Origin of the sequence: Phenylobacterium sp. (genome assembly GCF_035944335.1) — a bacterium.
Lineage (GTDB): Bacteria > Pseudomonadota > Alphaproteobacteria > Caulobacterales > Caulobacteraceae > Phenylobacterium.
Genome location: NZ_DASZBG010000087.1, coordinates 1 through 44,318, shown reverse-complemented (window position 1 = coordinate 44,318; position 44,318 = coordinate 1). Strand labels below are relative to the sequence as shown.

Genomic DNA, 44,318 nt, shown 5'->3' with positions numbered 1-44,318 from the left:
TCCGGCTCGATCTTCTGGCGCAGGCGATAGACGTGGGTCTCCAGGGTGTGGGTTGTCACCCCGGCGTTGTAGCCCCAGACCTCGGCCAGCAGCTCCTCGCGCGACACCGGCTTTTCGCCGGCCCGGTAGAGGTATTTCAGGATGTTGGTTTCCTTCTCCGTGAGCCGGATCTTCTTTTGGCCCTCGTCGATCAGCAGCTTGGCGGCGGGGCGGAACTCATAGGCGCCCAGGCGGAACACCGCGCCCTCCGAATGCTCGTGGCTGCGCAGCTGGGCGCGGATGCGGGCCAGGAGCACGGCGAACTTGTAGGGCTTGGTCACATAGTCGTTGGCCCCGGCCTCCAGGCCCTGGACGGTGTCCTCCTCGGCGGCCGCGGCGGTCAGCATGATGATCGGGGCCGCGACGCCCGCGCCCCGCATCTGGCGGCAGGCCTCGCGGCCGTCCATGTCCGGCAGATCGACGTCGAGCAGGATCAGGTCCGGGCGCTCGGTTTCCGCCGCGCGCACGCCATCTCCGCCGGTGGCGGCCTCCACCGTGGCGAAATCTTCGGCCTGGAGCTGTTCGGCCACCGCACCGCGAAGGTCCGCGTCGTCATCGACGATGAGGAGAGTCTTGCGTTGAGCCATGCGTAAGACCATGCACCGTATGACGGTCGCCCGGCAAAAGGATTTGAGGGGCAAGGTGAAGTTCGTCGCCCATGCCGATGGACGCTTCGAGTTCGGCGCGCGGAGCCTGCGCTGCGCGCTCGGCCGCGCCGGGGTCAAGGCCGCCCGGCACAAGCGCGAAGGCGACGGCGCCTCGCCGGCCGGCGCCTGGCCGATCCGCAAGGTGCTTTACCGGCCCGACGTCGGCGCGCCGAAGACCGCCCTGCCCCTGGAGCCGATCGGCCGCGACCAGGGCTGGTCCGACGATCCGGACGATCCGGCCTACAACACGCGCGTGACGCTGCCCTACCGCGGCTCCTTCGAGAAGCTCTGGCGCGACGACCACATCTACGACCTGGTGGTGGTGCTGGGCCACAACGACGACCCGCCGAAGGCCCGCATGGGCTCGTGCATCTTCCTGCACCTGGCGCGCGAGGACTATTCGCCGACCCAGGGCTGCGTGGCGCTGTCACGCCCCGATCTGGAGGCCGTGCTGGCCGAGGCGAGGCCCGGCGACATCCTGGAGATCGTCGAATGATGGGCTGGCCGCTCTGGCTCGGCTTCGTGGCCGCCTCGGCCGTCATCGGGATCATCCCCGGACCCGGCGTCACCGCCATCGTCGGCTATGCCCTGAGTTCCGGGCGGCGCACCGCCATGGCCTCGGTGGCCGGCGCCTCGACCGGGGCCGCGATCTCCATGAGCCTGTCGCTGGCCGGCGCCGGCGCGATCCTGGCGGCCTCGGCGCTGGCTTTCACGGTCCTGAAGTGGGCCGGAGCGGGCTATCTGGTCGGCCTGGGCCTGGCCGCCATCTGGCGCAGCGGCCGGGCGCTGGAGGCCGCGGCGCCGCAGGTCGCGGCGATCCGTCCCGCGACGGCGTTCTGGAGCAATGTGGCCGTGGGCTCGCTGAACCCCAAGACCATCGTCTTCTTCGTGGCCTTCGCGCCGCAGTTCATCAGCGCCCGGGGCGATTACCTGCCCCAGGCCGCCCTGCTGATCGCCACCTTCGTCGGCGTCATCTTCACCACCGACAGCTGTTATGCGCTCGCCGCCTCGCGCGCGGCGCACATCCTGCGGACGCGCAAGGCGGCGCTGTGGTCGAAGCGGGCCGGCGGCGGCGCGCTGATCGCGGCCGGAGTCGCCACGGCGGCCGCCAGATCCTAGGCGCTCCGCCGCGCCCCGAAGATCGCCGAGCCGACACGCACGCTGGTCGCCCCGAAGCGGATCGCGGTCTCGAAGTCGTCGCTCATGCCCATGGAGAGCTTCGCCACGCCGTTGCGCGCGGCGATCTTGGCCAGCAGGGCGAAGTGCGGGCCCGGCGGCTCGGCGACCGGCGGGATGCACATCAGCCCCTCCGGCGCGAGACCATAGGTCTTGCGGCAGAGCGCGATGAAGCCGTCGGCCTCGGCGGGGATGACGCCCGCCTTCTGTGGCTCCTCGCCGGTGTTGACCTGCACATAGAGCCGGACGGCGCGGCCCTGGCGGGCCATCTCCTCGGCCAGCACTCGGGCGAGCTTCTCGCGGTCGAGGGTCTCGATGACCTCGAAGAAGGCGACGGCCTCCTTGGCCTTGTTGGTCTGCAGGGGCCCGATCAGGCGGAGTTCCAGCCCGTCGGCCTTACCCTCCCAGCGACCCATGGCCTCCTGCACCCGGTTCTCGCCGAACACGGTCTGGCCCGCCGCCAGCACCGGGGCCACCGCGTCCCAGGGCTGCATCTTCGAGACCGCGACCAAGGTCACGTCGGCAGGGTCGCGTCCCGCGGCTTGCGCGGCGCGGGCGATCCGGGCCACCACGTCGAGGTAGCCGGCGGCGGCGGGAGGCTCGGCCATCAGTTTCTGGACCCTCAAGCAGACAGCCGCACACCTAGGCCGCGGCGCGGCCCGGCGGAAGGGGCTGCCGTGCCTGCTGTTCTTCACCGACCCGGTCCGCACGCCCGACGCCGAGGCGATCGCGGCCGGTCTGCCGCGCGGCGCGGCCATCGTGTTCCGGGCGTTCGGCGCGGCCGATGCGGAGGCCCAGGGCCGCCGTCTGCGGGCCATCGCCCGAGCCCGCGGGCTGAAGCTGCTGGTCGGCGCCGACGCCGATCTCGCCCGGCGCCTGGGCGCCGACGGCGTGCACCTGCCCGAACGGCTCGCGGCCACGGCCCGCAGGCTCCGACGCCGCGGCTGGATCGTCACCTGCGCGGCCCACTCGCTGGCCGCCGCGCGGCGGGCCAAGGCGGCAGGAGCGGACGCCGTCGTGGTCTCGGCGATCTTCGCCAGCGACAGCCCCTCGGCCGGCGCCCCGATCGGGCCGGTCCGGCTGGCGCTGCTGGTGCGGCAGGCGGGCCTGCCGGTCTATGGCCTGGGGGGGATCAACAACAAGACGGCCCGCCGCCTCAAGGACGCGGGCCTGGTCGGCCTGGCCGGGATAGACGGATTTAGAACTTGAACTGGGTTTCCAGGCGGACGCGGGGCTGACCGGAGTCCGGCGTCAGCTTCTGCGGGCCCGGCTGCAGCTGCTGGTCGCCCAGGGCCACCGCGCCGCCGACCCGAAGGCTGGGGGTGATGCGGTAGTAGGCGCCGGCCTGCACGTCGTTCCAGGTGCCGGGGCGGGTCTCGGGCTGTTGCAGGTTGAGCGTCACGCCCCAGCGGCCGCGCCGCGCGTCGAGGTTGACGCCCTTGGCCGCCACGGCGGTCGCCGCATCCGGCCGGACGGTGAAGTCCACCGGCTTGGCGGGCGCATCGGCGGCCTGCGCAGCGCCGGCCGCGACGCCCAGAAGGGCGACGGCGCCGAGAACCGCAGCAGTGTGGCGAGCCAACATGCTCAAAGACTTAGTCCCTCGTGACCGCAATTGCATCCCTGCGCGTGTCATTCGGCCGCACGGTCAAGGTCGATTACAGACCGCTCAGCCGCCGGGTCAACCTATAGCGACGTCGCAAGGTCCCCGTTAACCCCGGATGGGCGGCGGCTGTGGCGGATCGGTCACGCGATTCCTGTTTGGCGCCAGCGGAGGCGTTGTTATAGAGGGCGCGGCGCGGGGCGGCGCCGTGGCGCTCAATTTCGACCGAGCCGCCGCGGAAATCATTTGGAGACGGAAGCCTATGCCGTTTGTGCGCGGAGTTTGGATGCGGCGCGTTTTCGCCGGCGCGGCGGTGACGGCCGCCTTTGGCCTGAGCGCCTGTTCGACCCCCCACCTGTTCGGCTCGCGGTCGGGCAACGTGCCCAATCCCTCGCAGGCGGCCTCGGTCTCGGTGAACGGCTATCTGTGGCGCGCCAGCCTGGACACCCTGTCGTTCATGCCGCTGGCCTCCGCTGACCCATATGGCGGCGTGATCATCACCGACTGGTACGTCAACCCGGAAAAGCCGGACGAGCGGTTCAAGTGCACCGTCTACATCCTGGATGCCCGCCTGCGCGCCGACGGCCTGAACGTCACGGTGTTCAAGCAGGCCAAGGACGCGGCCGGCGGCTGGGTCGACGCGCCCGCGGCCGCCCAGACCGAAACGGATCTCGAGAACGCCATTCTGACCCGCGCCAGGCAGCTGCGACTTTCGAACATCAAGGGCTGATCCAGGCCCCGAACGTTCGCGAGTCGACGCGCCGCGCGTGAGAGGCCGTTGACCGGAAGTCCCACTCCAGTCCAAAGCCTCCCCCAAGATGGCCCGCTACAATCCGAAGGAAACCGAGCCCAAGTGGCGCCAGGCCTGGGCTGACGCCGACGCCTTCCGCGCCGAGATCGATCCCGCGCGGCCCAAATACTACGTGCTGGAGATGTTCCCCTATCCGTCCGGGCGTCTGCACATGGGCCATGTGCGCAACTACGCCCTGGGCGACGTGATCGCCCGCTTCAAACGCGCCCGCGGCTTCTCTGTGCTGCACCCCATGGGCTGGGACGCCTTCGGCCTGCCCGCCGAGAACGCCGCCATGGAGCGCGGCGTCGATCCCCGGGCCTGGACCTACGACAACATCGACCGGATGCGCGCCGAGCTGAAGCAGCTGGGTCTGGCCATCGACTGGTCGCGCGAGTTCGCCACCTGCGACGTGGAATACTACGGCCAGCAGCAGGCGCTGTTCCTGGAGCTGTTCGACCGCGGCCTGGTCTATCGCCGGGAAGCCACGGTGAACTGGGACCCCGTCGACCAGACGGTGCTGGCCAACGAGCAGGTGGTCGACGGGCGCGGCTGGCGCTCCGGCGCCGTGGTCGAGAAGCGCAAGCTGAACCAGTGGTTCTTCCGCATCACCGACTACGCCGACCAGCTGGTCGACGACCTGGCGACCCTGGACCGCTGGCCCGACAAGGTCCGCCTCATGCAGGAGAACTGGATCGGCCGCTCCAAAGGGCTGCGGTTCACCTTCCCGTTCGACGAGCCGCCCTTCGCCGAATTCGCGCACGGGATCGAGGTCTACACCACGCGCCCCGACACCCTCTACGGGGCGAGCTTCGTGGGCATCGCCCCCGACCACCCGCTGGCGGACCTGGTCGCCCAGTCCGATCCCAAGGCCGCGGCCTTCATCGAGAAGTGCCGCCACGGCGCCGTCTCCGAGGCCGAGATCGAGACCCAGGAAAAGGAAGGCTACGCCACCGGTCTGTTCGTCACCCATCCGTTCGACCCGGACTGGAAGCTCGAGGTCTGGATCGCCAACTTCATCCTGATGGACTACGGCGCCGGCGCGATCTTCGCCTGCCCGGCGCACGACCAGCGCGACCTGGACTTCGCCCGCAAGTACGCCCTGCCGGTCCTGCCCGTGGTGCTGCCGCCGGGCGAGGACCCCGCGACCTTCGACGTCGAGGACGAGGCCTATGTCGGCCCGGGCGCGATCTACAACTCCGGCTTCCTGGACGGCCTCGACATCGAGACCGCCAAGGAGCGGGCCATCGAACGCGTCGAGGCGCAGGGCCAGGGCCATGGCGCGACCGTGTTCCGCCTGCGCGACTGGGGCGTGGCGCGCCAGCGCGGCTGGGGCTGCCCGGTGCCGGTGGTCCATTGCGAGGCCGATGGCGTCGTCCCCCTGCCCAGGAGCGCGCTTCCCGTCGAGCTGCCCAAGGACCTGGAGTTCGGCAAGCCGGGCAATGCGCTGGCCCGCCACCCGACCTGGAAACACACCACCTGTCCGACCTGCGGCGGACCCGCGACGCGCGAGACCGACACGCTCGACACCTTCGTGGACTCGTCCTGGTACTTCGCCCGCTTCACCGATCCCACCGCGGCCGAGCCCATCGACAGGGCCGCCGCCGACTACTGGATGGCGGTCGACCAGTACATCGGCGGCATCGAGCACGCGGTGCTGCACCTGCTCTACGCCCGGTTCATGACCAAGGCCCTGGCCGACGCCGGCCGGCTTTCGGTGCGCGAGCCGTTCGCGGGCCTGTTCACCCAGGGCATGGTCACCCACGAGACCTATCGCCGGCAGAACGGCGACTGGCTGGAGCCGGCGCAGATCGAGCTCACCGTCGAGGGCAAGACCCGCCGCGCGAAGCTGGCGGAAACCGGCGAGCCGGTGGTCATCGGCGACGTCGAGAAGATGTCGAAGTCCAAGCGGAACACCGTCGCGCCGGAGGAGATCTTCGACGTCTATGGCGTCGACGCCGCGCGCCTGTTCGTGCTGTCCGACAGCCCGCCGGAGCGCGACGTGCAGTGGACCTCCGGCGGAGTCCAGGGCGCCTGGCGCTTCGTCAACCGGGTGTGGGACGAGTTCGACAGCCAGCCGCCGGGTGACGTCGGGGCCGCGGTGGGACCGGTGGCGGGCGACGAGGCCGCGCAGGGCCTGCGTGTCGCGAGCCACAAGCTGGTCAAGGCCATGACCGAGGCCATCGAGACCTTCCGCTTCAACTCCGGCATCGCCCGGCTCTACGAGTTCCTCAACCTCCTGAAGGCCCATCCGGCCAAGGGCGCGAGCGAGGGCGTCCTGGTGGCCCGTCAGGAGGCGCTGTCGGCCTTCGCCCGCCTGATCGCCCCGTTCACGCCGCACCTGGCGGAAGAATGCTGGGCGCGGGTCGGCGGTCAGGGCATGGTGGTCGACGCTCCGTGGCCGGCCTTCGATCCGGCCCTGACGGCGGACGCCGAAAGGATCCTGCCGGTGCAGGTCAACGGCAAGCGGCGGGGCGAGATCACGGCGCCGGCCGGCGCCGATGCGGCGGAGGTGGAGAAGATCGTGCTTGACGACCCCGAGATCGCACGGCGCCTTGAGGGCCTGACCATTCGCAAGGTGATCGTGGTGAAGGATCGCATCGTCAACATCGTGGCCGCCTGATGAAATCCCTCGCGGTCCTGGCCGCCCTGACCATCGCCGCCGCGGGCCTTTCGGGCTGCGGGTTCGCGCCGCTCTATGCCCAGCCGGGGGTGGTGACGAGCCTTGCCGCCATCCAGGTGGAGGCGCCGCAGGGCCGCACGGGCTTCCTGATCCGCGAGCACCTGGACGACGCCTTCGCCAGGGACCGGTCGCGCCAACCCGCCTATCACATGCAGCTGGCGCTCGCCGAGCAGCGCTATCCGCGCGGCGTCCGCGTCGACAACGTCGCCACCCGCTACGAGTACGTGCTGATCGCCACCTACGCCCTGACCAGCGTCCCGTCGGGCGCCCTCGCCAAGCGCGGCACGGTGCGGGTCGAGCTGACCTACGACAGCGCCGACCAGCCCTACGCCTCGGTCGCCGCGCAGCAGGACGCCCAGGACCGCGCCGCCGAGGAGGCCGCCCGCCGCATCCAGCTGGAGCTGGCCACCTGGCTGGCGCAGGGCGCCAGACCCCCAGAGGTCAAGGCGCCGGCCAAGCCCGGCTAGCCTCAGACGGCGCGGGCATGATCCTCAGCAAACGCCCGGACATCGAGCGCTTCCTGAAAAGTCCGGATTCGAGGATCCGCGCCGCGGTGATCTATGGCCGCGACATGGGCGTGGTGCGCGACCGCGGCCACGAACTGGCGCGCAAGATCGCCCGGGATCCGGACGACCCCTTCGACGTAGCCCAGCTCACCGATGGCGACCTCGACGCCGACCCCGGGCGGCTGGAGGCCGAGCTGTCCGCTCAGTCGCTGATGGGCGGTCGCCGGCTGGTGCGGCTGCGGCTCACCTCCGACAAGGTCGGTCCCGACAAGATCGCCGCCGAGGCGCTCGGGCGTCATGCCGCCGGCGAGCTGAACCCCGACGCCTTCCTGGTGGTCGAGGCCGGCGCGCTCGGCCGCGACTCCACCCTGCGCAAGATCGCCGAGAAGGCCGAGGGCGCGGCGGTCATCCCCTGCTACGAGGACGAGCCGGGCGACGTGGCGCGGCTGGCCCGCGAGCTGCTGGCCAAGGACAATGTCGGCCTGAACACCGATGCGCTCGCCCTGCTGGTGGCGCGCCTGCCCAAGGAACGCGGCGTCGCCCGCCAGGAGCTGGAGCGGCTGGCGCTCTACCTGGGCCCGGGCTCGGGGACCACCGCCACTCCCGCCGACCTGGAAGACTTCTTCGGCGTCGAGCCGGAAGCCTCCCTGGCCGACGCCGCCGCGGATGCGTTCGGCGGTCGCCTCGCCGACGCCCAGGCCGGCCTGCGCCGCGCCGCCCAGGAGGGTGAGGCCGGCCCGGCCGCGGTCCGGGCGCTGGGCTTTCACCTCGGGCGCCTGCGCCGCACGCTGACCCTCGCCAAGGCCGGGGCCGGGCTGCAGGAAGCCGCCAAGGCCTCGGGCGTGTTCTGGAAACAGGAGCGGGAGTTCCTCCGCCAAGCGCGCGCCTGGTCGCTCGACGACCTCGACCGCCTGCAGCCGGAGGTTCTCGCCGCCGACAAAGCCTGCAAGACCACCGGCTCCCCCGACCAGCTCATCGCCCAGCGCCTGGCGCTGACCATCGCCGGCCGGGCGCGAAGGTTGGGACTGTAGTCAGCCGCGCTTGCCGGTGCGCCCCCGCAGCGCTTAGCCTCTCTCCAACAAGAATGTTTGGGGAGGCTGGAATGCATCGTCTCGCGCTGGCGGCGTCGCTCGCCGCGTTCATGCTGGCGCCCGCCGCCCAGGCCCAGGCGCCGAAGCCCGCCACGAGCTACCACGCGCCGCGCGCCGCCGACGGTCATCCCGACCTCGAGGGAACCTGGACCAACGCCAGCCTGACGCGGCTGGAGCGCAATCCGAAATACGATCACCTGGCGCTCACCGAGGCGGAGGCGGCGCAGATCGAGGGGCGCAACAAGGCGCTGATCTCGCTCGGCAACAGGCCCACCGACCCGAAGGCCAAGGTCACCGACCTGCCGGCCGACTGCTCGGACAATCGCGGGACCAACTGCAATTACAACGCCGCCTGGACGGACCCCGGCGCGACCGTCATGCGGGTCGCCGGCCAGCCGCGCTCGGGCTTCATCACCACGCCGGCCAATGGCCGCATCCCCATGCGTCCGGGCGTGCGGCCCTCGGCGCCCAACAGCCTGCGCGCCGGCTCGGGCCCCAGCGATAACCCCGAAACCCGCGCGCTCGGGGAGCGCTGCCTGCTGGGCTTCGGGGGCACCTCGGGGCCGATCATGCTGCCGGTGCTCTACAACAACACCTACCAGATCGTGCAGAGCGAGGGTCACCTGGCGATCCTGGTGGAGATGGACCACGACGTGCGCACCGTGCGGATGGGCGCGCGCCAGCACCTGCCCGCCGCCGTCCGGCCCTGGATGGGCGATTCCATCGGCTGGTGGGAGGGCGACAGCCTGGTCATCGAGACCACCAACTTCCACCCAGAGGAGACCCTGCGTGGCGCCTCGGATCACCTGAAGGTCACCGAGCGCCTGACCCGGGTCGGCAAGGACCGGTTGCACTACGCCTTCTGGGTCGAGGATCCGAGCGTGTTCACCGAGCCCTGGGGCGGCGAATACGAGTTCGCCCGCGCCCGCGGGCCCGTCTATGAATACGCCTGCCACGAGGGCAACTACGGCCTGGTGGGCATCCTGTCGGGAGCCCGCGCCGAGGAGCGCACGGGGGTCAAGACCGCGCCCACCAACATCGACCAGGTCGCCAAGGCCGAGGACGGCGAGGAAGGCGGGCCGAGCAACTAGCGAACCCGCGAATACACCCACACGTCCGGCGGGTCGGCGGCGTCGGAGTAGCCGCCCTTGCGTAAGGTCCCCTCGCGTTGGTAGCCGCAGGCCTCCGCCAGCCGCGCCGAGGCCTCGTTCCAGGTCTCGATGATCAGTTGCAGGCGATGGCAGGCCGGGCGCTGGGCGAACAGATGGTCGCCGAACAGCCGCACCGCCTCCGAGGCATAGCCTTTCCCGCGGTCGGCCTCGGCGTGGATGATGTAGCCGATCTCGTAGCCGTGGAGGCCCATGCCGGCGCGGTAGAACTGCATGGTGCCCACCAGGCGACCGCCGGCCTCGATGGCCACGGCGCCGGCGTCGTCGGTCCAGAACCCGGTCTGGTCGAACACGTCGGTCAGCCGGGCGAGGTGGGTCAGGGGCTCCAGGATCGACAGCGTGTACTGGAAGCCCGCCGCGCCCTCGAGGTCGGCGCGCTCGATCTGGCGCAGGCGGACGCGGCTGCCCTCAGCCAAGATCATGTGCGCGTCAGGCGCCGGCAGATCTCGTCGAGTTGCTCCAGGGTCGCATATTTGATCTTCAGCTCCCCCGCCCCGCCCCGGTCGGTGACCTCCACGGCCATGCCGAGCGCGTCCTCGAGGTCGGCCTCCAGGGCGTGGGTGTCGGCGTCCTTGGGCGCGCGGCGCGGGCCGGAGGCCTTCTTCGGTCGGTCGGCGGCCCCCTTGGCCAGCGCCTCGGCTTCGCGGACCGAAAGTCCTTTGGATACAATGAGTTCGGCCAAGGCCTCGGGATCGGGCGCGGTGGCGATGGCTCGCGCATGGCCGGCGGTCAGGCGGCCGGCCATCAGGTGCGCCTGGACGCTGGGCGGCAGGGTGGCGAGCCGCAGGGTATTGGCCACGTGGCTGCGGCTCTTGCCGACCACGCGGGCGGTCTCGTCCTGGGTATATTGCATCCGCCCCATCAGGGCGGCGTAGGCCTTGGCCTCTTCCAGCGGGTTGAGGTCGGTGCGCTGGACGTTCTCGACGATGGCGATCTCGAAGGCCTGGTTGTCGCCCAGCTCGCGCACCAGGGCCGGCACCGCGGTCAACCCCGCCCGCTGGGCCGCGCGCCAGCGGCGCTCGCCGGCCACGATCTGGTACTCGCCGGGCTTGGCCGCCCAGGGCCGCACCAGGATCGGCTGCAGCACGCCCTTCTCGCGGATCGAGCCGGCCAGCTCCTCCAGCTCGGCCTCGGCGAACTGGGTGCGCGGCTGGTCGGGATTGCGGTGGATCAGCTCGATCGGCAGTTCGCGCGCGCCCTCGCCCGCGGCGACCGAGGCGGCGGCGCCCTCCGCGCCTTCCTCGGCCTCGCCCAGCAGGGCCGAAAGCCCCCGGCCCAATCCCCTGCGGCTCTCCGCCATCACATTCCCCTCAGGCCGCAGCCGCTCTGCGGTCACGCTCACGCAGCACCACTTCGCGGGCCAGCTTCAGATAGGCTTGGCTCCCCGCGCACTTCAGATCATAGACCAGCGCCGGCTTGCCGAACGACGGCGCCTCGGAGACCCGCACGTTGCGGGGGATCACCGTCTGGTAGACCGTCTCGCCGAAGTGGCTGCGGACATCGCTCGCCACCTGTTCCGAGAGGCTGTTGCGCCGATCGTACATGGTCAGCACGATCCCCTGGATCTCCAGCTTCGGGTTCAACGAGCCGCGCACCAGATCGATGGTGCGCATCAGCTGGGTCAGGCCTTCCAGCGCGAAGAACTCGCACTGCAGGGGCGCCAGCACCGCGTCGGCCGCGGCCATGGCGTTGACGGTCAGCAGGCCCAGCGACGGCGGGCAGTCGATCAGCGCATAGGTGTAGTCCCCCGCCTCGCGGATCGCATCCAGGGCGTCGCGCAGCTTGTAGGAGCGCCGCGGCGCATGGCCGAGCTCCAGCTCGATGCCGGCGAGGTCCGGATCCGACGGCGTCAGGTGCAGTCCCGGCACGGCCGTGTGCACGATCGCCTCGGAAAGCGGCTTCTCGCCCATCAGCACGTCGTAGAGGGTGGTCTTGCGCTGCGCCCGGCCGATGCCGAGGCCGGTGGAGGCGTTGCCCTGCGGATCGGAATCGATCAGCAGCACCTTTTCGCCCACCGCCGCCAGGGCGGTGCCGAGGTTGATGGCGGTGGTGGTCTTGCCCACCCCGCCCTTCTGGTTGGCGACCACCAGCACGCGCAGGGACCTACCGGACACGGCGCAGCCTCCGCACGCGGACGATCCGGCCTCTGGGGTCGCTCAGCGATGGCACGATCTCGGCCTCAAACTCCCAAGACTTAGTAGCCTCTTCCAATTCAGACGCAACATCTTGTCCCTTGAGGAACCAGCCGGTCGCGCCCTTCGCCAGGTAGGGCCGGGCATAGCCGAGCAGGCGCGAGAGCGGGGCGCAAGCGCGCGCAGTGACGCTGTCCACAGCCAGATCGAGGTTTTCCGCCCTGGCGTTGTGGATCGTGGCCGGAAGGTCGAGCTCGGCGACCACTTCGGAGAGGAATCGGCAGCGCTTGGCCATGCTCTCCACCAGATGGGCGTGGAAGCCCTCGCGCCCCTTGCCGAGGATCGCCAGGACGACGCCCGGCAGGCCCGCCCCGGCCCCGAGGTCGGCCCAGGTGCGCGCAGCCCCGTCGAGCTTCAGGAGCTGGGCGCTATCCCAGGCATGGCGGTTCCAGAAGTCTGGGAGGGTCGAGGGCCCGACGAGGTTCATCACCGCGTTCCACTCGCCGAGCAGGGTGCGGAAGCGCTCCAGGTCGGCCATCTGCTCCGGCGACGCGCCGCTGGCCGCGGCGAAGCTCGGCGCATCGGCGACGGTCACGGCCTCAGGCCGCGCGGCGGCGGACGTGGGCCAAGAGCGCCGTGAGCGCGCCGGGCGTCACGCCTTCGATCCGCGCCGCCTGGCCTAGGGTCAAGGGCTTGATCGAGCTCAGCTTTTCGCGGACCTCATGAGAGAGGCCGCCCACCGCGCCATAGTCCAGATCGGCCGGCAGCCGCAGGTCCTCGTCGCGCCGGAAGGCCGCCGCGTCGGCCGCCTGGCGGTCCAGGTAGCCGGCATAGGAGGCGTCGATCTCCACCTGCTCGCGCACCGCCGCCGGCCAGGCGGAAAGCGCCGGCCAGAGCCTCGCCAGGTCGTCGAAGCCGATCGAGGGATAGGCCAGCAGCTGCATCACATTGCGCCGCTGGCCGTCGGCCTTCACCGGCAGCCCGGCCCTGGCGGCCGCCGCCGGGGTGAGCGTCAGGGCCTGCGCCTGCGTCCGGGCCTGGGCTAGGGCGTCGGCCTTCTCGCGGAACACCCGCGCGCGGCCCGAACCCACAACACCGAGCCCGACGCCCTTGGCCGTCAGCCGCTGGTCGGCGTTGTCGGCGCGCAGCGTCAGGCGGAACTCCGCCCGCGAAGTGAACATGCGGTAGGGCTCGGTCACCCCGCGGGTCACCAGGTCGTCGATCAGCACGCCGATATAGGCCTCGTCGCGGGCGAACTCGGCGGCCGGGCTGCCGGCGGCGGCGCGCGCGGCGTTCAGCCCGGCGACCAGGCCCTGGGCGGCCGCCTCCTCATAGCCCGTGGTGCCGTTGATCTGGCCGGCCAGATAGAGGCCCGGCAGCCGCTTGGCCTCCAGGGTCGGGAACAGCTCGCGCGGGTCCACATAGTCGTATTCGATGGCGTAGCCGTAGCGGCGCACCACGACCTGCTCGAGTCCGGGAATGGTCTTCAGGAACGCATCCTGGGTCTCGGAGCTGACGGACGTCGAGACGCCGTTCGGATAGACGGTGTCGTCGTCGAGGCCTTCCGGCTCGAGGAAGATCTGGTGGCTGGTCTTGTCGCGGAAGCGGACCACCTTGTCCTCGATGGACGGGCAGTATCGCGGTCCACGGCTGGATACCTTGCCGCCATAGACCGCGGACTCGCCGAGTCGCTCGGCGATGATCCTGTGGGTTTCCTCGGTCGTGTAGGTGATGCCGCACGGGATCTGCGGGGTGGTGATCGCCGCGGTGAGGAAGGAAAACGGGATCGGCTCGGCGTCGGGCGCCTGCATTTCCAGGCGGTCCCAGGCGATGGTCCTGCCGTCCAGGCGGGCCGGGGTGCCGGTCTTCAGCCGCCCCATGGCCAGGCCAGAGGCATAGAGCCGGTCCGAGAGTCCGATCGCCGGCGCGTCGCCGACCCGGCCGGCCGGGATCCGCTCGTCGCCTCGATGGATCACGCCCTTCAGGAAGGTGCCGGTGGTCAGCACCACGCGGGCCGCCGCATAGGCCTGGCCGCGCGCGCCCAGCACGCCGGTCACGCGGCCATCCGTGACGATCAGGTCCTCGACGGCCTCGGCCCTGACGGTGAGGTTGGGCGTGGCGGCCAGTTCGGCCTGCATGGCCTCGCGATAGAGCCGCCGGTCGATCTGCGAGCGCGGCCCGCGCACCGCCGCGCCCTTGGAGCGGTTCAGCATGCGGAACTGGATGCCGGCCACGTCGGCGAGCCGCCCCATGACGCCGTCCAGCGCATCGATCTCGCGGACCAGGTGGCCCTTGCCCAGCCCGCCGATCGCCGGGTTGCAGCTCATCTCGCCGATGGTCTCGAGCTTGTGGGTAAGCAACAGGGTGCGCGCACCGAACCGCGCCGCCGCGGCCGCCGCCTCGCACCCGGCGTGCCCGCCGCCGATGATGATCACGTCCCAAGGTTTGTTCGGCCAAGTCATGGTCGGCGGGATATAGTCGATCGGCGAGCGTGTTTCACGTGAAACACTATTTCCCGATGCAGAAGGTCGCGAAGATGCGGCCCAGCACGGCTTCGGGGTCGATCCGCCCGGTGATGCGGTCGAGCGCGCGGGCGGCAAGGCGCACGTCCTCGGCGGCGAGCTCCAGTCGATCCGGTTCGGCCAGCGCATGGCGCAGGCGGTCGGCGGCCTCGGCGAGCAGCTCGCGGTGGCGCAGGCGCGTGGCGGCGGGGGGCTCGGCGCCGGCCAGGGCCTCGACGACCCGCTCGGAGATCAGTTCGGCCATCCAGGCCATGTCGTTGGGGCTCTTGGCGGTCACCGAGGCGACGGCGAGCGCGCGGTCCTGCGCATCCTCCGCCGCCTTCCAGCCGGCCTCGTTCTCCGGCAGATCGCGCTTGGTGATCACCAGGATATCGCCGGGCCGCAGCTCGCGGGGCGGCTCGACCGCCTCGGCCAGCGAGCCGTCCACCAGCCATAGGCGCAGGTCGGCGGCCTCGGCCCAGGCGCGGGCCCGGCGCACGCCCTCGGCCTCGATCTCGTTGGCGGTGTCGCGCAGGCCCGCCGTGTCGGCCAGCAGCAGCTTGTAGCCCGCCAGCACAAGCGGGACCTCGATCACGTCGCGCGTCGTGCCCGGGGTGGCGGTGACGATGGCCGCGTCGCGGCCGGCCAGCGCATTGAGCAGGGTCGACTTGCCGGCGTTGGGCGCGCCCAGCAGGGCGACGCGATAGCCTTCGCGCACCCGCTCGCCACGTGAGACGTCGGCCGCGGCCGCCTCGATCTGGTCGGCCAGCAACTCGAGCAGCGGCCCGGCGCGCGCGACGACATCGGCGGGCACCTCTTCGTCCGGGAAATCCACCGCCGCCTCGAACATCGCCAGCGCCTCGGTCAGGGCCTCGCGCCAGGTCGCCTGCACCGCAGAGAGCCGGCCGCCGAGCTGTTCCAGGGCCTGGCGCCGCTGCGCCTCGGTTTCGGCATCGATCAGGTCGGCGACGGCTTCGGCCTGGGCGAGGTCCAGCTTGCCGTTCTCGAAGGCGCGGCGGGTGAATTCGCCGGGCTCGGCCAGCCGCAGCCCCAGTCCCGCCAGGGCGCCGACCAGGGCCTCGATCACCGCCGGGCCGCCATGCACGTGGAACTCAGCGGCGTCCTCGCCGGTGTAGCTGCCCGGCCCCTCGAACCACAGCACCAGGCCGGAATCGATCTCGCGGCCCTCGCCGTCGAACAGCCGCCGCAGCGACGCCGTCCGCACCTTGGGCACATCGCCGGCGATGGCCCCTACCGCCATGGCGGTCTTCGGTCCGGAGACGCGCACCACCGCCACCGCCGCGCGGCCGGCGGCCGTCGCCGGCGCGAAGATGGTGTCGCTCATGGTTGGCGCCTGGCTGCCAAGGCTCACCCCTTGGCGGCGGCGGCCAGGCCCGTTTCCATCAGCTTGCGGAACTGCTCCTGGGCGCCGGCCCCGAACGCCATCCAGTTCTTCATCAGCTCCTCAGGCGCCAGCGCCGACATGTTGGCGGCCATCCGCGTCTGCATCTCGGCGACCAGCGCCTCGTTGAGCGCGCTGACGTCAGGCAGGCCCATGAACCGGCGGGCCTCCTCCGGGGTGCAATCCACCTCGACGGTCATCTTCATGGCTCTCGCACTCCTTGCGCCTTCAGCTTTTCGATATGGCCCGCCCAGGCCTCATCGCGCTAGTAGCCATGCGACATTCACGGAGGCGAGCCATGGGCGAGCGCACCACCATCACCGTCAAGGACGGATCGTTCTCGGTCTATGTGGCCCGGCCCAAGGCGGCCTCCGCCCCCGCCGTGGTGGTCCTCCAGGAGATCTTCGGGGTGAACCAGGTGATGCGCGACATCACCGATGGCCTCGCGTCCCAAGGCTACCTCGCCATCTGTCCGGACCTGTTCTGGCGGATCGAGCCCGGCATCGACATCACCGACCAGTCCGAGGCCGAGTGGAAGCGGGCCTTCGAGCTGTTCAACGCCTTCGACGTCGACGCCGGCGTCAGGGACATCGCCGCGACCATCGCGGCCGTCCGCAAGGACCCGGGCTGCAGCGGCAAGGTGGGCGCGGTGGGCTTCTGCCTCGGCGGCCTGCTGGCCTTCCTGACCGCCACGCGCACCGACGCGGACGCCTCGGTCGGCTACTACGGCGTCGGCATCGAGAGCCGCGTGGCCGAGGCGGAGAAGCTGGTGAAACCGCTGATGCTGCACATCGCCGAGGAGGATCAGTTCACGCCCAAGGAAGCGCAGGCCGTCATCCTGCAGGCGCTGAAGGATCACCCCTGCGTCGAGATCCATACCTATCCGGGCCGCGACCACGCCTTCGCCCGGATGGGCGGGGCGCACTATGACGAGGCCGACGCCAAGCTGGCCGGCGGCCGCACCCTGCAGTTCTTCAAGAAACACATCGGCTGAGCCATGCGCGCCATCCAGTTCGAAGCCACCGGCGGCCCCGAGGTCCTGAAGCTGGTCGACATCGCCGAACCCGAGCCCAGGCCCGGTCAGGTGCGGGTGCGCCACGAGGCGATCGGGATCAATTTCATCGACACCTACCACCGCACCGGGCTCTACCCGGTCAAACTGCCCTGCACGCCGGGCGGCGAGGCGGCGGGCATGGTGGACGCGGTGGGCGAGGGCGTCACCCGGCTGAAGGTCGGCGACCGCGTCGCCTATTGCGGCGGCTTCGGCGCCTATGCCGAGAAGAACGTTGTCGCCGCCGACCGGGCGGTGAAGATCCCCGCTGGCGTCGAGAGCCGCACCGCCGCGGCCAGCCTGCTCAAGGGCATGACCGTCGAGGCGCTGATCCGGCGCACCTATCCGGTACAGGCCGGCGAGACGGTGCTGGTCCACGCCGCCGTCGGCGGGGTGGGCCAGATCATGACCCAATGGCTGAAGGCGATCGGCGCGACGGTGATCGCCACTGTGGGCTCCGAGGCCAAGGCGGCGCGCGCCCGCGAGCTGGGCGCCGACCACGTCATCCTCTACCGCGAGGAGGACGTGGCCGCCGAGGTGAAGCGGATCACCGGCGGCCGCGGCGTGCCGGTCGCCTATGACTCGGTGGGCAAGGATACCTTCGAGGCGACGCTGAAGAGCCTGGCGCGCCGCGGCCTGTTCGTCAGCTTCGGCAATGCCTCCGGGCCGCCGGACCCGGTGCCGCCCGGACGCCTCGCGCAGGGCGGCTCGCTCTACCTGACGCGCCCGACCCTCTTCGACTACATCGTGACGAGCGACGAGCTGGACGCCAGCGCCGGCGCGGTCTTCGAGATGATCGGCTCGGGCAAGATCAAGATCGACATTGGCCAGACCTTCCCGCTGGCCGAGGCGCGGGCCGCGCACGAGGCCCTGGAGAGCCGCTCGACGATCGGGGCCAGCTTGCTGATTCCGTAACCGGCTACTTCCGCGCCGACGCGGGGAGTTCTGTTTCACGTGAAACAGCAGCACCGGGTAAGGCCGGCGGGCGCTACCGGGTGGCGCTGAGGATGGCCTGTCGGATCCTCGCCTGAGACGCTGGGAGCCGCGTCTCCATGCGTCATGCGCGGCGAAATTCGCCACAGGGCCAATTTTGCAAGGCAAAGGGGCTCCGGTTTCCCGAAGCCCCTGAATTCATTCAGCTTCTGAACGGTGGCGCGTTAGGTGTTCATCGACTGGAAGAACTCGTCGTTGTTCTTCGACTGCCGCAGCTTGTCGAGCAGGAACTCGATGGCGTCCTGGGCGCCCATGGGGGCCAGGATGCGGCGCAGCACGTGGGTCTTGGCGAGCTGGTCCTTGGGCGTGATCAGCTCGTCCTTGCGGGTGCCGGACTTGAGGATGTCGATGGCCGGATAGATGCGCTTGTCGGCGACCTTGCGGTCGAGGACGATTTCCGAGTTACCGGTGCCCTTGAACTCTTCGAAGATCACCTCGTCCATCCGGCTGCCGGTGTCGATCAGCGAGGTGGAGATGATGGTCAGGGAACCGCCCTCCTCGATGTTCCGCGCCGCGCCGAAGAAGCGCTTGGGCCGCTGCAGGGCGTTGGCGTCGACGCCGCCGGTCAGCACCTTGCCCGACGACGGCACCACGGTGTTGTAGGCCCGGCCGAGGCGGGTGATGTTGTCCAGCAGGATCACCACGTCGCGCTTGTGCTCGACCAGGCGCTTGGCCTTTTCGATGACCATTTCAGCGACCTGCACGTGACGGGCCGCCGGCTCGTCGAAGGTCGAGGAGATCACCTCGCCCTTCACCGTGCGCTGCATGTCGGTGACTTCTTCCGGGCGCTCGTCGACCAGCAGGACGATCAGGTAGCACTCCGGGTGGTTGGCCGCGATCGCCTTGGCGATGTTCTGCATCATGATCGTCTTGCCGACCCTGGGCGGGGCGACGATCAGGCAGCGCTGGCCCTTGCCGAGCGGGGCGACGATGTCGATCACCCGGCCCGAGCGGTCCTTCAGGGTGGGATCGTCGATCTCCATCTTCAGGCGCTCGTCCGGATAGAGCGGCGTCAGGTTGTCGAACAGCACCTTGTGACGGACGTTCTCCGGCGCCTCGAAATTGATCTGGCTGACATTGACCAGGGCGAAGTAGCGCTCGCCTTCGCGGGGCGCGCGGATGCCGCCCTCGACCGTGTCGCCGGTGCGCAGGCCGAACTTCCGGATCTGCGAGGGACTGACGTAGATGTCGTCGGGGCCGGGCAGGTAGTTGGCCTCAGGCGACCGCAGGAAGCCGAAGCCGTCCTGCACGACCTCCAGGGTGCCGGAGCCGAAGATCTCCACGCCTTCTTCGGCGAGGGTCTTGAGGATCGCGAACATCATGTCCTGCTTGCGCATGGAGTTCGCGTTCTCGATCTCCAGTTGCTCGGCGAAGCTGAGCAAGTCCGCGGGTGATTTGTCCTTCAGCTCCTGCAGGCTCATCCGCGTCAGGCCAAGGGCCTGGATGGCGCGGGAAGCTTCGGTGGGCTCCTCGGGACCGCCGTCGCCGTCATCGACGAGGGATTGGGTGTCGGGGGCCTGGGCCTCTGCCACCTGAACCTCGGGGGTCTCGGGCGCCTCGGGCTCGGCGGTCTCGCCGGGGGGGATCGTGGGATTGTCGTCTTGCATGGATGTACTCGGGGATTCCAGCCGCGCGCGGTCTTGGACCCCGGGCGCGGGCTTCTTTGATCGTTGAAGGCGCGGGTCGCGCGCCGGTGTGGTCTTTGTCGTCTCGTGGGGACCGGCTGGATCTCGCGCGCTTCGCGCGGGGAGCCGGAAAATGCGGGGCGTGCTGCGGCGTCCGCAACACGTGGGTCGATCGGAACCACAGTCGCCGGGTGCGGTCAAGCACCGCGGCGCCGCAGATCCCCGCCTTCGAGGGCGCTCTCAGCTTCCCAACTTGGTGGTGACCGCCAGGACCATGACGATGGCGGCGAGGAACGGCAGCTCGTTGGTCATCCGCCAGAACTTCGCCGACCGGGGCCGCAGGCCGGCCGCGATCTGCTTGCGCGCCCGGGCCAGATAGCCATGCCAGCTCAGCAGGAACACCACGCCGGCGAGCTTGGTCAGCATCCAGGGCGTTTCCAGGAAGCCCCAGCCGAGGCGCCGGCTGCCGTCCAGATATATGAGCGACAGGCCGAGAATAAAGGCCACGGTCATCGCCGGGTTGATGATGATCCGCAGCAGCTTGGCTTCCCAGACCTTGAAGTGCGCGTCGAACTCGGTCCCGGGCGGGGCTGTCTCGGTATGGTAGGCGAACAGCCTCGGCAGGTAGAGCATGCCGGCCATCCAGGCGATGACCGCGATGATGTGCAGGCCCCTCAGCAGATTGTACCAGGTCATGCCGCGCTCCCCCGTCGACAGGCGCATTGTGAAAGCCCGGCCGGACAGAGCCAAGGGCCGTAGGGCCGCGCCGCGCCCTCGGTCTCCAGGCGATCCAGCGCCGCCTTGGCCAGGTCGGCGATGAAGGCCGGCGCCACGCCGGGCGTCGCAGCCCGCAGGTAGGGCGCGCAGCCGACCTCCCGCGCCAGGCGCGCATAGTCATGGTCGAGCTCGACGAGGGTCTCCACATGCTCGGAGACGAAGGCGATCGGGGCGACCAGCACGCCCTTGCCCTCCGCCCCAGCGCGTCGGATCTCGTGGTCGGTGGAGGGCTCCAGCCACTTCAGCGGCCCCACCCGGCTCTGGAAACAGACCTGCCAGTCGGCGAGCTCCGGGAGCTGCGCGGCGATGGCCGCCGCCGTCGCCTGGATCTGGGCGCGGTACGGGTCGCCGCCGTCGACGATCTTCTGCGGCAGGCCGTGGGCCGAGAACAGCAGCCTGATGTTGCTGGGCTTTCCGGCCGTCTGCCAGGCGCCGCGGATCGCCTGGGCGTGGGCCTCCACGAGCCCGGCGGCGGTCGGATAGCAACACACCGCTCGGCTGCGCCCCGGTCCGCGGTAGGCCCGCGTCCAGGCCTGCAAAGAGGAGGCGGTGGTGGTGGTCGAGTACTGCGGATAGAGCGGCAGCAGGACGATCTCGTCCGGCCCGAACGCCGCCACCTCGCGCGCCGTCTCCCTCGCGAACGGTTTCCAGTAGCGCATGGCGATGAACACCCGGGCCTCGATGCCCGGCGCCTGATTGGCAAGCTCCGCGGCCAGCGCCCTGGCCTGCGCTTGGGTCTCCGGCAACAGCGGCGAGGCGCCGCCCATGATGTCGTAGTTGGCCTTCGCGATCTTCTCGCGGGACTGGGAGATCAGCGCCGCCAGCGGATAGCGGACGACCGCCGGGACCTGGAGGATCGCAGCGTCGCGGAACAGGTTGAACAGGAATGGCCGGACGGCGTCTGGCCCATCTGGCCCGCCCAGGTTGAAGAGGACGACGGCGAGCTTCACGCGCGGGCCAGGACCTTCACCGGCGTCCCGGTCACCCGCCCGACGACGCGGGCGATATGCTCGATCGGGGTGTCGGGCATGATGCCGTGGCCGAGGTTGAAGATGTAGGGGCCATCGCCCCACTGCCCGAGCAGTTGATCGACGCGGGCGTCGAGCGCCGGCCCCCCGGCGCGCAGCAACAGGTTGTCGAGCGCCCCCTGGATGGTCTTGCCCTGGGCCTGCAGCCGTCGGCCGAGCGCGGCGGACGCCTGGGTGTCCAGCCCCACGCCCTCCACCGGAACCGCCTCCGCATAGACCTCCACCAGGGCCCCCGCCCCGCGCGGGAAGCCGATGAAGGGCGCGGTGACGCCGGCGGCGCGCACCTTCTCGACGATGGCGGTGTGCGGCCCCACGACGATCCGCTCGAAGACGTCCTCGGCCAGCTGCTCGGCCCAGCTCTCGAAGATCTGCAGCGCCTGGGCCCCGGCGCGGGCCTGCATGACCAGGTAGCGGGCGGTGGCGTCCACCAGCACTTCCAGGAGGGCGTCGAGCTTCTCGGGGTCCTGGTAGGCGAAGGTCCTGGCCGCCGAGCGGTCGGAGGTGCGGCCTTCGATCATGTAGGTGGCCACCGTCCAGGGCCCGCCGGCGAAGCCGATCAGGGCGCGCTCCGGCTCGAGTTCGGCCCGCACCCGCGACAGGGTCTCGCCGATGTTGGCCAGGCGACCGGTCGAGGCCTCCACCTGGTCGGCGAGCGCGGCGATCTCCGGCAGCGGACCGAGCCTTGGCCCCTCCCCCGCCTCGAACCACACCTCCTGGCCAAGCGCCTGGGGGATCAGCAGGATGTCGGCGAAGACGATGGCGGCATCCAGCGGGAAGCGGCGCATCGGCTGCAGGGTGGCCTCGGCGGCCATCTCCGGGTTCATGCAGAAGGCGATGAAGTCCGCCGCCCTGGCGCGCAGCTGGTGGTATTCCGGCAGCGAGCGGCCGGCCTGGCGCATGAACCACACCGGTGGCCGGTCCAGGGTCTCGCCGGAAAGGGCGCGCAACAGGCGGGGCTGATCGCTCATGGGCCGCTTAAACCCCGGCCAGCCCGTGGGCTCAAGCCCGTCCCGCCGGACGGTCCACCTCCCTGCCCTTCTACCCTTTAGAAGAATCTTGAACTGGATTGAGGAAGTAAGCGGTAGGGCCTGTCGAGCGTGGGGACAACTCGCCCGTCCCTGCGACCTTCCGAACCTTGTCCCCAGCTTGTCCCACGCCGCCGGAGACCGTTGTCCCGCCCCTGTGGAAAGCGGGGAGCGACCGCTTAGGCGGCTTAGGCGCTTAAGAATTCGTTAACCTCTCGGCGCAGGATCGGGGGGCGGTTGGCGGCCGGGTCAAGGGTGTCGACAATCGGCGCGTTGCACGACCCGGCGACCGCGGGCCTGGGGGTTAATGAACTGTAAACGGCCGGTCTTATCCCTGTCTTAATTTGCGCAGGCGCCCGGGCCGCCGGACCGCACGATCTATCCCCATTCCCGCCCAGCTTCGCTAAGAGTGGTCCACAGAACTTGTCCCCAGGTTTTTCGGACACCGCCTTGGCCAACCCCTCCGCCTCCAGCCCCCGGCTCGCGACCTACTTCCACGTCCATCTGGTGTCGGATTCCACCGGTGAGACCTTGAACGCTATGGCCCGCGCGGTCTGCGCGCGCTTCGACAACGTCCTGCCCATCGAGCACATCTACGCCCTGGTGCGCTCGCAGCGGCAGCTCGACCGGGCGCTGGGCGACATCGAGGAGGCGCCCGGCGTCGTCATCCACACGATCGTCGACGACAAGCTGCGCCATGCGCTGGAGGAAGGCTGCCGGCGGATGGACATGCCGTGCATCCCCGCGCTCGATCCGCTGGTCGGCGCACTGTCGCATTACCTCGGCGCCTCGACGACCACGCGGGTGGGCGCCCACCTGCGGCTCGACAACGACTATTTCAACCGCATGGACGCCCTGAACTACGCCATCGGCCACGACGACGGCCAGGGCGGCCAGGATCTCGACCGCGCCGATGTGGTGCTTGTGGGGGTGTCGCGGACCTCGAAGACGCCCACCTGCATCTACCTGGCGCACCGCGGCGTGCGGGCCGCCAACGTGCCGCTGGTGCCGGGCCGCAGCCCCCCGGAGCGGCTGTTCCAGCTGAACAGCGCCCTGGTCGTCGGCCTGACCGTCTCGCCCGACCGGCTGATCCAGATCCGCCGCAACCGGCTCCTCAGCCTGAAGGAGGAGCGGGAGTCGAGCTACATCGACGTCGATGCGGTGCGCGACGAGATCGTCCAGGCCCGCCGGCTCTACGAGCGCCACGGCTGGCCGGTGATCGACGTGACCCGCCGCTCGGTGGAGGAAACCGCCGCAGCGATCCTCAACCTGTTGCACGGCGGCCACGGCCAGGTGGAGGTGCTCGGGTGAGCCAGCCGGTGGTGCTGGCCTCGACCAGCCGCGCGCGGCGCGCGGTGCTGGCCGGCGCCGGCCTCGAGTTCCAGGCGGTGGACTCCGGGCTCGACGAGGAGGCGGCCAAGACCGCGCTGAAATCTCAGGGCGCGTCGCCGCGCAAGATCGCCGAGGCTCTGGCCGAGGCCAAGGCGGTAAAGGCGTCGGCCGCGCACAACGGCCTGGTGATCGGCGCCGACCAGACGCTGGAGTTCGAGGGCGCGCTTTACGACAAGGTCGAGACCCTCGAGGCGGCGCGCGCGCGGCTGAAGCTGTTGCGCGGCAGGCCGCACCGGCTGCATTCGGCGGTGGTCGTGGCGCAGGGCGGCGCGGCGGTCTGGCGCAACCTCGCTAGCGCCACGCTCACCATGCGCGACTTCTCCGACGGCTTCCTGGAGGCCTATCTGGCGACCGAGGGCGAGGCCGCCCTGGGCTCGGTGGGCTGCTATCGGCTGGAAGGCCCCGGCGCACAGCTGTTCTCGGCCATCGAGGGGGACTATTTCGCTATCCTCGGCCTGCCCTTGCTGGGCCTGCTGGAGTTTCTGCGTCAGCACGGAGCGCTCGCCACATGAGCCGACAGATCAGCGGCAAGACCATCGTCGCCGGCGTCGCCGGCCAGCCGGTCTGGCAGTCGCTGAGCCCGCTGCTGCACAACGCCTGGCTGGAAACGGCCGGGATCGACGGTGTCTACGTGGCCTTCGCCCCGCCAGCCGACAACTTCCGCGATTTCGCCCATGGGCTGCGCGGCGGGGCCGTGAGGGGCATCAACGTCACCCTGCCCTTCAAGGAGGCGGCGCTGTCGATCAGCGACCGGGCGACGCCCAGGGCCAAGCGGGCGGACGCGGCGAATCTGCTGCTGTTCGAGGCCGATGGTTCGATCATCGCCGACAACACCGATGGCATCGGCCTGCTGGCCGCCTTCGCCCTGCAGGCGCCGGGCTTCGATCCCAAGGCCGGGCCGGTGGTGATCATCGGCGCGGGCGGGGCGGCCCGCGGGGCCGCGGCGGCCTTCCAGGCCGCCGGCGCGCCGGAGGTGCGGATCGTCAACCGCACCATCGCCAAGGCGGAGTTCGTAGCCGGCGCGCTGGGCGAATGCGGCCGATCCTTTCATCTGGACGAGGCCCGCGGCGCGCTGGCCGGGGCCACCGCGGTGGTCAACGCCACCTCCGCCGGCCTGATCAACGGCGGCCGCGTGGAGATCCCGCTCGACGCGACGCCCGAGACCGCGGTGATCATGGACATGGTCTACACGCCGCTCATCACCCCGTTCCTGCAGGAAGCCCAGGCGCTCGGTCGCCGCACGGTGGACGGGCTCGGCATGCTGGTCGGCCAGGCGGAGCCCTCGTTCGAGGCCTTCTTCGGCCGGCCGCCGCCGGAGGGCATCGACGTCCGGGCGCTGGCGCTGGCGGCGGTCGGGGCGGCGGCATGATCCTGATCGGCCTCACCGGCTCCATCGGCATGGGCAAGTCGACGACGGCAGCCATGTTCCGCGAAGCGGGCGTGCCGGTCTATGACGCCGATGCGGCCGTCGCCGACCTCTATTCCGTGGGTGGGGCGGCGGTCGGACCGGTGGGCGAGGCCTTTCCCGGCGTGGTCCGGGACGGCGCCATCGACCGCGAGGCGCTGCGCCAGCGCGTGCTGGGCCAGCCGGACGAGCTGAAACGGCTGAACGCCATCGTCCATCCGCTGGTCGGCCGCGATCGGGGGCATTTCTTCAAGGCGGCGGAGGAGGCCGGCGCCGACATGGTGGTGCTCGACATCCCGCTGCTGTTCGAAACCGGCGGCCACGCCAACATGGACGCCGTGGTGGTGGTCACGGCGCCGCAGGAGATGCAGCGCGAACGGGTGCTCGCGCGGCCCGGCATGACCCCTGAACGGCTCGACGCCATCCTCGCCCAGCAGGTCGCCGACGCCGAGAAGCGGGCCCGCGCGCACTTCGTCGTCGACACCAGCCGGGGCCTGGAGCCGGCCCGGGCCCAGGTCGCCGAGATCGTCGCGGCCATGCGCGATCCGGCGCGACGACCGGCCGCCGCTCCGGGCGCGTGACGCGCCCGAAACTTTCCATTTTTCAAAGTCGCGCCGCACGGGGCGCGACTTTGAGGGAGGTTGAGCGCCGCGCCGAACCGGGCCAGAAAAGACCATGGCCCGCGAGATCGTCCTGGACACCGAAACCACCGGCTTCGAGCCGACCATGGGTCACCGCCTGGTGGAGATCGCCTGCCTGGAGATCGAAGACTTCGTCCCCACCGGCCGCAGCTTCCACGTCTATATCGACCCCTGCCGCGACATGCCGGTCGAGGCCGAGCGGGTGCACGGACTGTCGGCGGCCTTCCTGAAGGGCAAGCCCCGGTTCGAGCATCCGGAGGTGGTCGAGGGCTTCCTGGAGTTCGTCGGCGACGCCCCGCTGGTGGCGCACAACGCGGGCTTCGACCGCGCCTTCGTGAACCACGAGCTGCGCACCTGCAGCCGCGACGAGCTGCACGAGACCCGCTGGGTCGACACCCTGGCGCTGGCCAAGCGGCGCTTCCCGGGGATGCACAATTCCCTCGACGCCCTGTGCAAGCGCTTCAAGATCTCGCTCTCCGAGCGGGAGAAACACGGCGCCCTGATCGACGCCAAGCTGCTGGCCGCGGTCTATCTTGAACTGAAGGGCGGCCGCGAGCGGCGGCTCGAGCTGACCTCGGCGGCGGCGGTGACCATGGTCCATGTGGCCACCCAGAACGCCTACGGCGCGCGGCCCCGGCCCGTGGGGCCGCTGTCCACGCCGGCGGAACGCGAGGCCCACGCCAGCTTCATCCGCGACGAGCTCAAGACCGACGAGCTCTGGGCGAGGTTCGGGCTCTAGCCGTGGCCGCGCGGTTCGACCGGATCGGGCCCGACCACAGGCGGTTCATCGAGAGGCAGCACGTCTTCTTCGTCGCCTCCGCGGCCAAGGACGCCAAGATCAACCTGTCGCCGAAGGGGCTCGACGCCCTGCGGGTCCTGGACGAGACGGCGGTGGTCTATCTGGACCGCACCGGCAGCGGCAACGAGACCGCCGCCCACCTCAAGGCCGACGGCCGGCTGACCTTCATGTTCTGCGCTTTCGAGGGGCCGCCGTTGATCCTGCGGCTTTACGGGCGCGGGTGCGTTCTGCCGCGAGGCGGCCGGGATTATGCGCAACTTCTCGACGAGCAGTTCGGCGGGCAGGAACCCATCGGCGCGCGTCAGATGGTGCGGCTGGACGTGGAGATGCTGCAGACCTCCTGCGGCTACGGCGTGCCGACCTACCTCTATGCGGGCGAGCGCCCGTCGCTGGACAACTGGGCCCAGGCCGCGGACCGCGACCTCGCCGCCTATCGCGCGGAGAAGAACCTGGTCAGCCTCGACGGCCTGCCGACCGGGCTGGTGGAGGCGGAAGACTAGGCGTTGCCGACCGTCTGGGCCGCCGCATCGGCCTTGCGCGCGGCATAGACGGCGGCGAAGTCGATGGGATCGAGCAGGAAGGGCGGGAAGCCGCCCTCCGAGCTCAGGTCAGCGATGATCCGCCGGGCGAAGGGAAACAGGTAGCGCGGGCACTCGATGAGCAGCACCGGCTCGATGTCGTCCTGGCCCACCCCGCCGATCTGGAACAGGCCGCCGTAGAGCAGCTCCACCACGAACAGGGTCCCATCGTCGCGGCCCGCCTGGGCGGACAGCTTGAGGTCGACCTCGTAGAGGCCGTCGTCGCGGCTGCGGGCGTTCATCTCGACGCCGAGCTCGATCTGCGGCTGGGCGGCGCCGGCGGCGCGCAGGGATTCCGGCGCGCGCGGGTTCTCGAACGAGAGGTCGCGGATGAATTGCGCGAGGATGCGGATGCCGGGCTCGATCGCGCCCTGGCCGTTCTGCTGCGCGCCTTGGCCCGCGTCGGTATCGGTCATAGTTCGGCTTCAAATCCGTGGTGAGACACGCGAGAAACGCGCCTTATTGGGCGGCCGGGCTATCACGCGGCCTTGGCCGATGCAACGTCGCCCCTGACGGGGGCGTTCCCAGGGCCTATATAGGCTCCAACTTCCAGATCGAACCGCCGGAATCCCGCGTTGCAAGTCCTCGAACTGATCATCTTCGCAGGCCTGGCCGCCATCGTGCTGTACCAGCTCTATTCCGTGCTGGGCCGCCGGGTGGGCCGCCAGCCCGAGGACACGCCGGCCACCGAAGCCGCGCGCCCGGGCGTGCGTGCGCCGGAGCGCCCGCCGGAGCCGATCGACGATGGCGTGGCGCTGTCGGGCCTCGCCGCGGTGAAGGCCCGTGATCCAGCCTTCGACGTGGGCCAGTTCCTGAACGGCTCCAAGTCGGCCTACCAGATGATCGTCAAGGCGTTTTCCGAGGGCGACCGGGCCACCCTGAAAAACCTCCTGGCTCCCCCGGTGATGTCGAGCTTCGACGCCGCGATCGCCCAGCGCGAGAGCGAGGGCCGCTCGGAGACGGTGGAATTCCTGCACAGCCCGCGCGCCGACCTGGAGAAGGCCGAGCTGGCCGCGGGCGAGCTGGCGCGGATGACCGTCCGCTTTCTGGCCGAGTTCCGCGCCCGCTCCAAGGGCCCGGAGGGCGAGGCGGTGGACGATCGCCGCACGGCCGAGCTGTGGACCTTCGAACGCAATCTTAAGAGCCGCGACCCCAACTGGACCCTGATCCACGTGGACGCCGCGGAGGCTTAGGGACCGTCGTGACACTGCGAGCCGTGACGCTGGCGGCGTTCGCCGCGTTGATCTCGGCCGCCCCGGCGACGGCCGCTCCCGCAACCGCCTTTTCCGACCTGCCCGGCTGGGCGCAGGAGAACCACGCCGCCGCCCTGGCGGCGTTCCGCGGAAGCTGCGGCGTCGCCGCCGAGCCGCAGATGGCGCGGGTCTGCGGGCTTGCGAAGGCCGCCGGTCCGCTGGCGGAGGCCGAGGCCCGGCGCTTCTTCGAGGACAATTTCCGCCTGGACGCCGCGGCGGGGTCGGGCACGCTAACCGCCTATTTCGCCCCGGAGTACGAGGCGCGCCGCGCGCCGCAGGGCGAGTTCACCGCGCCTGTGCGGCCCAAGCCGGCGGACCTGGCCGACGCCGGCCCCTATGCCGATCGCACGGCCATCGAGGCGCGGCCCGCCACGGACGCGCTCGCCTGGATGAAGCCCGAGGAGTTGTTTCTGCTGCAGGTGCAGGGCTCGGGGACGCTGCGATTCCCGGACGGGCGGCGGCTGAAGGCGCTCTACGCCGCGACCAACGGGCGGCCCTATCTGGCGATCGGCGGCCCAATGCGTAGCCAGGGCCTGTTGCCGGGCGAGGTGTCGGCCGACTCGATCCGCGCCTGGCTGGCGACCCACCGTGGCCCGCAGGCCCAGGCGGTGATGCAGCTCAATCCACGCTACGCCTTCTTCAAGCTGGCGCCGGACGACGGCCGTCCGCCGTCGGGCTCGGCCCACGTCCCGCTACCGGCCGGCCGCGCCATCGCCATCGACACCGCCTTCCACGCCATGGGCGAGCTGCTCTGGATCGACGCCGACAGGCCGGTGCTGCCGGGCGCCAAGCCGACCTATCGCCGCCTGGCGCTCAGCCTGGACACCGGCGCGGCGATCCGGGGGCCGGTGCGCGCCGATCTCTACCTTGGCGAAGGCGAGGCTGCCGGCGACGAGGCGGGCCGGGTGCACCATCGCCTGAGGCTCTACCGGCTGACGCCCAGATGAAGCGGCCCCTGAAACCCGAGGAGCTGCGCGTCTGGCACCTGGTGGCGGCGACCGTCCATCCGCTGCCGGGGAAGGCGACGCCCTCCCCTCCCCCTCGCGGGGAAGGGCCGGGGGTGGTGGGGGCGCCAGCTCAGCATCTGCCGCCGGCATCCCTGCGCGGCGCGACCCTGCCCAACCCGGCGAAGCCACCCCCACACCCTGCCCTCTCCCAGCAGGGGGGAGAGGGTTCGCGCATCATCGAGCCGCGCCGCAAGCATCGCATCGCCAAGGAACGCGAGGAGATCGGCGGCCGGCTCGACCTGCACGGGCTCGACCAGGACCGGGCGCGCGCCGTGCTGGACGGCTTCCTGCGGCGCGCCTGGGACCAGGGCTATCGCGCGGTGCTGGTGATCACCGGCAAGGGCGTGCAGGGCGACGGCGTGCTGAAGCGCCGCGCGCCGGAATGGCTGGCCGCGCCGCATCTCTCGCCGATCGTGGCGGGGATCTCGGAGGCGCATCGCCGCCATGGCGGCGAAGGCGCGCTCTACGTGGCCCTGAAGCGCAAGCCGCGGAGCTGATCCCACAATCGTCATCCTCCGCTCGACCGAAGGGAGATGCGGGGGACCCAAGCTGAATTTGCAGATCTGACCCAGGCGGCTTGGGTCCCCCGGACCGCGCTGGCGCGCGCCCGGAGGATGACGGCTGTTATTTGCGCCCCGCCTTCTCGTCGAGACCGGAGGTTCCTTCGCGGGCCTCCAGCCTGGCGGCGACGTCGTCGAGGCTGACGCCGGCGGCGGCGAGGACCACCAGCCAGTGGTAGATCAGGTCGGCGCTTTCGGCGGCGAGCGCGTCCTTGTCCGAGCCGAGGGCGGCGATGACCGTCTCGACGGCCTCCTCGCCGAGCTTCTTGGCCGCGCGGGCGGGATCGGCCAGCAGCTGGGCGGTGTAGGACGCCTTGGCCTCGGCGCCCCTGCGCGATGCGATGGTGGCGGCGAGGCGCTCGAGGACCTCGGCGAAGCGGCTCATGCGGCGATCCCCCCTTCTTGGCCATCCGTCCGGCGCACGGGGACGCCCTGCGCGGCCATGGCGGCCTTGACCTCGGCGATCGAGACCTCGCCGAAGTGGAAGATCGAGGCCGCGAGCACCGCGTCCGCGCCGCCCTGCTGTACCGCATCGACCATGTGCTGGGCCTTGCCGGCGCCGCCGGAGGCGATCACCGGCACGGTCACGGCCGAGGTGATCTGTTTCAGGAGCTCGAGGTCGTAGCCGGTCTTGGCGCCGTCACGGTCCATGGAGGTGAGCAGGATCTCGCCCGCCCCGTGCGCCACGGCGTCGACGGCGTAGTCGACGGCGTTGAGGCCGGTGTCGGTGCGCCCCCCGTAGGTGAAGACCCGCCAGCCCCCGCCCTGGTCTCTTGGGGCGACGCGCTTGGCGTCGATGGCGACCACCGTCGCCTGGCTGCCGAAGGCGTCGGCGCAGGCGCTGATCAGGTCGCGGTTCTCGACCGCGGCGGTATTGACGGAGATCTTGTCGGCGCCGGCCAGCAGCAGGCGCCTGGCGTCCTCCACCGAACGGATGCCGCCGCCCACCGAGAGCGGCATGAAGCAGACATCGGCGGTGCGGGCCACCACCTCGAGGATGGTCCCGCGGTTCTCGTGGCTGGCGGTGATGTCGAGGAACATCAGCTCGTCGGCGCCGGCCGCGTCATAGGCCCGCGCCTGTTCGACCGGGTCGCCGGCGTCGCGCAGGGAGACAAACTGCACGCCCTTGACCACGCGCCCGCCCTTCACGTCCAGGCAAGGTATGACGCGGACGGAAAGCATACCCTAGGCCGCCACCTTGAGGGCCTCGGCCGGAACGATGGCCCCGTTGTAGAGCGCGCGGCCCAGGACGGCGCCGGCGATCGGCGTGCCGGGGCGGGCCTTCAGCCGGACGATGTCGTCCACCGAGGCCAGGCCGCCGGCGGCGATCACGGGAATGGTCACGGCGTCGGCGATAGCCCCGAACGCCTCGACGTCGAAGCCGAGCGTCGTGCCGTCGCGGTCGATGTCGGTGATGATCAGCGCGCTGACGCCCACGTCCTCGAATCGTTTGGCCACGGTGATCGCGTCCAGGTCGCTGTCCTCCGTCCAGCCCTGCACCGCGACCTTGCCGGCCCGCACGTCGACGCTGACGGCGATCTGTTCGGGAAAGGCCTTGGCGGCGTCGCGCACCACCTGCGGTTCGCGCACCGCGACGGTGCCGAGGATCACCCGGGAGACGCCCGCCTCGATCCAGCGCTCGATGTCGGCGAGCGTGCGGATGCCGCCCCCCAGCTGCACTGGCAGCGAGACGGACTGCAGGATGGCCTCCACCGCCGCGGCGTTGACCGCCGCGCCCTGCACCGCGCCGTTCAGGTCGACCACGTGCAGCCAGTGGAAGCCGCCGGCCACCCAGGCGCGCGCCTGGTCGGCGGGGCTGGCGTTGAACACCGTCGCCTGGCCCAGGTCGCCGCGCACCACGCGGACGCACTGGCCGTCCTTCAGGTCGATGGCCGGGTAGAGGATCAAGGGCGCCACTCCAGGAAGCGCTGCAGCAGCGCGAGGCCAGGCTTCTGCGACTTTTCGGGGTGGAACTGAACCCCGGCGACATTGCCGCGCGCAACCGCCGCGGGGAAGCGGCCGCCGTGCTCGACATAGGCGCTCACGTCGGCGGAGTCCTCAGGGAAGATGGCGAAGGAGTGGGTGAAATAGACCGCCTCGCCGCTCTGCAGGGGCGCGAACAGCGGATGGTCGGTGACGCCCACGAGCGTGTTCCAGCCCATGTGCGGGACCTTGATGGCGGGATCGGCGGGCGCGAGCTTTTTCACGTCGCCGCCGATCCAGTCGAGGCCGGTGGTTTCGCCGAACTCCAGGCCGCGAGTGGCCAGGAGCTGCATCCCGACGCAGATCCCCAGGAACGGCGCGCCCCGGCCCTGGACCGCCTCGGTGATGGCCGCGATGACCCCGCGCCGCGCCTCCAGCGCCGACATGCAGGCCGCAAACGCGCCGACGCCCGGCAGCACCACGCGATCGGCGCGCGCGATCGCCTCGGGATCGTCGGTGACGACGATCTCCGCCTGGCCCTGCGCCACCCGGACCAGGGCCTTCTCAGCCGAGCGCAAGTTGCCCGACCCGTAGTCGATCAGGGCGACCCTCTGCATGGATGTGATCCTAGAGGACGCCCTTGGTGGAGGGCGCGTGGCCGTGGGTCTTGGGGTCGAGCTCGACCGCCTGGCGCAGCGCCCGCGCCAGCGCCTTGAAGCCGCTCTCGGCGATGTGGTGCGAATTGCCGCCGTAGAGGGTCTCCAGGTGCACGCAGGCGCCGGCGTTCATGGCGAAGGCGTGGTGGAACTCCTTGAACAACTCGGTGTCCATGTCGCCGACCTTCGGCGTCTTGAAGTCGACCTTCCAGATCAGATAGGGCCGGTTCGACAGGTCGAGCGCGCAGCGGGTGAGCGTCTCGTCCATCGGGATGTAGGCGTGGCCGAAGCGGCGGATGGACTTGAAGCCGTCCAGCGCCTGTTTCACCGCCTGGCCAAGCACGATGCCGGTGTCCTCGACGGTGTGGTGCATGTCGATGTGCAGATCGCCCTTGGTCTCGACCTTCAGGTCGATGCCGCCGTGCCGGGCGAAGCTCTCCAGCATGTGGTCGTAGAAGCCGATGCCCGTGGAGATCTCGGACACGCCGGTCCCGTCGAGATCCACGACCACGCGGATCTTCGTCTCCTTGGTGTCGCGGGCGACCTCCGCCGTGCGGGACATCGTCAGTACCCTTTCGAAGCCGCCAGGTCCTTTAGCGAAACCTGCGGCCGCGGTCCGTAGTGCGAGATCACCTCGGCCGCCGCCAGCGATCCGAGCTTGCCGCATTGCTGCAGCGGCCGCCCCCGCGCCAGGCCGAACATGAACCCGGCCGCGTATTGGTCGCCCGCGCCGGTCGTGTCCACGACTTTTTCCACGGGCTCGGCGGCGACGGTCAGGCGCTCGCCCCGCGTCAGGATCACCGAGCCCTGGGCCCCGCGGGTGACAGCGGCGAGCGTCACGCGCTGGCGAAGCGCCTCGATCGCGTCGTCGAAGTCGTCGGTCTCGAACAGCGCGGCGACCTCGGTCTCATTGGCGAACAGCAGGTCCACCTGGCTCTCGATGAAGCCCAGCAGGCCGGCGCGATGGCGCTCCACCACGAAGCCGTCGGAGAGCGTCAGCGCGATCATCCGGTCCGCGCCGTGGGCCAGGGCCGCGGTCTTGGCGAAGGCGCGCCGGGCGGCCTCGGCGTCGAACAGATAGCCCTCGAGGTAGGCGATCTTCGCCCCTTCCACCACGTCGGGATCGACGTCGTAGTCGGTGAACATCACCGAGGCGCCCAGATAGGTGCACATGGTCCGCTGGCCATCGGGGGTGACATTGATCATCGAGACGGCTGTCGAGGGCCCGCCGTCCAGCGGCGGATTGTCGAAGTGGGCGCCGATGGCGCGCATGTCGTGGGCGAAGACCGCGCCCAGCTGGTCGTTGGCGACCTTGCCCAGGAAGGCGCCCTTGCCGCCGAAGCTCGCCAGGCCCGCGACGGTGTTGGCCGCCGAGCCGCCGGAGGTCTCGACGCCGGCCGCCATCTTCGAATAGAGCGCCGCGCTCTGCTCGGCGTCGACCAGCATCATGGCGCCCTTGGTCAGGCCCTGGCCGGAGAGGAAGTCGTCGGTCGCCGGGGCGATCACATCGACGATGGCGTTGCCGATCGCGGCCACGTCATAGAGCTCGGGCATTGCAGGGCTTTCTCGGAGGGGAGGACGGGGCGGGGCTTAGCGGGATTGCGCGGGTTTGTCAGCGCCCCACGAACAGATGCCGGCTCGGGCAGAGGTCGGCGACCGGGCAGTCCTCGCACTTCGGCCGCCGCGCGACGCAGGTGTAGCGGCCATGCAGGATCAGCCAGTGGTGGGCGCGGGTCTTCAGGGGGTCGGGGACGATGGCCATCAGGTCGGCCTCGACCTGGTCGGGGGTCTTGCCGCCGGAGAGGCCGAGGCGATGGGCCACGCGGAACACGTGGGTGTCGACGGCGATGGCCGGCTCGATACGAAGTTCGTTCAGCACCACCGAGGCCGTCTTGCGCCCGACGCCAGGCAGGGCCTGCAGCTTGTCTCGCTCCAGCGGGACCTCGCCGGCGTACTGCTCGATGAGGATACGGGACAGCGCGATGACGTTCTTCGCCTTGGTGTTGTAGAGGCCGATGGAGGCGATGAACGGCTTCAGGCCGGCTTCACCCAACGCCAGCATCTCTTGCGGCGTGTCGGCGACCTCGAACAACCTGGCGGTCGCCTTGTTCACCGAGACGTCGGTCGCCTGGGCCGAGAGCGCCACGGCCACCACCAGGGTGAAGGGGCTCTGGTAGTTGAGCTCGGTGCGCGGATCGCTTTCGGCCGCCTCGAAGCGCGCGAAGATTTCCGCGATGCGCGCCTGTTCGGCGGGCGCCAGGGGCTTGCGGCGGGGCGGCTTGCGTTTGGCGGGCTTGGCCATGACGCGTCCTAGCCCAAGGTTGGAGTGGAGCGGAAGCGCCGCTGGGCCTATCCTCCGCCCGCGATGAGCGATCCCATCTACATGGACGCCGAGATCCGGCCGAACCGCTCGCTGTCGGAGCGGGGGTTCATCGTGCTGATCGCCGTGGTGACGGCGGCCAATTGCGCCAGCGCGGCGGTGTTCGTGGCCATGGGCGCGACCTTCGTGCCGATCTTCCTGGGCGCGGACCTGCTGGCGGTGATCGTCGCCTTCCTGGTGAGCTTCCACGCGGCCCAGCGGGTAGAGCGGGTGCGGGTGACCTCCCGCGACGTGCGCGTCGTGCAGGAGACGTCCAAGGCCTCGCGCGTGCTGTGGGAGAGCCCGACCGCCTTCACCCGCGTTCAGGTGGAGCGCGACGACGGCCGCACCGTCGGCCTGAAGCTGGCGCTCTCCGGCAAGGAGGTCGCCGTGGCCGTGGCGCTCAGCCCGCGCGAACGGGCGGAGTTCGCCACCGCCCTGGAGCGCGCGATCTGGCAGGCCAAGCGCGAGCGAGGCTAGCTCTTCGGTTCGGGGCTCGGCAGCAACTCGTCGAACAGCAGGCGCCAGCCCCGCGCGTCGTTGCGCCAGATACGGACATAGTGGCCCTTGTGCGCGCGCCCGTCCGCGGTCCACTGGGCCATGCCGTAGGTCCAGGCGAGATCGCCGGCGTTCGAGGCCTCGCCGCCAAGCGGCGAGAAGGCGATCGCCTGCGGACGGGTGGCGAGTTCGATCTCGGTCTCCGCGCGGCTGGCCGGGGGCCTCGCCTTGGAGCCGACGATGCGGCCGTCCTCGGCGATGGCGGCGAGGTAAGCCCCCTTGGCGTCGGACCGGGCGGCCAGCGCCAGGCTCGTCTCGGCGCGGCTCACCTGCGCCATCGCCTTGGCGGGCGATCCGGCCCGGCGGGCCGAGGGCCGGGCGTAGGCGACGGCCGAGCCCTGGCCCGCGGCGCCGGCCGTGTCGCTGGGCGCCCCGCCGTCGAACAGCCACTTCCAGCCGCCGTCCGGCTGTTTCGCCCAGACGGTGAAGTACCAGGCGCCGGGCTTGTCGTTGACGGTGTAGGGGCCGGTGGTGAAACCGAGGTCGCCGGACGCCGCGACACCGGCCCAGAGCGGCCACCAGGCCAGCCGGGTCTTGCTGGCCGGCGCGGCGCCATAGACCGCCTGGGCGAGCTGCGGCTCCGGATCGAGCACGATGGCGGTGGCCGCCGAATGCTTCAGGAAGCTGTCCTTGATCCCGAGCGCCAGGCCGTCGGCGGCGAAGGCGCGCTCGGCGGCGACCACGGGCGCCGGATCGTTGGCCGCGGCGGCCGGGTGGGCGAGGGCGGTTGCGCCGGCGACACTAAGGGCCAAGATGAAATGGCGAGCGGGGGCGGCTATGGACATGCCGCCGATGTTCCCGCGGCTGGAGGACAGGTCAAGCCGGATGGTGTTCACCGACGAGGAGATCGAGCGCTACGCCCGCCACCTCGTGCTGCGCGAGGTGGGCGGACCGGGCCAGCAGAAGCTGAAGGCCGGCAGCGTGCTGATCGTCGGCGCCGGCGGGCTGGGGGCGCCGGCGGCGCTCTATCTGGCGGCGGCGGGCGTCGGCACGGTGATCCTGGCCGACCCCGACCAGGTCGAGGTCTCCAACCTGCAGCGGCAGGTGATCTACACCGAGGACGATGTGGGCCGGCCCAAGCCCGAGGCGGCGGCCGACCGGCTGGCGGCGCTCAATCCGCACATCTTCGTGGCCGGCTTCCATGGCGCCTTCGACGAGACGACCGCCGACGAGCTGATCAGCGACGTGGCCCTGGTGCTGGACGGCACCGACGATTTCGCCACCCGCTTCTGCGTCAACGACGCGTGCGTTCGCCACGGCAAGCCGCTGGTGACCGGCGCCATCGGCCGCTGGACGGGCCAGGTGGGGGTGTTCTCCGGGCGGCCCTGCTATCGCTGCCTGGTGCCGGAGGTTCCGCCGGAGGCCGAGACCTGTTCGGCGGTGGGCGTGGTGGGGGCGCTGGCCGGGGTGATCGGCTCGATGATGGCCCTGGAGGCGATCAAGCTCCTGACCGGGGCCGGCGAGCCGCTGACCGGCCGGCTGATGATCTACGACGCGCTTTCCGCCGAGAGCCGCACCGTGCGGGTGGGCGCCGACCCGGAATGCCCCGTCTGCGGAGGGTCCCGGTGACCGCCCCCTTGGTTCCCGAGCTGGATGTCCGCGACCTCGACCGCTCCCTCGCCTTCTACGTGGAGGTTTTGGGGTTTCGCATCGCCCATCAGCGGCCGGAGGAGGGCTTCGCCTACCTGGAGCGCGACGGCGCGGAGCTGATGCTGGAGACGGCGCAGGGTCCGGGCCGCCGGTTTCGCACTGCGGCCCTGGAGCCGCCGTTCGGGCGGGGCATGAACCTGCAGATTCGGGTCGCGGACGCGCCGGGGCTGCTGGCCAGCCTGGCCGCCGCCGGACGCCTGCCGCTGATCCCGCTGGAGACCCGATGGTATCGCGCCGGCCACGTCGAGCTTGGCAACCGGCAGTTCGTGGTCGCCGACCCGGACGGTTATCTGCTGAGGTTCTTCGAAGACCTCGGCGAACGCCCGCTCACAGGAGACCTCGCGTGAACCAGGACGACTTCACCCGGGTCGATGAATACCTCGTCGAGGCCCTGCTGGACCGCGACGAGGTGCTGGACCAGGCCCTGGCCGACAGCCGCGCGGCCGGATTGCCGGCGATCAATGTGGCGCCCAACCAGGGCAAGCTGCTGATGATCCTGGCGCAGATGGTCGGCGCCCGGCGGATCCTCGAGATCGGCACGCTCGGCGGCTATTCGACCATCTGGCTGGCCCGCGCTCTGCCGCCGGACGGCGAGCTGGTCACGCTCGAATACGACCCCAAGCACGCCGAGGTGGCGCGGCGGAACATCGAACGCGCCGGGCTGGCCGATCGCGTCGAGGTCAGGGTCGGGCGTGGCGTCGACCTCCTCCCGGGCCTCACCGGGCCATTCGATTTCGTGTTCATCGACGCCGACAAGGCCTCGAACCCGGACTATTTCACCGGCGCGCTGGCGCTCAGCCGGCCGGGCACGGTGATCGTGGTCGACAATGTGGTCCGCGCCGGCGCGGTGCTGAAGGCTGACGGCGATCCCAACGTCGAGGGCATCCGGCGCATGAACGCCCTGATCGCCGCCGAGCCGCGGGTGACCGCCACGGCGGTGCAGACGGTGGGCTCCAAGGGCTGGGACGGATTTTGCCTGGTTCGGGTGGTGGAATGATTTTTGCCTGGCCCGCGGTCGTCGCGCTCCGCGCTCCCGACCCGACGCGGGCCTAGAGCATCTGCGGCAGCACGCGGTCCGGGGGCTTGTGGCCGTCCATCCAGGTGCGGATGTTGATGATCACCTTCTCGCCCATGTCGATGCGGCCCTCGATGGTGGCCGAGCCCATGTGGGGCAGGATGACGGCGTTGGGCAGCTTCAGGAGCTTGGGGTTGATGGCCGGCTCGAACTCGAAAACGTCGAGGCCGGCGCCGGCGATGGCGCCCTTTTCCAGCAGATCGGCCAGGGCCTGTTCGTCGATGATCTCGCCGCGGGCGGTGTTGATCAGGATGGCGTGCGGCTGCAGCAGCTTGAGCCGGCGCGCCGAGAGCAGGTGATAGGTGGCCGGCGTATGGGGCGAGTGGACGGTGATGATGTCCGCCCGCGCCAGCATCTGGTCGAGGCTTTCCCAGTAGGTCGCCTCCAGCTCCTCGGCGATGCGCGAGGAGACGGGCTTGCGGTTGTGGTAGTGGATCTGCAGGCCAAAGGCCCGCGCCCGGCGGGCCACCGCCTGGCCGATGCGGCCCATGCCGATAATCCCCAGCCGCTTGCCGGTGACGCGCCGGCCCATCATCCAGGTGGGCGTCCAGCCGACGAACTCGCCGCTTTCGACCGCCTTCACCCCCTCCACGATCCGGCGCGCCACGGCCATGATCAGGGCCATGGTCAGGTCGGCGGTGTCCTCGGTGAGCACGCCAGGGGTGTTGGTGACCGCGATGCCGCGGGCATTGGCGGCGGCCACGTCGATGTGGTCCACGCCCGCCCCGAAGTTGGCGATCAGCTTCAGCCGCTCGCCCGCCTTGGCGATCAGGGCGGCGTCGATCTTGTCGGTGATGGTGGGCGCCAGGACGTCGGCGCGGCCCACCGCGTCTTCCAGCTCGGCGCGGGTCATCGGCCCGTCGCGGAGGTTCAGCTCCGCATCGAACAGCTCGCGCATCCGGGTCTCCACCGGGTCGGGGAGCTTGCGCGTGACGATGACTTTCGGCTTGCGGGCTGCCATTTCGCGACGGGAGAGGCCTTTGGGGACAGGACGTGTGGCTCGAGCGCCGGATCGGCGCTTGAGGCTGTAGCCGACCACCTCTAGCAAAGGGGTAAGGGACGGCCAAGGCGAGGCTCGACGACGCACGATGGCATTGAAGCGGCTCGCATGGTTTGCAGGCGCAGGTCTGGCGCTGTTGCTGCTCGTGGATGCATCGGGCGCGGCCGAGCGCCAGACGCCGTCCGGATTGCCCGTGCCGCGCTATGTCTCGCTGAAGTTCGACCGGGTGAACGCCCGCGCCGGCCCCGGCGACGATCACCGGCTGTTGTGGGTGTACAAGGTCAAGGGCCTGCCGGTGCAGGTGGTGGCCGAGACGTCGGAGTGGCGCCGGGTCTGCGATCCCGAGGGCAGCCTGGTCTGGGTGCACAAGCGCACGACCGACGGCCGCCGCACCGTGATGAACACCAAGGAGGAGCGGGTCACCCTGCTGAGGCGGCCGCGCCCGGACGCCCGCGCGGCGGCCTTCCTGAACCCGCGAGCCCTGGCGACGTTGGACAAGTGCGAGAAGGGCTGGTGCCGGGTCCGCGTCGATGGCGTGTCGGGCTGGGCCCACGAGGGCGACCTCTGGGGCACGGCTCAAGCGCCGCAATGTCGTTGAGGCCAAAGTCCGCCTCGTGGTAGGGGCTCACGCCCTCAAGAGCCCGATGCCATCAGGCAATCGCCTGACGGCTGAATCGGGCTCTTAGGTTGAGGTTTTTGAGAGCGCCGCGAGCGCAAAAGTGGGACCACTTTTGCTCGGCGCCCTCAAGGGACGGAATCGAGATGAGCCCGATCAAGGCCAAGAACCAGTACAGCTTCGAAGAGCTGATGATCTGCGCGCGCGGCGAGATGTTCGGCGAGGGCAACGCCCAGTTGCCGGCCCCGCCGATGCTGCTGTTCGACCGCATCACCCATATCGACGACACCGGCGGCAAGCACGGGCTCGGCTATATCGAGGCCGAGTTCGATATCAATCCGGACCTCTGGTTCTTCGCCTGCCATTTCCTGAAGGACCCGGTGATGCCCGGCAGCCTCGGCCTCGATGCGCTCTGGCAGCTGGTCGGCTTCTACCTGGGCTGGATCGGCGGCAAGGGCCGCGGCCGCGCGCTCGGCTGCGGATCGGTGAAGTTTGCCGGCGAGGTGACGCCCGACAAGAAAAAGGTCACCTACAAGATCGACATGAAGCGGGTTATCAATAGGCGCCTTGTGCTGGGCATCGGCGACGGCGTGTTGGAGGCCGACGGCGAGCCTTTCTATTGGGCCGAGGACCTGCGCGTCGGCCTCAAGAGCGTGGTGGAGAGCTAAGACATGCGCCGCGTGGTGGTGTCCGGGATCGGGGTCGTCTCCTCCATCGGCAACAACGCCAATGAGGTCCTGGCATCGTTGCGGGAGGCGAAATCCGGGATCGTCGCCGCGCCGGAATATGCCGAGCTGGGCTTCCGCAGCCAGGTGCATGCCGCGCCGCAGATCGACTGGGAGTCGATGATCGACCGCCGCGCCCTGCGCTTCCTGGCGCAAGGCACCGGCTTTGCGCATATCGCGATGGAGCAGGCGATCGCGGATTCCGGCCTGGATGAGGCCGAGGTCTCGAACGAGCGGACCGGCCTGATCGTCGGATCGGGCGGCGCCTCGACCCGTACCATCGTCGAGGCCGCCGAGACCGCCCGCACCAAGGGGCCCAAGCGCGTCGGCCCCTTCGCGGTGCCCAAGGCGATGAGTTCGGGCCCCTCGGCGACGCTCGCCACCTGGTTCAAGATCCGCGGGCTCAACTTCTCGATCTCCTCGGCCTGCGCCACCTCCACCCACTGCATCGGGGTCGGCTACGAGCAGATCGCCATGGGCAAGCAGGACGTGGTGTTCGCCGGCGGCACGGAGGAGCTCGACTGGACGCTCTCGGTGCTGTTCGACGCCATGGGCGCCATGTCGAGCAACTTCAACGACCGGCCGGCGGTCGCGTCGCGGGCCTATGACGTCGACCGCGACGGCTTCGTCATCGCCGGCGGGGCCGGGATCGTCGTGCTGGAAGAGTACGAGCACGCCAAGGCGCGCGGCGCGAAGATCTATGGCGAGATCGTGGGCTATGCGGCCAATTCCGACGGCTTCGACATGGTGGCGCCGTCCGGCGAGGGCGCGACGCGCTGCATGAAGCTCGCCATGCCCGCCGATGGCCGCAAGATCGACTATCTCAACACCCACGGCACCTCGACGCCGGTGGGCGACACCAAGGAGATGGAGGCGGTGCGCGCGGTGTTCGGCCCGGCGCCGCCGATGATCTCGTCGACCAAGTCCCTGACCGGCCACAGCCTGGGGGCGGCGGGCGCGCAGGAGGCGATCTACTGCCTGCTGATGCTGAACAATGGCTTCGTCGCCGAGAGCGCCCACATCGACACCCTCGACCCGGCCTTCGCCGACCTGCCGATCCTGCGCGAGCGCGCCGACCGCCAGATCGAAACGGCGATGTCCAATTCGTTTGGTTTTGGAGGCACGAACGGCTGCCTCGTGATGAGCCGGGTGTAGGTTTTCCCTCCCCATGAAGGGGAGGCAAGGGGCTCCTAGATCCTGGCCTCGCCGTAGAGGTCGAGGTGCTGGCGTTCCAGCTCGGTGGCGTAGCGGCGGGTGACATAGGCCTCGCCCACCAGCCCCAGCAGCCGCCCCTCCTCGTCGACAACCGCCAGATCGTCGGCCTCCGCCACCTCGAAGGCGCGCATCACCGCGGCGATATCCTGGTCGGGCGAGAGCGTTGCGTCGCGGCAGACGGCGAGGTCGGCGATGGGGGCTTCCGGCGCCATGTCGTCGGCGAAGGCGGCCGGCGTCAGCACGATGCCGACATAGCGCCCGGTGCCGTCCAGCAGCACCACCCGCGTCGTCGAGCCCAGCGGATAGCGCGCGCGAAATTCGGCGACCGTGCCGCCGGCCGCAAAGGTCCCGGTGTCCTGCCGCATCATGCGGCCGGCGGTGAGGGTGCGCATCCAGCCGATGTCGCGGGCCGAGCGGATGGTCTCGCCGCGCAGGTGCAGCCGCCAGGTGGAGAAGGAATAGCCGAACCGCTCGCGCACCACGGTCGAGGCGATCAGCGCCGCGGCCAGCGTCGCGGCGGCCACGCCGAAGTCGCGCGTCGCCTCCAGCACCAGGAAGCTCATGGTCAGCGGGCCGCCGACCACCGACACCGCCAGCGCCCCCATGCCGACCAGCGCCGCGTTCTGGGCCGACAGCTCCGTCGGGATCGGGATGTAGGCGATCAGCCGGGCGTAGATCTGGCCAACCAGGGTGCCCAGGAACAGCGAGGCGAAGAACAGGCCGCCGCGCCAGCCGAAGCCGAGCGCCGTCACCGAGGCCAGGGTCTTCAGCACGAACACGGTCGCCAGGAAGGTGAGCGTCGCCCCGCCCAGCGCCAGGTCGAGGTGCAGGGCGCCGTGGCCGGCCGACATGGTCTGCGGCGTCCACAGCGCGAAGGCGGCGAGCAGCAGGCCGCCGAGGATTGGCCGGGTGAAGGCCGCACCCGGCAGCGCCCGCGCGCCCTGCTCGACGCGCGCGGTCAGGTGCATGATCGCCACGCCGATCAGGGCGCAGATCAGGCCCAGGACGCCGTAGAGCAGATAGGCCACCACGTCCGGCGCGCGCTCGGCGTGCAGGTCGATGGAATAGGGAATCCCCCCCAAGGCCTGGGAGGAGACCACGCTCGCCAGACAGGCGGCGGCCACCGGCGCGATGGCCGAGGGGGTGTAGGAGCCGATGACGATCTCGAAGGCGTAGAAGGCGCCGGTCAGCGGCGCCCCGAACGCGGCTCCGATGGCCGCGCCCGCGCCGGCGCCCACCAGCACCCGCATGTCGTGGCGGCGGAGCTTCAGCCGGCGGCCGACGAAGGACGCGGCCGCCCCGCCCGCCTGGGCGTAGGCCGCCTCCAGGCCCACCGAGCCGCCGACCCCATTGGAGATCAGGGTCTGGGCGCAGACGATGGCGCTGTCGGAGAGCGGCAGCACGCCGCCGTGCAGGGCGTTGGCCTCGACCACGTCGACGAGGGGCGCGGTGCGCCGCCGCCGGACCAGCCAGCTGACGATCGCCAGCGCGACGCCGCCGAGCGGCAGCCACATGGCCTGCAGGGGCGAGATGCGCGCCGAGGCGCTCAGGTGTTCCTCGAAGTCGATGTGGTAGAGCAGCATCTGCAGGGTGTGGGCGATGCGGACCTGGAGCACGGCCAGCACGCCGGCGGCCGCGCCCACGCCGACCGACAGCACGATCAGCCACAGCTCGCTGACCCGCAGCCGCCGACGAATGCCGGCCAGCAATCGCGCGGGTCTTGGGCGCAGGAGATAGGGAATCTCGGCCATGGGTTCCCGTTCGGATACCACCGGGCGTCGCCCAGACCTATGGGTCGCCTAAGGCTTGCCTAAGCCGGGCCGCCCGTCCACAACCCGGCCAAACCACCCATATGATGGAGACGCCCCGTGGCCGAGGACTACCAGATGCCCAAGGGCGAGCTGATGAAGGGCAAGCGCGGCGTCGTCACCGGCATCGCGAACCACCAGTCGATCGCCTGGGGCATCGCCTCGCAGCTGGCCGCCCAAGGCGCCGAGATGGCCTTCCTCCACCTGCCCGGCATGGAGCGGCGCATCGGTCCCTTGGCCGAGGGCGCCGGCGTGAAGACCGTTCTGCCGGTGGACGTCACCGACGACGCCTCGATGGACGCGGCGTTCTCCGGCGTCGAGGAGGCCTTCGGCGCCATCGACTTCTTCGTCCACGCCATCGCCTTCGCCGACCGCAATGAGCTGAAGGGCTCGTTCGTGGAGAACACCACGCGCGACGGCTTCCTGATGGCGATGAACATCTCGGCCTTCAGCTTCGTGGACTGCGCGCGGCGCGCGGCGGCGCTGATGCCGAACGGCGGCTCGATCCTCACCCTGACCTACATGGGCTCCGAGCGCGCCATCCCGAACTACAACACCATGGGCGTCGCCAAGGCCGCCCTGGAGGCCGCCGTGCGCTATGCCGCCCGCGACCTGGGGCCGAAGGGCATCCGGGTGAATGCGCTGTCGCCGGGCGCCATGCGGACCCTGTCGCTGGCGGGGATTTCCGGAGGCCGCTCGATGCTGGCCAAGGGCCGCTCGCTCTCGGCCATGCAGGCGGACACCTCCATGGAGGGCGTCGCCGGCGCGGCCCTGTGGCTGGTCTCCGATCTCGGCCTCTCCACCACGGGCGAAGTGATCCACGTGGACGCCGGCTTCCACATCATGGGCTTCACCGAAGACGA

At 70.5% G+C, this 44,318-nt stretch carries 52 protein-coding genes; 27 read left to right on the top strand and 25 right to left on the bottom strand.

Features of this window, described 5'->3' with window-relative positions; translation table 11 throughout:
• A partial coding sequence (locus VGT80_RS15005) for a response regulator transcription factor (RefSeq protein WP_327457169.1) occupies window positions 1–626 on the bottom strand: 626 nt, incomplete at its 3' end.
• Here VGT80_RS15005 and VGT80_RS15000 point away from each other — a divergent pair.
• Both VGT80_RS15000 and VGT80_RS14995 read left to right on the top strand, forming a co-directional pair.
• Window positions 625–1,182, top strand: coding sequence for a L,D-transpeptidase family protein (locus VGT80_RS15000; RefSeq protein WP_327457167.1), 558 nt, complete (start codon window positions 625–627; stop codon window positions 1,180–1,182). The two genes, VGT80_RS15005 and VGT80_RS15000, sit on opposite strands and share 2 nt — an antisense overlap.
• On the top strand, window positions 1,179–1,805 hold the full coding sequence (locus tag VGT80_RS14995) for a LysE family translocator (RefSeq protein WP_327457165.1): 627 nt from the start codon (window positions 1,179–1,181) through the stop codon (window positions 1,803–1,805). The genes VGT80_RS15000 and VGT80_RS14995 overlap by 4 nt, the downstream gene beginning before the upstream one ends.
• Here the strand turns inward: VGT80_RS14995 and VGT80_RS14990 are convergent.
• The gene (locus VGT80_RS14990; RefSeq protein ID WP_327457163.1) at window positions 1,802–2,470 is read right to left on the bottom strand and encodes a YggS family pyridoxal phosphate-dependent enzyme; all 669 of its coding nucleotides are present in this window, start codon (window positions 2,468–2,470) and stop codon (window positions 1,802–1,804) included. The genes VGT80_RS14995 and VGT80_RS14990 overlap by 4 nt on opposite strands.
• On the opposite strand from VGT80_RS14990, the gene VGT80_RS14985 reads away from it, so the two are divergent.
• Window positions 2,469–3,071 carry a thiamine phosphate synthase gene (locus VGT80_RS14985; RefSeq protein WP_327457179.1) on the top strand — a complete coding sequence of 201 codons (603 nt, stop codon included), beginning with the start codon at window positions 2,469–2,471 and terminating at the stop codon, window positions 3,069–3,071. The two genes, VGT80_RS14990 and VGT80_RS14985, sit on opposite strands and share 2 nt — an antisense overlap.
• Here VGT80_RS14985 and VGT80_RS14980 read toward each other — a convergent pair.
• The gene (locus VGT80_RS14980; protein ID WP_327457177.1) at window positions 3,061–3,444 is read right to left on the bottom strand and encodes an NtrZ family periplasmic regulatory protein; all 384 of its coding nucleotides are present in this window, start codon (window positions 3,442–3,444) and stop codon (window positions 3,061–3,063) included. The two genes, VGT80_RS14985 and VGT80_RS14980, sit on opposite strands and share 11 nt — an antisense overlap.
• A gap of 304 nt (window positions 3,445–3,748) precedes the next feature.
• Between VGT80_RS14980 and VGT80_RS14975 the strand changes: the two genes are divergently transcribed.
• From VGT80_RS14975 to VGT80_RS14955, 5 genes are all read left to right on the top strand, one after another.
• Window positions 3,749–4,192, top strand: a complete 444-nt coding sequence (locus VGT80_RS14975) for a DUF3576 domain-containing protein (protein ID WP_414693916.1) — start codon at window positions 3,749–3,751, stop codon at window positions 4,190–4,192.
• An 88-nt stretch (window positions 4,193–4,280) separates the two neighbouring features.
• On the top strand, window positions 4,281–6,875 hold the full coding sequence (leuS, locus tag VGT80_RS14970; RefSeq protein ID WP_327457161.1) for a leucine--tRNA ligase: 2,595 nt from the start codon (window positions 4,281–4,283) through the stop codon (window positions 6,873–6,875).
• Window positions 6,875–7,402, top strand: coding sequence for an LPS assembly lipoprotein LptE (lptE, locus tag VGT80_RS14965; protein WP_327457159.1), 528 nt, complete (start codon window positions 6,875–6,877; stop codon window positions 7,400–7,402). The genes leuS and lptE overlap by 1 nt, the downstream gene beginning before the upstream one ends.
• A gap of 17 nt (window positions 7,403–7,419) precedes the next feature.
• Window positions 7,420–8,472, top strand: coding sequence for a DNA polymerase III subunit delta (holA, locus tag VGT80_RS14960; RefSeq protein WP_327457157.1), 1,053 nt, complete (start codon window positions 7,420–7,422; stop codon window positions 8,470–8,472).
• 71 nt (window positions 8,473–8,543) lie between these two features.
• On the top strand, window positions 8,544–9,623 hold the full coding sequence (locus tag VGT80_RS14955) for a hypothetical protein (RefSeq protein ID WP_327457156.1): 1,080 nt from the start codon (window positions 8,544–8,546) through the stop codon (window positions 9,621–9,623).
• Here VGT80_RS14955 and VGT80_RS14950 read toward each other — a convergent pair.
• From VGT80_RS14950 to VGT80_RS14920, 7 genes are read right to left on the bottom strand one after another with little or no spacing between them, the layout of a single operon-like run.
• Entirely contained in the window at window positions 9,620–10,123 is a 504-nt protein-coding gene (locus VGT80_RS14950) for a GNAT family protein (protein WP_327457154.1), read from the bottom strand. The genes VGT80_RS14955 and VGT80_RS14950 overlap by 4 nt on opposite strands.
• Complete coding sequence (locus VGT80_RS14945) at window positions 10,120–11,001, bottom strand: ParB/RepB/Spo0J family partition protein (RefSeq protein WP_327457152.1); 882 nt, start codon at window positions 10,999–11,001, stop codon at window positions 10,120–10,122. Before VGT80_RS14945 ends, VGT80_RS14950 begins: the two co-directional genes overlap by 4 nt.
• Before the next feature lie 10 nt (window positions 11,002–11,011).
• A complete protein-coding gene (locus tag VGT80_RS14940) occupies window positions 11,012–11,815 on the bottom strand; it encodes a ParA family protein (protein ID WP_327457150.1) in 804 nt (267 codons plus the stop codon).
• The gene (gene rsmG, locus VGT80_RS14935; RefSeq protein WP_414693915.1) at window positions 11,805–12,428 is read right to left on the bottom strand and encodes a 16S rRNA (guanine(527)-N(7))-methyltransferase RsmG; all 624 of its coding nucleotides are present in this window, start codon (window positions 12,426–12,428) and stop codon (window positions 11,805–11,807) included. The genes VGT80_RS14940 and rsmG overlap by 11 nt, the downstream gene beginning before the upstream one ends.
• A gap of 4 nt (window positions 12,429–12,432) precedes the next feature.
• Window positions 12,433–14,295 carry a tRNA uridine-5-carboxymethylaminomethyl(34) synthesis enzyme MnmG gene (gene mnmG / locus VGT80_RS14930; protein WP_327457148.1) on the bottom strand — a complete coding sequence of 621 codons (1,863 nt, stop codon included), beginning with the start codon at window positions 14,293–14,295 and terminating at the stop codon, window positions 12,433–12,435.
• Window positions 14,296–14,341: 46 nt separating this feature from the next.
• Entirely contained in the window at window positions 14,342–15,679 is a 1,338-nt protein-coding gene (mnmE, locus tag VGT80_RS14925) for a tRNA uridine-5-carboxymethylaminomethyl(34) synthesis GTPase MnmE (RefSeq protein ID WP_327457146.1), read from the bottom strand.
• A gap of 23 nt (window positions 15,680–15,702) precedes the next feature.
• Window positions 15,703–15,942 (bottom strand): DUF6489 family protein, encoded by a 240-nt coding sequence (locus VGT80_RS14920; protein WP_327457144.1) that lies wholly within the window; start codon window positions 15,940–15,942, stop codon window positions 15,703–15,705.
• 92 nt (window positions 15,943–16,034) lie between these two features.
• Between VGT80_RS14920 and VGT80_RS14915 the strand changes: the two genes are divergently transcribed.
• Window positions 16,035–16,730, top strand: coding sequence for a dienelactone hydrolase family protein (locus tag VGT80_RS14915; protein WP_327457142.1), 696 nt, complete (start codon window positions 16,035–16,037; stop codon window positions 16,728–16,730).
• A 3-nt stretch (window positions 16,731–16,733) separates the two neighbouring features.
• Window positions 16,734–17,702 carry a quinone oxidoreductase gene (locus VGT80_RS14910; RefSeq protein ID WP_327457140.1) on the top strand — a complete coding sequence of 323 codons (969 nt, stop codon included), beginning with the start codon at window positions 16,734–16,736 and terminating at the stop codon, window positions 17,700–17,702.
• Between the two features lie 242 nt (window positions 17,703–17,944).
• Here the strand turns inward: VGT80_RS14910 and rho are convergent, their stop codons facing one another.
• From rho to hemE, 4 genes are all read right to left on the bottom strand, one after another.
• Window positions 17,945–19,387, bottom strand: a complete 1,443-nt coding sequence (gene rho / locus VGT80_RS14905) for a transcription termination factor Rho (RefSeq protein WP_327457138.1) — start codon at window positions 19,385–19,387, stop codon at window positions 17,945–17,947.
• A gap of 258 nt (window positions 19,388–19,645) precedes the next feature.
• Window positions 19,646–20,101 carry a CopD family protein gene (locus VGT80_RS14900; protein WP_327457136.1) on the bottom strand — a complete coding sequence of 152 codons (456 nt, stop codon included), beginning with the start codon at window positions 20,099–20,101 and terminating at the stop codon, window positions 19,646–19,648.
• The gene (hemH, locus tag VGT80_RS14895; protein ID WP_327457134.1) at window positions 20,098–21,132 is read right to left on the bottom strand and encodes a ferrochelatase; all 1,035 of its coding nucleotides are present in this window, start codon (window positions 21,130–21,132) and stop codon (window positions 20,098–20,100) included. The genes VGT80_RS14900 and hemH overlap by 4 nt, the downstream gene beginning before the upstream one ends.
• Window positions 21,129–22,178 carry a uroporphyrinogen decarboxylase gene (gene hemE / locus VGT80_RS14890; protein ID WP_327457132.1) on the bottom strand — a complete coding sequence of 350 codons (1,050 nt, stop codon included), beginning with the start codon at window positions 22,176–22,178 and terminating at the stop codon, window positions 21,129–21,131. The genes hemH and hemE overlap by 4 nt, the downstream gene beginning before the upstream one ends.
• A 507-nt stretch (window positions 22,179–22,685) precedes the next feature.
• On the opposite strand from hemE, the gene VGT80_RS14885 reads away from it, so the two are divergent.
• From VGT80_RS14885 to VGT80_RS14860, 6 genes are all read left to right on the top strand, one after another.
• A complete protein-coding gene (locus VGT80_RS14885; RefSeq protein ID WP_327457130.1) occupies window positions 22,686–23,546 on the top strand; it encodes a pyruvate, water dikinase regulatory protein in 861 nt (286 codons plus the stop codon).
• Window positions 23,543–24,139, top strand: coding sequence for a Maf family protein (locus VGT80_RS14880; RefSeq protein WP_327457128.1), 597 nt, complete (start codon window positions 23,543–23,545; stop codon window positions 24,137–24,139). The genes VGT80_RS14885 and VGT80_RS14880 overlap by 4 nt, the downstream gene beginning before the upstream one ends.
• Window positions 24,136–24,996 carry a shikimate dehydrogenase gene (gene aroE, locus VGT80_RS14875; protein ID WP_327457126.1) on the top strand — a complete coding sequence of 287 codons (861 nt, stop codon included), beginning with the start codon at window positions 24,136–24,138 and terminating at the stop codon, window positions 24,994–24,996. The genes VGT80_RS14880 and aroE overlap by 4 nt, the downstream gene beginning before the upstream one ends.
• Window positions 24,993–25,613: a dephospho-CoA kinase gene (gene coaE, locus VGT80_RS14870; RefSeq protein ID WP_327457124.1), complete on the top strand. Its 621-nt coding sequence runs from the start codon at window positions 24,993–24,995 to the stop codon at window positions 25,611–25,613. Before aroE ends, coaE begins: the two co-directional genes overlap by 4 nt.
• Window positions 25,614–25,707: 94 nt before the next feature.
• Window positions 25,708–26,412 (top strand): DNA polymerase III subunit epsilon, encoded by a 705-nt coding sequence (gene dnaQ, locus VGT80_RS14865; protein ID WP_327457122.1) that lies wholly within the window; start codon window positions 25,708–25,710, stop codon window positions 26,410–26,412.
• 2 nt (window positions 26,413–26,414) lie between these two features.
• On the top strand, window positions 26,415–26,972 hold the full coding sequence (locus tag VGT80_RS14860) for a pyridoxamine 5'-phosphate oxidase family protein (RefSeq protein WP_327457120.1): 558 nt from the start codon (window positions 26,415–26,417) through the stop codon (window positions 26,970–26,972).
• Here VGT80_RS14860 and secB read toward each other — a convergent pair.
• Complete coding sequence (gene secB / locus VGT80_RS14855) at window positions 26,969–27,466, bottom strand: protein-export chaperone SecB (protein ID WP_327457118.1); 498 nt, start codon at window positions 27,464–27,466, stop codon at window positions 26,969–26,971. The two genes, VGT80_RS14860 and secB, sit on opposite strands and share 4 nt — an antisense overlap.
• 159 nt (window positions 27,467–27,625) lie before the next feature.
• Between secB and timA the strand changes: the two genes are divergently transcribed.
• From timA to VGT80_RS14840, 3 genes are read left to right on the top strand one after another with little or no spacing between them, the layout of a single operon-like run.
• Complete coding sequence (gene timA / locus VGT80_RS14850; RefSeq protein ID WP_327457116.1) at window positions 27,626–28,243, top strand: TIM44-related membrane protein TimA; 618 nt, start codon at window positions 27,626–27,628, stop codon at window positions 28,241–28,243.
• Between the two features lie 8 nt (window positions 28,244–28,251).
• The gene (locus VGT80_RS14845) at window positions 28,252–29,250 is read left to right on the top strand and encodes an MltA domain-containing protein (RefSeq protein ID WP_327457114.1); all 999 of its coding nucleotides are present in this window, start codon (window positions 28,252–28,254) and stop codon (window positions 29,248–29,250) included.
• The gene (locus VGT80_RS14840) at window positions 29,247–29,807 is read left to right on the top strand and encodes a Smr/MutS family protein (RefSeq protein ID WP_327457113.1); all 561 of its coding nucleotides are present in this window, start codon (window positions 29,247–29,249) and stop codon (window positions 29,805–29,807) included. The genes VGT80_RS14845 and VGT80_RS14840 overlap by 4 nt, the downstream gene beginning before the upstream one ends.
• Before the next feature lie 127 nt (window positions 29,808–29,934).
• Here VGT80_RS14840 and VGT80_RS14835 read toward each other — a convergent pair whose 3' ends face one another.
• Genes VGT80_RS14835 through nth form a run of 7 tightly spaced genes read right to left on the bottom strand, consistent with a single transcriptional unit; the run spans window position 29,935 to window position 34,751 of the window.
• Window positions 29,935–30,255 carry a phosphoribosyl-ATP diphosphatase gene (locus VGT80_RS14835; RefSeq protein ID WP_327457111.1) on the bottom strand — a complete coding sequence of 107 codons (321 nt, stop codon included), beginning with the start codon at window positions 30,253–30,255 and terminating at the stop codon, window positions 29,935–29,937.
• The gene (gene hisF, locus VGT80_RS14830) at window positions 30,252–31,052 is read right to left on the bottom strand and encodes an imidazole glycerol phosphate synthase subunit HisF (protein ID WP_327457109.1); all 801 of its coding nucleotides are present in this window, start codon (window positions 31,050–31,052) and stop codon (window positions 30,252–30,254) included. Before hisF ends, VGT80_RS14835 begins: the two co-directional genes overlap by 4 nt.
• Before the next feature lie 3 nt (window positions 31,053–31,055).
• A complete protein-coding gene (hisA, locus tag VGT80_RS14825; RefSeq protein ID WP_327457107.1) occupies window positions 31,056–31,778 on the bottom strand; it encodes a 1-(5-phosphoribosyl)-5-[(5-phosphoribosylamino)methylideneamino]imidazole-4-carboxamide isomerase in 723 nt (240 codons plus the stop codon).
• Window positions 31,775–32,410 (bottom strand): imidazole glycerol phosphate synthase subunit HisH, encoded by a 636-nt coding sequence (hisH, locus tag VGT80_RS14820; RefSeq protein WP_327457105.1) that lies wholly within the window; start codon window positions 32,408–32,410, stop codon window positions 31,775–31,777. The genes hisA and hisH overlap by 4 nt, the downstream gene beginning before the upstream one ends.
• Window positions 32,411–32,420: 10 nt before the next feature.
• Window positions 32,421–33,011, bottom strand: coding sequence for an imidazoleglycerol-phosphate dehydratase HisB (gene hisB / locus VGT80_RS14815; RefSeq protein ID WP_327457103.1), 591 nt, complete (start codon window positions 33,009–33,011; stop codon window positions 32,421–32,423).
• Window positions 33,012–33,013: 2 nt separating this feature from the next.
• Window positions 33,014–34,003, bottom strand: coding sequence for an adenosine kinase (locus VGT80_RS14810; protein WP_327457101.1), 990 nt, complete (start codon window positions 34,001–34,003; stop codon window positions 33,014–33,016).
• 58 nt (window positions 34,004–34,061) lie between these two features.
• Window positions 34,062–34,751: an endonuclease III gene (gene nth, locus VGT80_RS14805; protein WP_327457099.1), complete on the bottom strand. Its 690-nt coding sequence runs from the start codon at window positions 34,749–34,751 to the stop codon at window positions 34,062–34,064.
• Window positions 34,752–34,814: 63 nt separating this feature from the next.
• Here nth and VGT80_RS14800 point away from each other — a divergent pair, with 63 nt between their 5' ends.
• Complete coding sequence (locus VGT80_RS14800; RefSeq protein WP_327457097.1) at window positions 34,815–35,288, top strand: DUF2244 domain-containing protein; 474 nt, start codon at window positions 34,815–34,817, stop codon at window positions 35,286–35,288.
• On the opposite strand, the gene VGT80_RS14795 is transcribed toward VGT80_RS14800, so the two are convergent.
• Entirely contained in the window at window positions 35,285–36,118 is an 834-nt protein-coding gene (locus VGT80_RS14795) for a DUF4440 domain-containing protein (protein WP_327457095.1), read from the bottom strand. The genes VGT80_RS14800 and VGT80_RS14795 overlap by 4 nt on opposite strands.
• Window positions 36,119–36,191: 73 nt before the next feature.
• On the opposite strand from VGT80_RS14795, the gene VGT80_RS14790 reads away from it, so the two are divergent.
• From VGT80_RS14790 to VGT80_RS14780, 3 genes are read left to right on the top strand one after another with little or no spacing between them, the layout of a single operon-like run.
• Entirely contained in the window at window positions 36,192–36,935 is a 744-nt protein-coding gene (locus tag VGT80_RS14790; protein WP_327457171.1) for a molybdopterin-synthase adenylyltransferase MoeB, read from the top strand.
• Window positions 36,932–37,363, top strand: coding sequence for a VOC family protein (locus VGT80_RS14785; RefSeq protein ID WP_327457093.1), 432 nt, complete (start codon window positions 36,932–36,934; stop codon window positions 37,361–37,363). The genes VGT80_RS14790 and VGT80_RS14785 overlap by 4 nt, the downstream gene beginning before the upstream one ends.
• Window positions 37,360–38,013 carry an O-methyltransferase gene (locus VGT80_RS14780; RefSeq protein WP_327457091.1) on the top strand — a complete coding sequence of 218 codons (654 nt, stop codon included), beginning with the start codon at window positions 37,360–37,362 and terminating at the stop codon, window positions 38,011–38,013. Before VGT80_RS14785 ends, VGT80_RS14780 begins: the two co-directional genes overlap by 4 nt.
• A 52-nt stretch (window positions 38,014–38,065) precedes the next feature.
• Here the strand turns inward: VGT80_RS14780 and VGT80_RS14775 are convergent, their stop codons facing one another.
• Window positions 38,066–39,052 (bottom strand): D-glycerate dehydrogenase, encoded by a 987-nt coding sequence (locus tag VGT80_RS14775; protein ID WP_327457089.1) that lies wholly within the window; start codon window positions 39,050–39,052, stop codon window positions 38,066–38,068.
• A gap of 127 nt (window positions 39,053–39,179) precedes the next feature.
• On the opposite strand from VGT80_RS14775, the gene VGT80_RS14770 reads away from it, so the two are divergent.
• The 3 genes from VGT80_RS14770 (at window position 39,180) to fabB (ending at window position 41,587) form a co-directional block, all read left to right on the top strand.
• Complete coding sequence (locus VGT80_RS14770) at window positions 39,180–39,689, top strand: SH3 domain-containing protein (protein WP_414693913.1); 510 nt, start codon at window positions 39,180–39,182, stop codon at window positions 39,687–39,689.
• A 164-nt stretch (window positions 39,690–39,853) separates the two neighbouring features.
• On the top strand, window positions 39,854–40,375 hold the full coding sequence (gene fabA, locus VGT80_RS14765) for a 3-hydroxyacyl-[acyl-carrier-protein] dehydratase FabA (RefSeq protein WP_327457085.1): 522 nt from the start codon (window positions 39,854–39,856) through the stop codon (window positions 40,373–40,375).
• A gap of 3 nt (window positions 40,376–40,378) precedes the next feature.
• Entirely contained in the window at window positions 40,379–41,587 is a 1,209-nt protein-coding gene (fabB, locus tag VGT80_RS14760; RefSeq protein WP_327457083.1) for a beta-ketoacyl-ACP synthase I, read from the top strand.
• Between the two features lie 35 nt (window positions 41,588–41,622).
• Here the strand turns inward: fabB and VGT80_RS14755 are convergent, their stop codons facing one another.
• Window positions 41,623–43,398, bottom strand: coding sequence for a chloride channel protein (locus tag VGT80_RS14755; RefSeq protein ID WP_327457081.1), 1,776 nt, complete (start codon window positions 43,396–43,398; stop codon window positions 41,623–41,625).
• A 117-nt stretch (window positions 43,399–43,515) separates the two neighbouring features.
• Here VGT80_RS14755 and VGT80_RS14750 point away from each other — a divergent pair.
• A partial coding sequence (locus VGT80_RS14750) for an enoyl-ACP reductase (protein ID WP_327457079.1) occupies window positions 43,516–44,318 on the top strand: 803 nt, incomplete at its 3' end.

Excerpts from the sequence above, each read along its gene's own strand:
- VGT80_RS14775 (WP_327457089.1), bottom strand. The coding sequence starts at position 39,052 with ATGGCAGCCCGCAAGCCGAAAGTCATCGTCACGCGCAAGCTCCCCGAC.
- VGT80_RS15000 (WP_327457167.1), top strand. The coding sequence starts at position 625 with ATGCGTAAGACCATGCACCGTATGACGGTCGCCCGGCAAAAGGATTTG.
- VGT80_RS14755 (WP_327457081.1), bottom strand. The coding sequence starts at position 43,398 with ATGGCCGAGATTCCCTATCTCCTGCGCCCAAGACCCGCGCGATTGCTG.
- rho (WP_327457138.1), bottom strand. The coding sequence starts at position 19,387 with ATGCAAGACGACAATCCCACGATCCCCCCCGGCGAGACCGCCGAGCCC.
- hemE (WP_327457132.1), bottom strand. The coding sequence starts at position 22,178 with ATGAGCGATCAGCCCCGCCTGTTGCGCGCCCTTTCCGGCGAGACCCTG.
- VGT80_RS14945 (WP_327457152.1), bottom strand. The coding sequence starts at position 11,001 with ATGGCGGAGAGCCGCAGGGGATTGGGCCGGGGGCTTTCGGCCCTGCTG.
- VGT80_RS14980 (WP_327457177.1), bottom strand. The coding sequence starts at position 3,444 with ATGTTGGCTCGCCACACTGCTGCGGTTCTCGGCGCCGTCGCCCTTCTG.
- VGT80_RS14770 (WP_414693913.1), top strand. The coding sequence starts at position 39,180 with ATGGCATTGAAGCGGCTCGCATGGTTTGCAGGCGCAGGTCTGGCGCTG.
- VGT80_RS14955 (WP_327457156.1), top strand. The coding sequence starts at position 8,544 with ATGCATCGTCTCGCGCTGGCGGCGTCGCTCGCCGCGTTCATGCTGGCG.
- fabA (WP_327457085.1), top strand. The coding sequence starts at position 39,854 with ATGAGCCCGATCAAGGCCAAGAACCAGTACAGCTTCGAAGAGCTGATG.
- VGT80_RS14835 (WP_327457111.1), bottom strand. The coding sequence starts at position 30,255 with ATGAGCCGCTTCGCCGAGGTCCTCGAGCGCCTCGCCGCCACCATCGCA.
- VGT80_RS14915 (WP_327457142.1), top strand. The coding sequence starts at position 16,035 with ATGGGCGAGCGCACCACCATCACCGTCAAGGACGGATCGTTCTCGGTC.
- fabB (WP_327457083.1), top strand. The coding sequence starts at position 40,379 with ATGCGCCGCGTGGTGGTGTCCGGGATCGGGGTCGTCTCCTCCATCGGC.
- VGT80_RS14920 (WP_327457144.1), bottom strand. The coding sequence starts at position 15,942 with ATGAAGATGACCGTCGAGGTGGATTGCACCCCGGAGGAGGCCCGCCGG.
- VGT80_RS14800 (WP_327457097.1), top strand. The coding sequence starts at position 34,815 with ATGAGCGATCCCATCTACATGGACGCCGAGATCCGGCCGAACCGCTCG.
- VGT80_RS14840 (WP_327457113.1), top strand. The coding sequence starts at position 29,247 with ATGAAGCGGCCCCTGAAACCCGAGGAGCTGCGCGTCTGGCACCTGGTG.
- VGT80_RS14900 (WP_327457136.1), bottom strand. The coding sequence starts at position 20,101 with ATGACCTGGTACAATCTGCTGAGGGGCCTGCACATCATCGCGGTCATC.
- hisB (WP_327457103.1), bottom strand. The coding sequence starts at position 33,011 with ATGTCCCGCACGGCGGAGGTCGCCCGCGACACCAAGGAGACGAAGATC.
- VGT80_RS14910 (WP_327457140.1), top strand. The coding sequence starts at position 16,734 with ATGCGCGCCATCCAGTTCGAAGCCACCGGCGGCCCCGAGGTCCTGAAG.
- dnaQ (WP_327457122.1), top strand. The coding sequence starts at position 25,708 with ATGGCCCGCGAGATCGTCCTGGACACCGAAACCACCGGCTTCGAGCCG.
- hisF (WP_327457109.1), bottom strand. The coding sequence starts at position 31,052 with ATGCTTTCCGTCCGCGTCATACCTTGCCTGGACGTGAAGGGCGGGCGC.
- VGT80_RS14810 (WP_327457101.1), bottom strand. The coding sequence starts at position 34,003 with ATGCCCGAGCTCTATGACGTGGCCGCGATCGGCAACGCCATCGTCGAT.
- mnmE (WP_327457146.1), bottom strand. The coding sequence starts at position 15,679 with ATGAGCGACACCATCTTCGCGCCGGCGACGGCCGCCGGCCGCGCGGCG.
- VGT80_RS14790 (WP_327457171.1), top strand. The coding sequence starts at position 36,192 with ATGGTGTTCACCGACGAGGAGATCGAGCGCTACGCCCGCCACCTCGTG.
- VGT80_RS14995 (WP_327457165.1), top strand. The coding sequence starts at position 1,179 with ATGATGGGCTGGCCGCTCTGGCTCGGCTTCGTGGCCGCCTCGGCCGTC.
- holA (WP_327457157.1), top strand. The coding sequence starts at position 7,420 with ATGATCCTCAGCAAACGCCCGGACATCGAGCGCTTCCTGAAAAGTCCG.
- nth (WP_327457099.1), bottom strand. The coding sequence starts at position 34,751 with ATGGCCAAGCCCGCCAAACGCAAGCCGCCCCGCCGCAAGCCCCTGGCG.
- VGT80_RS14990 (WP_327457163.1), bottom strand. The coding sequence starts at position 2,470 with ATGGCCGAGCCTCCCGCCGCCGCCGGCTACCTCGACGTGGTGGCCCGG.
- secB (WP_327457118.1), bottom strand. The coding sequence starts at position 27,466 with ATGACCGATACCGACGCGGGCCAAGGCGCGCAGCAGAACGGCCAGGGC.
- leuS (WP_327457161.1), top strand. The coding sequence starts at position 4,281 with ATGGCCCGCTACAATCCGAAGGAAACCGAGCCCAAGTGGCGCCAGGCC.
- aroE (WP_327457126.1), top strand. The coding sequence starts at position 24,136 with ATGAGCCGACAGATCAGCGGCAAGACCATCGTCGCCGGCGTCGCCGGC.
- coaE (WP_327457124.1), top strand. The coding sequence starts at position 24,993 with ATGATCCTGATCGGCCTCACCGGCTCCATCGGCATGGGCAAGTCGACG.
- lptE (WP_327457159.1), top strand. The coding sequence starts at position 6,875 with ATGAAATCCCTCGCGGTCCTGGCCGCCCTGACCATCGCCGCCGCGGGC.
- VGT80_RS14950 (WP_327457154.1), bottom strand. The coding sequence starts at position 10,123 with ATGATCTTGGCTGAGGGCAGCCGCGTCCGCCTGCGCCAGATCGAGCGC.
- mnmG (WP_327457148.1), bottom strand. The coding sequence starts at position 14,295 with ATGACTTGGCCGAACAAACCTTGGGACGTGATCATCATCGGCGGCGGG.
- hisH (WP_327457105.1), bottom strand. The coding sequence starts at position 32,410 with ATGCAGAGGGTCGCCCTGATCGACTACGGGTCGGGCAACTTGCGCTCG.
- VGT80_RS14975 (WP_414693916.1), top strand. The coding sequence starts at position 3,749 with ATGCGGCGCGTTTTCGCCGGCGCGGCGGTGACGGCCGCCTTTGGCCTG.